Origin of the sequence: Amycolatopsis sp. lyj-23, from assembly GCF_046549135.1 — a bacterium.
Classification (GTDB): domain Bacteria; phylum Actinomycetota; class Actinomycetes; order Mycobacteriales; family Pseudonocardiaceae; genus Amycolatopsis.
Genome location: NZ_JAJPWN010000016.1, coordinates 110,541 through 165,123, shown reverse-complemented (window position 1 = coordinate 165,123; position 54,583 = coordinate 110,541). Strand labels below are relative to the sequence as shown.

Sequence of the window (54,583 nt, the reverse complement as noted above, 5' to 3'; positions counted from 1 at the left end):
GGACGAAGGTGCCGACGGTGAGGTCGATCGTGACCGCGGCGGCGGCCCCGAGCAGCACGAAGGGGTCGGCGGTGCCGACCGGATCGGTGGCGAGCAAGGTGTCGAAGCCGAGCTTCTCGACGCGTTCGGCTTGAGCGGTCCAGGACGTGAGGTCGGGCGCGTAACCGGCGACGATGCCGAAGCGGAAGGATTTCATGCCGAGCATGGTCGCGGGCGCGGGTTCGTCACCACATCCGCTTCACGACGTCATCCGCGCGTACGCCTCTCAGCGCAGGGTGACCGACAACGCCTGGGCGATCTCCTTGCCGATGGCGTGCGTGGCCGCGTCCGGCGGCGAGCCCACCTTCACCACCATCGGGCCGCCGAACGGCTGGCGCTCCACGACCTCGATGCGTTCGCCCAGGTTGATCGCGTGTTCCGTCAGGTAGCGCAGCAGTTCCGGGTCGGTGTCCCAGACCCGGACGATCTCGCCGACGGCGCCCGGCGGGAGGTCGTCGAGGATCCGGACCGGCAGCTCTTCGACGCTGCCGTCCGGGGCCGGGATCGGATCTCCGTGCGGATCCCGGACCGGGTTGCCGAGCTTCGCCGCGATGCGCTCGACCAGCCTGTCCGACACCGCGTGCTCCAGCGCGTCCGCCTCCGCGTGGACCTCGTCCCACGTGTAGCCGAGCTCGGACACCAGGTACGTCTCGATCAGCCGGTGCCGCCGGAGCACCGAGCGCGCCAGGAGCCTGCCGTCGGCCGTCAGCTCGATGCCGCGGTACGGCACGTGGGTGACCAGGCCCAGCTGGGACAGCTTCGTGACCATCCCCGACGCCGAGGACGGGCTGACCTCCAGCCGGCCGGCGAGCGACGCGTTGGTGACCGCCTCGCCCCGCTCGACCAGGCCGTAGATCACCCGGACGTAGTCCTCGACCGACGAGGACCTCCGGACCGAACCAGCTCCCATACCGCACACGATACGGGGCCGGGTTCTTTCACGTGAAAGTTCACGGCCGCCAGCGGTAGCGGATCCAGCCCGGCACCGGCTCGGCACCCAGCTGCGCGTAGAACGCCTCGCCCTTTTCGTTGCCCTCCTGCATGTCCCACTCGACGCGGCCGGTCGTGCGGTTGCGCAGTTCGTCCAGCAGCTCGCCGCCGAGACCGTGGCGGCGATGCGCAGGGCGGACGAACAGGTCGTCCAGCCAGATCCCCGGCCGCGCCTCCCAGGTGGAGAAGTTCCAGCTGCAGAAGGCGAAGCCGGCCACCGTCCCCGGCTCGCCGGGCGGGGTCGCGATCAGCACCCACGCCTTCGGGTCCGGCCCGAACAGGTGACCGCTCATTTCGGCGCGGTCGAGCTTGAGGTCGTGGTTGTCCTCGTAGACGGCGTGCTCCTCGATGAGCGCGCAGATTTCCTCGATGTCTTCGAAGACGGCGTCGCGGACGGGCATCTCGCCTCCCTGTTTGTCGGTGGTGGTCGTTAGGGTCGGGCCGGAAGGGAGGTGGTCATCAGGCTTGGTAACGCAGTTCACCGCCGACGGCGGTGCCTTGCACGCTGAGTTCTCCGGAAGTGAGCGCGTCCAAAGCGGACTCGTCCAGGGGCGAACCGGACAGCACAGCGAAGTCGGCGAGCTTACCGGGCTCGAGCGTGCCCAGGTCACGCTCGGCGAAGGTCGCGTACGCCGAGCCGTACGTGTACGCGCGCAACGCCTGCTCCGGCGTCAGCGCCTCTTCGGGTGCGAAGGGCGCGCCTGACGCCGTGCGCCGACGGACCATGTCGGCCAGTGCGAGCAGCGGTGCGCCGTTCACGACGGGCCGGTCCGAGGAGGCGGGAAGCACGCAACCCGCGTCGAGGACGCTGCGCAGCCGGTAGCACCACGGGACGCGAGCCTCGCCGAGCGCGGCGCGCATGCCGTCGCCGAGCTCGTTGACGAACCGGCCCTGCGGCGACGGGATCAGCCCGAGCGAGGCGAGCCGGGTCAGCTCCGCGGGCTGGAGCACCGCGCAGTGCTCGATGCGGTGCCGGTGGTCCGTGCGCGGCGAAGCGGCCAACGCGGCTTCGTAGGCGTCGAGGACGACGGTGATCGCGCGGTCGCCGATCGCGTGCGTCGCGATCTGCCAGCCGGCGTCGTGCGCGCGGCGGATCGTGCGCGCGAGCTCGTCCTCGGGCACCTGGAAGTAGCCGCGGTTGTCCGGCTCGCCGTCGAACGGGTCATGCATCGCGCAGGTGCGCCCCACCAGGGAGCCGTCGGCGAACAACTTCATCGGGCCGACGCGCAGCCACTCGTCGCCGAGGCCGGTGCGCAGGCCGAGGTCGAGGCCGAAACCGGCGCCGTCGGGCAGGTCGTGCAGCACGCTCGCGGCGACCATCACCGTGCTGCGCACGCGCAGCACGCCGCGTTCGCGCGCCTGCTGGTAGGCGGCCAGTTCGGCGGGGGTCTCGCCGACCAGGCCACCGCCGATCCCGGCCTCCTGGACGCTGGTGATGCCCTCGGCCAGGTACCGCTCGGACGCCCGCTCGAGCCCGCGCACGACCCGGTCGACCGGGGTCGGGTAGGTGAGCGGCCGCAGCAGCAGCTGGGCCTGCTCGCGCAGCAGGCCGGTCGGCGAGCCGCCGTCGTCGAGCACGACGTCGCCGCCGACCGGGACGTGCGCCAGGTCGAGCTGGTTCAGCACGGCCGAGTTGACCACGGTCATGTGCCCGGACGTGTGCTTGAGCCGCACGAGCACGCCCGGCGCGGCGCGGTCGAGGCCGTGCCGGTCGGGGTGTCCGCCGTCGAGCTTGTTCTGGTCGTAGCCGCTGCCGACCACCCAGCTGCCGGCCGGGAGCGTCGCGGCGCGGGCGGCGACGGCGTCGTAGACCTCCTCGACGCTGCGGCAGTCGCTGAGCGGGACGTCGTCGAGGCTCATGCCGAACCACGCCATGTGGTTGTGCGCGTCGTGAAAGCCCGGCACGACGAACCCGCCGGCGAGGTCGACACGCGAACGCGCGGAGAGCTCGCGGGCGTCATCGCCCAGCGCCACCACCCGGCCGTGCAGGACGGCAATGGCGCTGGTCATACCCGTGCCCGTCCACACGGTGGCGTTCTCGTAAACCACATCGACTCGCACGAGTTCAGAGGCTATCGATCGATCGATCGAACGTCTAGCATCGCCGTCATGCCCACCGTGGAGTTCGCCGTCGAGGACGGCATCGCGCACATCCGGCTGAACCGGCCCGAGCGGCTGAACGCGGTCGCCGCCGTGCTGGTCGACGACTTCCTCGCCGCCCTCGACGCGGCCGCGTGCAGCGACGCCCGCGTCGTCGTCCTGTCCGGGAACGGGCGCGCCTTCTGCGCCGGCCACGACCTCAAGGAACCCACCCCCGCGGGTGACTCCCGGGCGCGGCTGGACCGGCTGCAGGACGTCACGCGTCGGCTGCGCGGGCTGCGCCAGCCGGTGCTCGCGGCGGTGCACGGCTACGCGATCGGCGCCGGCGCGGAGTTCGCGCTCGGCTGCGACCTGATCCTGGCCGCCGAAGACGCCGTCTTCGCGTTCCCCGAGGTCTCGCTCGGCCTGAGCGTCACCGGCGCGGCGTCGCGGCTGCTCCCGCTGCTGGTCGGCCCGCTCAAGGCGAAGGAGCTCCTGCTGCTCGGCGAGCGCTTCGACGGCCGGAAGGCGGCCGAGCTGGGCATGGTCAACGCCGCCGTGCCGGCCGGGCAGCTCCAGGCCGAAGCGCTGAGCTGGGCCAAGCGGATCGCGGAGCACCCGCCGGCCGCCGCGGCGATGGCGAAGCGCGTCCTCGACGCGAGCACCGACATCGAGCCCGCCCTCGAACTCGAGGTCAGCCACGCCCTGATCACCGAGCACTCGGCCGCCGTCGCCGCGTCCACCGAAGCGTTCCGGAGCCGGGCGTGACACCCCTCGCCGAGATCGGGACGCTCGCGCAGCTCGTCACGCGGGCCGCCGCGTTGTGGCCGGACCGCGCGGCCTGGGTGTTCGACCACCTCGGCCGGACGTTCACGTTCGCCGAGGTGGATCGCGAGAGTTCCCGGATCGCCGCGGCGCTGGCGGAACGCGGGGTCCGCCCGGGCGACCGGGTGGCCGTGATGCTGCGCAACCAGCCCGAGTTCCCGCTGATCTGGCTGGCGCTGGCGAAGCTCGGCGGGCAGCTGGTGCCGGTCAACACGAACTACCAGGAATTCGACGGCGCCCACGTCCTGCGCCATTCCGGCGCGAAGCTGGCCGTCGCCGCGCCCGAGTTCACCGGCCTGCTCGAACGCATCGGCCTGACCGAGGTCCTCACCCCGGACGCGCTCACGACCGACGCCGATCCGCCGGAATTCACCCCGGTGCCCGAATTGCCGGTCAACATCCAGTACACGTCCGGCACCACCGGCGCGCCCAAGGGCTGCGTGCTGCCGAACCGCTACTGGACGACCCTCGCGGCCGGCCTGGCCACGGACTTCCCCGCCGTCGGCGAGGACGACGTCATCCTGACCGCGCAGCCGTTCCACTACATCGATCCACAGTGGAATGTCGCGCTGGGACTCGCCGGCGGCGCCACCCTCGTCGTGCTGGACCGGTTCCACCCCAGCACGTTCTGGGCGAAGGTGCGCGAGCACGGTGTCACCTGGTTCTACTGCCTCGGCCTGATGCCGGCGCTGCTGCTGCGCCAGGAACCGGCCGCGGCCGACCGCGAGCACCGGGTCCGCGCGGTCTGCGCGTCCGCGATCCCGCGCGAGCTGCACGCCGAGCTAGAGGCCCGCTGGGGCGTGCCGTGGTACGAGGCGTTCGGGATGACCGAGACCGGCGGCGACATCCGGATGACCCCCGCCGACCACGACGAGACCGTCGGCACCGGCTGCATCGGGCGGCCGACCCGGGACCGCGAGGTGCTGATCGCCGGCGACGACGGGAAGCCGGTGCCACGCGGGGAAACCGGGCAGCTGCTGATCCGCGGGATCGGCCTGATGCACGGCTACCACGAAGATCCGGACGCGACGGCGAAAGCGTTCGGAAACGGCTGGTTCCACACCGGCGACCTCGCCCGGATGGACGCCGCCGGCCGCGTCCACTACGTCGGCCGGACGAAGGACATGATCCGCCGCAGCGGCGAGAACGTCTCCGCCGACGAGGTCGAACGCGCGCTGCTGCTGCACCCGGCGGTGCGGCTGGCGGCCGTCGTCGCGGTCCCGGACGAGCTGCGCGGCGAGGAGGTCAAGGCGTACGTCGTCTGCGACGGCGACCGGCCGGACCCGGCCGAGCTCGTCGCGTTCTGCGCCGGGAAACTGGCCTACTTCAAGGTTCCGCGGTTCTGGGCCTTCGCCGACGCGCTGCCGATGACGCCGTCGGAGCGGGTGGCCAAGGGCGAGCTGCGGAAGGTCGCGGACCCGCGGGCGGGGTCCTGGGACGCGAAGGCGGGCGCATGGCTGTGAGCAGCCGGGAGCGGGTGCGCGCGGCGGCGGTGAAGCTGTTCGCCGCCAAGGGCTTCCACGGCACCGGCATCCGGGATCTGGCGCAGGAGGCGGAACTCTCCTCGGCGAGCCTGTACCACTACATGGGCACCAAGGAGGATCTGCTCGCGGATATCATGCACACCGCGCTGAACCGGCTGCTCGACGCCGCCCGCGAGGCGACCGCGGGCGGCGGCGACCCCGTGCACCGGCTGCGGACGCTGGTCGCCCTGCACGTCCTCGCGCACGCCGTCGGACCGGCCGAAACCCGGGTGGTGGACAACGAAGTCGACGTCCTGTCCCCGGCCGCGCGCGAGCCGGTCGTGGCCCTGCGGGACGCCTACGAACGGCTGTGGGCGGCCGCGATCGACGACGGGGTGGCGGCGGGGGTGTTCCGTGTGGAGCACCCGGCCGTGACCCGGCTGGCCCTGCTCGAGATGTGCAGCGGCGTCGCGAGGTGGTATTCCCCACGCGGCCCGCTGGCGCTGGACGAGCTGGCGGAGCACTACGCCGAGCTGGCGTCGAGGGCGCTGGGCTGCACGTCCGCGTCCGGTGTGACCGACTTGAGACGGTGCCGCGAAATCGTCGCGAAAGAGTGGGGCGTGTCCGTTTAGCGGCGCTTTTACCTGTGTACGCCTTGCCCAGACGGCGTGCGTGGGGGACGCTCGAAGGGTGACTGAGGAAACGATCCAACTGGAACTGGACGACTCGGGTCTCGCGCCGGGCCTCCCGGCGCCGGAAAACCCCCGCGATCAGGTGCAGGATGTGCCCTATCGCCCCGTCGAGTTCCGCGATGACGATCTCCCCACCGCCCTGGAACGGTGCTCCGCCTGGCTACGGCAGGCACAGGAATGGCTCGGCGAGCCGCTCGACGTGCTGGCCATCCACCTCGACTACGACGACCGCCAGGGTTCGCCGTACTACGACGTGAAGCTCCTGTGCAACGAAGAGGACCTCGCGGGCGTCCCGATCGCCATCCGCAACAAGAAGTAAGCAAGCCGAACAGCCGTCAAGGCCGCTCCGAGGGCGGCCTTGACGGCTGTGTCTTGCGGGGCCTGCGCCTCTCAGCCCAGCGTGCCGCCGACCTTCACGTGCCCCTTGAGCAGGTTGCGCGCGATGGTCCGGCGCTGGATCTCGTCGGTGCCCTCGTAGATGCGCAGCAGCCGCAGCTCGCGGTACCACCGCTCGACCGGCAGCTCCCGCGTGTAGCCCATGCCGCCGTGGATCTGCAGGACCCGGTCGACGATCTCGTTCGCCTTCTGGCCGCCGTAGAGCTTCGCCACCGACTGCGCGTGCCGCGAATCCAGGCCCTGGTCGACCTGCCAGGCGGCGTGCAGCACCAGCCAGCGCAGCGCCTCGAGCTCGACGCCGGAGTCGGCGATCATCCACTGGATGGCCTGCCGCTCGGCGATCTTCTGCCCGAACGTCTCGCGCGTGTTGGCGTGCTCGATGGCCATCGAGATCAGCCGCTCGCACGAGCCGATCGCGCGGGCGGGCAGCAGGTAGCGGCCCTGGCCGATCCACTGCATGGCCAGCTCGAAGCCGCGGCCCTCCTCGCCGAGGATCTGCGTCTCGGGCACGCGGACGTCCTGGAAGATCAGCGACGCCGGGCCCCACTCGCCCATGGTGTCGATGTACTCGGACTTCCAGCCGGCTTCGCGGTCGACGAGGAAGCAGGTGACGCCGCCGTTCGCGCCCTTCTCCGGGTCGGTGATGGCGAAGACCATGGTGAAGTCGGCTTCGTTGCCGCCGGTGATGAAGGTCTTCTCGCCGTTGATGATCCAGTCGGTGCCGTCCTTGCGGGCGGTGGTCCGGATGGCCTTGGCGTCGGAACCGGCGCCCGGCTCGGTGATCGCGAAGCAGGACTTGCGCTCGCCCGAGATCGTCGGCAGCAGGTAGGTCTGCTTCTGCTCTTCGTTGGCGTGGAACAGGATGTTGTCGGCGGCCCCGCCGAAGCGGAACGGCACGAAGGTGCGGCCGAGCTCGGCCTCCAGCAGCGCGGCCATCACGGCGGACAGGCCCATGCCGCCGTACTCCTCCGGGGTCAGCACGCCCCAGAAGCCGGAGTCCTTCGCCTTGAGCTGGAGGTCCTTGAGCTCCTCGCCGGTCAGCCCCGGCTGGTGGGCGCGCTCGCGCCGGAGGACTTCCTGCTCCAGCGGGACCAGCTCCCGCTGGACGAACGTGCGGACCCAGTCGCGCACTTCCCGTTCTTCGGTGCTCAGTGAAAAGTCCATGGGGTGGCTGCTCCTCCGACACTGGCTAAGCGCTTGCTTAGCTCCAGGATACCTCCTGGACCCCGGACTACCCCAGACCTCGCCCGGAATTCGTGACAACTCCGCCCGGGCCCGGAAGGATCGGGGACGTGATGGAGATCGAGGTCCGCTGGTCGTCGCCCTTGCCCGCCGAAGAACGCTTCCTGCGCCTGCTCGACGACGTCGAACAAGGCCGGTTCGCGGCGTACCGGCAGGAGGCGGACAAGCGGCGGTTCCTCACCGGCCGCGTCCTGGCGAAGACGGTCGCGGCCGAGCGGCTGGGCCTAGCGCTCGAAGCCGTGAAGTTCGACGCGACCTGCGAAGACTGCGGCAAGCCGCACGGGCGGCCCCGCATCCCGGGCGCGGACCTGACGCTGTCGATCTCGCATTCGGGCGACCTGATCGGCCTGGCGGCGACCCCGTCGGTCCCGGTGGGCCTCGACGTCGAGACGGCCACCCGCCGCGCGGACGACGGCCTGATCGAGTACGCGCTCAGCCCGCCGGAGGCCGGGCACCTGGCGGGCCTGGACGCGGCGGAGAAGGCCGCGGCGTTCTTCGTCTACTGGACCCGCAAGGAGGCGGTGATGAAGGCCACGGGCAAGGGCCTGCGCATCCCGCTGCAGAGCATCACGTTCTCCCGCTACGACGAGCCGGCCCGCCTGGTGTCCTCGGGCGACCCGGCCCTGGACCCGGCCACGACCCGCCTGGCCGACCTGAAGGCGGCCGACGGCTACCGCGCGGCCATCGCGGTGCTGACCACCGAGGACCTGTCGGTCACCGAGGAGCACTGGCTACCGCGGCTATAGTTGCGGCATGTCCACACCGGCGGGCACGGACGAGCCGAGGTACCCCGCGGGCACCTCGCCCGCGGCCATCCGGGCCGCGCTCCTGCCCGAGGACGTGCCCCGCTTCGACCGGGACTACCGGCACGCCCTCGATGTCGCCCGGGAAGCGCTGAGCCTGACGGACTCGTCGAAACGCTGGAGTCCTGGCGGCGGATCGCCTGGAGCACCCAGGCCGACCCCGCCGCGCACCGGCGGATGGTGCAGTCCGCCGAGCGTGCCCAGCGCTCCGGAGAGCCGCCCGCCGGCACCCGCTCGTGGAACTCCCTGAAGACGGAGCTCGGCCTGTAGCAGTGGCGTACGACATCGAGGTCCATCCCGACGTCCAGGACCAGATCCGCGCGCTGCCACAGCAGGCGCTCCACGCACTGGCCGAGGCGATCTGCGTGCTGGAACTGGTCCCCGGCAAGGGCGATCCGTACCACCGTTCGAACCCGGATGGTTCGATGCGCAACTTGGCGTTCGGACCGCATGGGGAAGGCCTCGTCACGTACCTGGTCCTGGAGGATCAGAACCGGGTCGACCTGCTTCGTGTCCTCAGGACCGGCTAAGCGACGTCCTCCAGGCCCATCGCCGTCAGCAGGGTGCGGAACTTCGCCGTCGTCTCGGCCAGTTCCGCCTGCGGGTCCGACGCCGGGACGATGCCGCCGCCCGCGTACAGCCGCATCGACGTCGTCGCGATCTCCGCGCAGCGGATCGCCACCGCCCACTCGCCGTCGCCCGCCGCGTCGACCCAGCCGACCGCGCCCGCGTAGTAGTCGCGGTCGAACGGCTCCAGCTCTTGGACCAGCTCGCGCGCGCCCTCGGTCGGGGTGCCGCAGATCGCCGGGGTCGGGTGCAGGGCCGCCGCCAGGTCCAGTGCCGTGATGTCCGGGTCCGCCAGCTCGCCGGTGATCGGGGTGCGCAGGTGCCAGATGGCCGGGGTGGTGACCAGCTCCGGGCCGGCCGGGACGTCGAGGGTCCGGCAGAACGGCCGCAGCGCCTCGACCAGGTAGTCGATCACCACCGCGTGCTCGAGCTGGTCCTTGCGGGACGTCCGCAGCGCCTCGCCGTTCGCGCGGTCGACGGCCGGGTCGGCCGAGCGCGGCATCGAGCCGGCGTGCGGCGAGGAGAACACCGTCCGGCCGGTGCGGCGCAGCAGCAGCTCCGGGGTGGCCCCGACCAGCGACCGCCCGCCCGGCAGCTCGGCCGCGTACGTGAAGTGGCGGGGGTTTCCGATGGCCAGGTTCCGCACGATGCTCTCGGCGGGCACCGGCGCGGCGAATTCAAGGTCCAGCGCGCGGGCCAGGACAGCTTTCCGCAGGTCACGGTCGCTCAACGCGGTCACCGCCGCCTCGACGGCGAGCATGTGCGACGCCGGGGACGGCACCGCACGCACGCGCACCGGCGCGGGGAGGGCTTCACGCGGGAGCGAAGGCGCGCCGGAGGACCGGTGGACGGTCCGCGGCACGACGAGGTAGCCGGGCACCTTCGTGTCGGGCCCGGTGTCGAACGGCAGGACGCCGACGGCCAGCGGGGCACCGGTCTCGGCCAGGACGCCCGGGGTCGCCGAGGCGAGCCGTCGCGGGTCCGTCTCGGTGACGGTCCGGATCGCGCCCTGCGCGAGGAGAGCGCGCTGGGCCGTCGCGAAGAGGAAGTCGCCTCGCTGGTAGCGGGCGGCGAGGTCAGCCGGGGTCGCCGGATCAGGTGAGCTCACGTCTCCAGCGTCCCAGGCGCCGGGAGATCCGCGAGGGAAGTGTCGCCAGCGACACTCCCCTCGCGGTCAGCTCCTGGTGACGCGCTACTTGAGCGCGTCGATGAGCGCCTCGCGCTGGCGCTCGCCCAGGCCGGCCGCACGCCGGTCCGGGTCGATGCCGGCCTGCTCGAGCAGGGCGGCGACCTTCACCGCGCCGAGGCCGGGGACGGCCTTCAGCAGCTGGGTGACCTTCGTCTTGCCGATGGTCTTGTTCTCCTTGGCCTGCTTGAGCACCTTCTCGATGCTCTCCTGGCCGGACTTGATCGACGCGAGCAGCTCCGAACGCGCCTTGCGAGCCTCGGCGGCCTTGGCCAGGGCCTCGGCGCGCTGCTCCGGAGTCAACGTAGGCAGAGCCAACGTAGTGTCCTTTCCTCTCAGGTCTCCGCTTTCGCGGCCGACAGCTTTTGTGAGTGCTTGCTCCTGCAAGCGCTGCTCAGCCGTCTCTTGCCACGGGCCCAGTAAACGCCACCCGCTTCGTGGCCGTGCAACCGACACGCACTTATTACCCCCGGAGGTGATACCGGGCAACCCGCTCCGGCCTGCGGAAACGCTCCCAACAAGCGTCCCGAAGGGCCTCTCTCACCCGGAAGTGAAGCTTCCACTACGCCCTGTTCTCGCGCACATTTCCTTGCATATAAGGAAAAGTCGAAAAATTGATGATCTTGATCATCGCCGGCGTCGTCGCCCGATCGCGCGACGACCGTGACCGAACGGAGCCGTTGTCGACCATGCCCGCTTCACCCGATCCGCATTAGAGTCGGCCCAACCCCAGCCCACCGGCGAACGACCCCCGGGAGCGACCATGTTGAGCACCATGCAGGACGGCCAGCTGTCGCTGGCCAACCTGCTCCGCCACGGCACGTCGGTGCACTCGGCGAGCGAAGTCATCACCTGGACCGGTTCAGAAGCCCGGCGCGAGACCTACGGCGACCTCGGCCGCCACGCCGCCCGCCTCGCGAACGCGCTCCGAAGCCTGGGCGTGACCGGTGACCAGCGCGTCGGCACGTTCATGTGGAACAACGCCGAGCATATGGCCGCCTACCTGGCCGTCCCCGCCATGGGCGCCGTGCTGCACACCCTGAACATCCGGCTGTTCCCGGAGCAGCTGACGTTCGTCGCCAACGACGCCGAGGACCACGTCGTCATCGTCGACGGCACCCTCGTCCCGCTGCTGGCGAAGCAGCTGCCGGAGTTCAAGACGGTCCGGCACGTCATCGTGGCCAACGGCGACGCGGCGGCCCTGCACGCCCCCGACGACATCCAGGTGCACGCCTACGCCGACCTGCTGGCCGCCCAGCCGGACACCTTCGACTGGCCCGAGGTCGACGAGCGCTCGGCCGCCGCGATGTGCTACACCTCGGGCACGACCGGTGACCCGAAGGGCGTCGCCTACTCGCACCGGTCGATCTGGCTGCACTCGATGCAGGTGTGCATGAGCGACAGCATGAACCTCGCGCAGAGCGACACGGCCCTGGCCATCGTGCCGATGTTCCACGCGATGGCGTGGGGCCTGCCGTACGCGGCGCTGATGGTCGGCGCGTCGCTGCTGATGCCGGACCGGTTCCTCCAGCCGGCGCCGATCTCGGCGATGCTGGCCGCCGAGAAGCCGACCTTCGCCGGCGCGGTCCCGACCGTCTGGCAGGGCCTGCTCGCCCACCTCGAAGCGCACCCGCAGGACATCTCCCACCTGCGTGACGTCGTGGTCGGCGGGTCGGCGGTGCCGCCGTCGCTGATGCACGCGTTCGAGGAGCGCCACCACGTCTCGATCCTGCACGCCTGGGGCATGACGGAGACGTCCCCGCTGGGCAGCGTCGCCCGCCCGCCGGCCGGCGTGACCGGCGAGGAAGCCTGGAAGTACCGCTACACGCAGGGCCGCTTCCCGGCGTCCGTGCGGGCGCGGCTGATCGGCGACTCCGGCGAAGCGCTGCCGTGGGACAACGAGGCCGTCGGCGAGCTCGAGGTCCAGGGCCCGTGGATCGCCGGCTCCTACTACGGCGGCTCGCAGGTCGACCCGGACAAGTTCCACGACGGCTGGCTGCGCACCGGCGACGTCGGCAAGATCAGCGCCGACGGCTACCTGACGCTGACCGACCGCGCCAAGGACGTCATCAAGTCCGGCGGCGAGTGGATCTCCTCGGTCGACCTGGAGAACCAGGTGATGGGCCACCCGGCGGTGGCCGAGGCGGCGGTCGTCGGCATCCCCGACGAGAAGTGGGACGAGCGGCCGCTGGTCGCCGTCGTGCTCAAGGAGGGCCAGAGCGTCACGCCGGCGGAGCTGCGGGACTACCTGAGCGACAAGGTCGCGAAGTGGCAGCTGCCGGAGAACTGGACGTTCGTGGACGAAGTTCCCAAGACGAGCGTCGGCAAGTTCGACAAGAAGCGCATCCGCGCGTCCTACTCCGAGGGAAAGCTCGACATCGCCCAGCTCTAACGGGTAAATCTCCGGCGAGTCTGCACGCTTCGAAAGGTCACCATGGGGGAACCTACCTCCTCCATGGTGACCTTCGGAGCACGTCGGAGAGGTTCTGGGGATGCAACGAAACAGGCGTAGCTTTCTGGCGCTCGCGGGGCTGGGCGCGCTGGCGACGGCATGCGGGTCGAACACCGGGCGGCAGGGCGAGGCGCCGCCTTCCACGGCGTACTCGGCGGGTCCGCCGCCCTCGAACGCCCCGAAGGTCGCGCTCCAGCAGTGGTACCACGCCTACGGCGAGGACGGCGTCCAGGACGCCGTCAAGCGGTACGCCGCGACCTACCCCGGCGCGGCCGTGAACGTGCAGTGGAACCCCGGCGACTACGACTCGAAGATCGTCACCGCGCTGCAGAACAGCAAGGTGCCGGACGTCTTCGAGGCCCAGGTCAAGATCGACTGGGTGCGGCAGAACCAGGTCGTCCCGCTCGACGACCTCGTGGCGCCGGTGAAGGACGATTTCAGCCCCGCCGTGCTGGCCGCGCAGACGGTCGAAGGCCGCGTCTACGGCATCCCGCAGGCCATCGACACGCAGGTGCTGTTCTACCGCAAGAGCCTGCTGCAGGCCGCGGGCGTGCAGCCGCCGCAGACGGTCGACGAGCTGGTCGACGCGGCGGCGAAGCTGACGAAGGACGGCGTCAAGGGGTTCTTCGCGGGCAACGACGGCGGCGTCGGCGTGCTCACCGGCCCGCTGCTGTGGTCCGCCGGGCTCGACTACCTGAAGAACGGCAACCGCGAGGTCGGCTTCGACGACCCGCGCGCGGCGACGGCGCTGGCGAAGCTGCACACGCTCAACGCCAACGGGTCGTTGCTGCTCGGCGCGCCGGCGGACTGGTCGGACCCGGGCGCGTTCGTCGACGGGCTGACGGCGATGCAGTGGACCGGTCTGTGGAACGTGCCGAAGATCCGGCAGGCGTTCGACGACGACTTCGGCGTCCTGCCGTTCCCGAAGCTGGACGGCAGCGGCGCGCCGTCGGTGCCGGTCGGCGCGTACGGCGCGATGGTGAACGCCAAGAGCGAGCACGTCGCCGAGGCCAAGGCGTTCGTGAAGTGGCTGTGGATCGACCAGACGCCGGACCAGCTGGAGTTCGCGACGAAGTTCGGCTTCCACGTGCCGGCCCGCCAGAGCCTGGTCGCCCGCGCGGACAACCTGAAGTCCGGTCCGGCCGCCGACGCGGCCCGGTTCGTCAAGGAGAACAGCCACCTCGTCGGCGGTCCGGTGTGGACACAGCAGTCGAACACAGCGCTGTCGGACGCGGTCGCGAAGATCGCTAAGGAAGGGGCCGATCCGGCAGCGCAGGTCAAAACCGCGGTCGAGGTGGCGAAGGCCGAGCTGAAGCGCCTCTTCGGATGAGGAAGCGCGATGCGCGCGCGTTCTGGCTGTTCGTCGGGCCGTTCCTGATCGGCCTGGCGGTCTTCGCGTACCTGCCGATCGGCTGGAGCGCGTACCTGTCGTTCTTCGACGCGCGCAACACGGTGACCCCGACGGAGTTCGTCGGGCTGGACAACTACGCGCACATGCTCACCGACGAGCCGTTCCTGTCGAGCCTCGGGACGTTCAGCGTGTTCGCGCTGTTCATCGTGCCGCTGACGTTCGCGTTGTCGCTGGCGCTCGCCCTCGGCGTGAACCAGCTGCGGTTCGCGCGGGCGTTCTTCCGGTCGGTGTTCTTCCTGCCGTTCGCGTGCTCGTACGTGGTCGCGTCGCTGATCTGGAAGACGTCGTTGTTCTCCGGGGTCCGGTACGGGCTGGCGAACAGCGTGCTGTCCGTGTTCGGCGTCGAGCCGGTGGCGTGGACGGGCACGGTGCACCCGCCGTTGTACTGGATCGTGCTGGTGACCGCGCGGCTGTGGCTGCAGCTGGGGTTCTACATGATCCTGTTCATCGCGGCCCTGCAGCGGATCCCGGCCCAGCTGTACGAAGCGGCGTGGCTCGACGGCGCCAAACCGGGCTGGCAGGTGTTCCGGTACATCACCCTGCCGCAACTGCGCGCGACGGCGGTGGCGGTGCTGCTGCTCAACCTGATCAACGCGTACCAGGCGTTCGACGAGTTCTACAACATCATGGGTGACGCGCGGGGCTACCCGCCGTTCGCCCGGCCACCGCTGGTGTACCTGTACTACACTTCACTGGGTTCGGGCGGCCAGGACCTCGGCCGCGGCAGTGCGGGCGCGGTGATCCTGGCGCTGATCATCGCCGTGGTGACGGTGCTGCAGGGCCGGGTGCTGCGGTTCGGGCGGCCGTCATGAAAGCGGGCCTGCGGTGGACGTGCCTTTCGGTGGCGGCGGTCCTCTTCCTGCTGCCGTTCTACCTGCTGCTGCGCAACGGCCTGGCGTCACGTTCGGACATCACGTCTCCACAGTGGACGCTCTTCCCGTCCACAGTGCACTGGGAGAACTTCTCGCGGCTGTTCTCGCTTTCGGACGTCCCGTTCGCCCGCAGCCTGCTGAACTCGGCGGTCGTGGCCACCCTGCAGACCCTCGGCCTGCTGGTGGTCTGCTCCCTGGCTGGCTACGGCCTGGCGCGCATCCCGTACCGGCATTCCGGGATCGTGTTCTACGCCGTGCTGGCAACGCTGATGATCCCGACGTCGGTGACGTTCGTGCCGAGCTTCGTGGTCGTCTCGTCGCTGGGCTGGCTGTCGGACTTCCGCGGCCTGGTGATCCCGGGGCTGTTCAGCGCCTTCAGCGTGTTCCTGTTCCGGCAGTACTTCCTCGACTTCCCGCGCGAACTGGAGGAAGCGGGCCGCGTCGACGGCCTGACCCGCTGGGGCGTGTTCTGGCGCGTGGTGGTGCCCAATTCCCGCGGCTTCTTCGCGGCCATCGCGGTGATCACGGTGATCGGCAGCTGGAACGCGTTCCTGTGGCCGCTGATCATCGCGCAGTCCCCGGATTCGTGGACGGTCCAGGTGGCGCTGTCGGGCCTGCTGACGGCGCAGAACCCGCAGCTGAACCTGCTGTTCCTCGCGGCGGTGGTGTCGATCCTGCCGATCGTGCTGCTGTTCGCGTTCCTGCAGCGGTACCTGGTACGCGGGGTCGCGGAGTCGGGCCTGAAGGGTTAGCCACCCAGCGGTGGAAATGACCACAACCTTCGGCGGTACTCCCCGCCGCGAGACCTGTGACAGGGTGAACTGAACTGTCACGGTGAATGTTTTTCACGTTCACCCCGCGTCCACCCAAGTCCGGCAGCGTGCCGGGCAACCGAGAAGACTGGGGAGCGAACACATGGCCGAACTCACCCGGCGCACCTTCGCCACCGCGGGCGCCGCCGGTGTCGGGCTCCTGCTCTGCACGCCCACCGCCAACGCCCTCGACCGCGCCCTCCGGCTGACGGGCACCCGGTCGCTCACCACCGCCGGCACCACGCTGGAGCAGGTCGCCACCGGCGGCAGCACCGCGACCTACTCCCGGCTGTCCGCCGGGCCCGGGTGGCCGCTCGTCGTCCGGAGCGACCTGGCCACGCCGAAGAGCGGGCGCGACGACCGGCGGCGGGCCCTCAGCTCGTTCGTCCAGTTCACCGACCTGCACATCACCGACGCCGAAAGCCCCGCCCGGTTCGAATACCTGCACCCCTTCATCGGCTCCGCGCACCGGCCGCAGGAGGCGCTCGGCACCGTCGCCACCAGCGCCCTCGTCGAGCGCGTCAACAGCGTGCGGCAGGGACCGTTCACCGGGCGCCCCTTCGACCTCATGGTCACCACCGGCGACAACACCGACAACCACGAGCTGATCGAGCTCGACTGGTTCCTCAACGTCCTCAACGGCGGCACGCTCACCCCGAACTCCGGCGACGCGAACGCCTACGAAGGCGTCCAGAGCTCCGGCAACGCCGAGTACTGGAACCCGTCGATCCCCGGCGTCGGCGACAAGTACTCGGCCAAGGGCTTCCCGCAGCTGCCCGGCCTGCTCGAAGCGGGCACGCGGACCTTCACCGCGCCCGGCCTCGACGTCCCGTGGTTCTGCACCTTCGGCAACCACGACGACAGCATCGTCGGCTCGCTGCCGGCGCAGATCCCCGGCATCGACGCGTGGTACACCGGGAAGTACAAGGTCATCGGCAAGGACGAAACGACGTCGAAGAAGCTCGCCGACGCCATCAAGAGCCGCTCGAGCGTGCCGATCGGCGAACTGTTCGGCGGCAGCGGCACCATCCGCGAGGTGACCCCGGACGCACGGCGGCGCCCGTTCAGCACCGGCGAGTTCGTCCGCGCCCACCTCGACGCGGCCAACACCGGCCCCGGCCCGGCCGGGCACGGCTTCACCAGCGCCAACGCCGACGGCCAGAACGTCTACTACACCTTCCGGATCGCCCCGGGCATCACCGGGATCAGCCTCGACACGACGACCGACGCCGGGTTCGCCGACGGCTCGATCGGGCTCGCGCAGTACAACTGGGTCGAGTCGACGCTCAAGCGCAACAGCTCGACGTACTACGACTTCTTCGGCCGCAAGATCACCCACGCCGTCACCGACGAGCTGTTCGTCCTCTTCAGCCACCACACCAGCGGAACGATGACCAACCTGCTGCCGGACTCGCGCCACCTGCTGGACCCGCGGCTGAACGGCGGCGCGTTCGTCGCGCTGCTCAAGCGCTTCCCGAACGTGCTGGCCTGGGTCAACGGCCACACGCACCTCAACAAGATCACGCCGCACGCCGGGAACACGCCGCAGCAGGGCTTCTGGGAGATCAACACCGCCTCGCACGTCGACTTCCCGCAGCACGCCCGGATCGTCGAGGTCGCGGACAACGCCGACGGCACGTTGTCGCTGTTCACGACGCTGATCGAGGCCGAAGCGCCGTACGCCGTGGACTACGACGCCCGGACGCCGCAAGCGCTTGCGTCGCTCTACCGCGAACTGTCGTACAACGACATCCACGTCGACCTCGGCCGGGTCGGCGCGGCCGAGGACCACAACACCGAGCTGCTGCTGGTGAACCCGCTGAGCTGAGCTGCCGTTACCTCGCGGGTAATCGCCCTCGGGACGGCCGTGCGGCACAGTGACCGCATGACCGATCCCGAGGGCACGCAGCTGTTCCACCGTTCCATGCCGTTCTCCGAACGCCTCGGTGTCGAGGTGCTGGAGCACGGGCCGTCGCTGGTCCGCAGCCGGCTGAAGTGGGACGAGAGCCTCTGCACGCTCGGCGGCGCACTGCACGGCGGCGCGCTCATGGCGCTGGCCGACTCGACCGGTGCCGTGTGCGCGTTCCTCAACGTGCCCGAGGGCGGCCAGGGCACGACGACCGTCGAATCGAAGACGAACTTCCTGCGCGCGGTGCGTTCGGGCTACGCCGTTGCGTCGTCCAGACCACTGCACGCCGGGCGCCGGTTCGTCGTGGTGGAGACCGAGATCCACGACGACGACGGCAAGTTGGTCGCGAAAGTGACACAGACGCAAGCCGTCCTGTAGGTACCTGTTTACATACCCGGCTCGAGCGGCGAAAATCCCTGCCTACTGGGTGGGCCGATCAGGGAGCCGCGATGCGCGTACGCAAGTTGTTCACCTTATTGTCAGTGATCGTGTTGACAGCGGTAACCGCGCAGGTCGCCGAGGCCGGGCCCGTCCGGCCCCGCGACGACGAGGCGATCGACTACCACGAGTGGACCGGCGGGCGCTTCCACGAAGGCGGCTTCGCCGGGCTGGCGCTCGGCCGCGACGGCCTGCGCATCACGCACCCCGCCGGCACGGTCGAGCACACCGAGCCGGAGCTCGGGACGACGAGAACCTACGACTACGGCCAGTGGACGTCGCCGCAGTACCGGCCCGGCTTCGGCGCGACGCAGCTGGTCGCGTCCTGGAACGCGAAGACGCCCGCGAAGACCTGGTTGCAGGTCGAGGCGCACGGCCGGACGTCCGCGGGCGCCGAAACCGCGTGGTACGTGATGGGCCGCTGGGCCAGCGGCGACGCCGACATCCTGCGCACCAGCGTCGACGGGCAGGACGACGCGAACGCCGTGGTCGACGTCGACACGCTGGAGATGAAAACCGGCGTGACGCTGAAGTCGTACCAGCTGCGGATCACCCTCTACCGCGAAGCCGGTTCGGGTGCGACGCCGTCGGTGAGCCTGCTGGGTGCGATGACGTCGGCCGTCCCGGACCGCTTCGAGGTGCAGCCGACGAAACCCGGCCGGGCCAGCGGCATCGAGCTCAAGGTGCCCGCGTACGCGCAGAACCTCCACAAGGGACAGTTCCCGCAGTACGGCGGGGGTGGCGAAGCCTGGTGCAGCCCAACCTCGACGGAGATGGTGGCCGAGTACTGGGGCAGGAAGCCGTCCGCCGAGGAGATGGCGTGGATCCCCGCGGACTACGTCGACCCGCAGGTGGCGTTCGCGGCGCGCTACACCTACGACCACGCCTACGACGGCACCGGGAACTGGCCGTTCAACACCGCCTACGCGGCGTCACGCGGGCTGCGCGGCCACATCACGCGGCTGCACTCGCTGAACGAGCTCGAGGACTACATCGTGCGCGGCATCCCGGTGATCACGTCGCAGTCGTTCCTGTCCTCGGAACTGGACGGCGCCGGCTACGGGACGTCGGGGCACATCATGGTCGTCGTCGGCTTCACGAAGGACGGCGACGTGATCGCGAACGACCCGGCGTCGAGCAGCAACGACCGGGTCCGCAACGTCTACAAGCGCGACCAGTTCGAGAGGATCTGGCAGCGGACGAAGCGCTACCGCGCGGACGGCACCGTGGCGGGCGGCCCGGGTGGCGTCGCCTACATCATCACGCCGGCCTGACGGCGCCGGTGGGGCGCCGGACCGGCGCCCCACCGGGGCTCACCAGGTCTTGCCCGCCTGCTCCCGGATCGCCCGGTTGACCCGGTTGAAGAAGCCGGTCAGGGCGATGTGCGTGACGATCGCGGACAGCTGCGTGTCGTCGAAGTGCCCGGCGGCGGCCGCCCAGACCTCGTCGGTCACGCCGGGCTGTCCGTCCTCGATCCGCGTGGCGGCTTCGGTCAGCGCGAGCGCGGCCCGTTCCGGCTCGGTGAAGAACGGCGTCTCGCGCCAGGCGACGACGCTGTGCAGCCGGTCGTCGGTCTCGCCCTGCCGCTTCGCCGACCGGACACCCGCGTAGGTGCAGGGTGCGCAGCCGTTGATCTGGCTGGCCCGCAGGTGGACCAGCTCGAGCAGCAGCGGATCGACCCCGGCGCCGTGCACGACCTTGAACAGCTGCTGGACCGCTCCGGTCACTTCGGGAGCCGGTTGAGTCTTGAGCCGTGGTTCCATCGTTCCTCCATCGGTTACCTGTGCCCCTCCGGGCCCGTCATGTCCACGACGGAGCGGGAGCGAGGAAGGTAACGACCATGACCGACGGGTTGGCTTCGGCGTTCGAAGCGCAGCGTGACCGGCTGCGCGCGGTGGCCCACCGCGTGCTCGGCTCGCACGCGGACGCCGAGGACGTGGTCCAGGAGGCGTGGCTGCGGCTGTCGCGCCAGGACGCGGCGTCGATCGAGAACCTCGACGGCTGGCTCACGACGGTGGTCGGCCGGCTCAGCCTGGACGTGCTGCGATCGCGCCGCTCCCGGCCCGAGGCGGCGTACGAGGAGATCGTCGTGACGGTCGACGAGGGTCCGGAGGCGGACGCGGAGCTGGCGGATTCGGTGGGGCTGGCGTTGCTGGTGGTGCTGGAGTCACTCGGCCCGAGCGAGCGGCTGGCGTTCGTGCTGCACGACCTGTTCGCGGTCCCGTTCGAGGAGATCGCCCGGATCCTGGGCAAGTCCACGGCGGCGGCCAAGATGCTGGCGAGCCGGGCCCGCCGGAAGGTCCGGACGCCGTCGCCGCCGACCGGGCCGACGCAGCGAGAGGTGGTCCAAGCGTTCCTGACGGCGGCCCGCGACGGCGACTTCGAGGAGCTCCTGCGCGTGCTCGACCCGGAGGTCCGCCTGACGGTCGACACCCCGGACGGCGTGGTGGTGGTCCTCGGCGCCACGAACGTGGCGGCGGGCGCCCGCATCGGCGCGGCGGCCGGCGGCCGCGCGGTGTCCGTCGGCGGCCTGCCGGGAGTGGTGGCGTGGCGCGCGGACGGGACACCGATGTCGGTGGTGGCGTTCACGGTGGCGGCGGGGCGGATCGTGAGCATCGCGTCGGTGACGGACCCGGCGAAGCTGGCGTCGATGGCGCTCCCCGAGCCGCCCGGAACTGTCGGTGGTGGTCGGTAAGCTGGAAACCGGGGCCGGAGGCCGGCCTCGCGCGCTTGATCGCCTGGGCGAGGCCGCTGCCTCGCGGGCCCCCGCGCAGCCGTGGTCACCCAGCAGCGGGTCATCCGGGAGTGGCGACTCGGGCCTGGGGTCGCCGCGGTCCCGCTCGACGACCGGGCACCGCCCAGCATCCAGCGGTGCCCGGAAGCGACCGACCGTGCGCCATGCCCGGGGAGAACCGGTCGCACGCCGCGGCCGCCGCGGGACTCCGTGCCCCACGCCCGAGATGCGCGCTGCTCGCCGCGGCTGCCGGGGAACTCCGCACGAAGGAACCCGCCCGCGCTGCCCGCGCACCCGGCGCACCATCTCCTGCGCCGTCGATCCGCCGTGCCAGACTGCGGGGACCATGCGCCGCCCGCTGCTGTTCCTCGACGTCGACGGTCCGCTGATCCCGTTCGGGCGCAGTTCCGGCCAGTACGCCACCTTCACCGACGCCGACCTGGGCAATCCGCTGCTGTCCCGGGTCGATCCGAGCCTCGGCCCGCGGTTGCTCGGCCTCGGCTGCGAGCTCGTCTGGGCCACGACGTGGCTGGCGGACGCCAACGAGTGCATCGCCCCGCTGCTGGGCCTGCCGCCGCTGCCGGTGCTGGACTTCTCCGGCGACGACGTCCTCCGTCCCGGCCTGCACTGGAAGACCGAACCCATCGCTGCCTGGGCGGCAGACCGCCCGTTCCCCTGGATCGACGACGAGACCACCGACGCCGACCGGGCCTGGGTCGCGAGGCACCACCCCGCGCCGGCGCTGCTGCACACCGTCGAGGCGAGCGCGGGCCTCACCGGCCCAGACCTCCGAGCCGTCGCCGCCTGGCGCGCCACAGTTGCGTAGAGCGCAACACGTTGCACGAACCTCACTCATGCGGATGTCGCCATCTCCGCGTGATCCGTGATTAGCTGCGGAAGACCAGCAGCGCAGCGGGAAGGTGGTTCGAATGCCCTACGAGGTCCAGGGGGTCGTTTCGCGGGCGAAGGGCGAGCCCGTCTCGCTGGAGACCGTCCTCGTGCCCGATCCCGGTCCCGGCGAAGCCGTCGTGAACGTGCAGGCCTGCGGGGTCTGCCACACCGACCTGCACTACCGCGAAGGCGGGATCAACGACGACTTCCCGTTCCTGCTCGGCCACGAGGCCGCCGGGGTCGTCGAGGCCGTCGGCGAAGGTGTCACCGATCTCGAACCCGGCGACTACGTCATCCTCAACTGGCGCGCCGTCTGCGGCACCTGCCGGGCCTGCAGGCGCGGCAAGCCGTGGTACTGCTTCTCCACCTTCAACGCCGCCCAGCCCATGACGCTCCAGGACGGCACCAAGCTCTCGCCCGCCCTCGGCATCGGTGCCTTCCTCGAGAAGACGCTCGTCCACAGCGGACAGTGCACGAAGGTCGACCGGGCCGCCGAGCCCGCCGTCGCCGGGCTGCTCGGCTGCGGGGTCATGGCCGGGCTGGGCGCGGCCATCAACACCGGCGCCGTCACGCGCGGGGACTCGGTCGCCGTCATCGGCTGCGGTGGGGTCGGGGACGCCGCCATCGCCGGCGCCAAGCTGGCCGGGGCCACCACGATCGTCGCGATCGACACGGACGACCGGAAGCTCGCCTGGGCAAAGGACTTCGGCGCGACGCACACCGTCAACAGCAAGGGCCTCAGCGAAGCGCAGGTCGTCGAAGCCATGCAGGACGCCACCAGCGGGTTCGGCCCGGACGTCGTCATCGACGCCGTCGGCCGCCCCGAAACCTGGCGGCAGGCGTTCTACGGACGCGACCTGGCCGGCACGGTCGTGCTCGTCGGCGTCCCGACGCCGGAGATGCGGCTCGACGACCTGCCGCTGATCGACTTCTTCTCGCGCGGCGGCTCGCTCAAGTCGTCGTGGTACGGCGACTGCCTGCCGAGCCGCGACTTCCCGATGCTCGTCGACCTCTACCTGCAGGGCCGGCTGCCGCTGGACAAGTTCGTCACCGAGCGGATCGGCGTCGACGGCGTCGAGCAGGCCTTCGAGCGCATGCACCACGGTGACGTCCTGCGCAGCGTGGTGACGTTCTGACCCTGTTCACCGACGACGAGTACCCGGCCGAGCCCTACCCGGGCACCCGGCCGGGTCACTCGTTCGTGCACGTCGACGGCGTCGGGCACCCGCTCGACACCGCGCCCGAGGGCTGGCGCGAGCGGCTGGCCGTGCTGGCCTACGGCTCGAACGCGAACCCGTCGAAGATCACCTGGCTGCGGGCGCGGCTCGGGTTGGCGGGCCCGGTCGTCGTGGCGCACGCGCGCTGCGCCGGGCTCGCCGCCGTGTGGGCGGCCGGTTTCCGGGTGGTCGACGACCAGCGCCCGGCCACCCTCACCGCGCTGGACGGCGTCGAAGACCACGCCGTCTGGTTCGTGACGCCGGAGCAGCTGGCGGTCCTGGACCGCTGCGAAGGCCGCGGCACCCGCTACCACCTGGCCCGGCTCACCGAACCCGGCATCACGCTCGAAGACGGCACCCGGCTGACCGAGGTGCACACCTACGTCGGCGCCGCGCCGATCCGCTACCCGCTGCTGGTCGACGGCGTGCCGGTGCGCACGTCCGACGTCCCGCAGGCCGAGGCGGCGAAGCTCGAAGGCGTCGCCGCCGACGGCCACGGCGTGCCCTGCGAAGTCGTCACACCAGCTTTCCCGGGTTGAGGATCCCGGTCGGGTCCACCGCGGACTTGGCCGCCCGCAGCACTTCGACGCCCAGCGAGCCGATTTCCGCGCTCAGGTAGGGCGCGTGGTCGACGCCGACGGCGTGGTGGTGCGAGATCGTGCCCAGTCCGGTGATCGCCTCGCAGGCCGCCGCCTTGGCGCGCTGCCACTGGCCGACCGGGTCGGTCCCGTCGCGGGCCGTCAGCACGGTGAAGTACAGCGACGCCCCCGTTTCGTACGCGTGCGAGATGTGGCACATGATGATCGCCCGGCCGAGTGCGGCCGTCAGCGCCGCGCGGACGTCGTCGCGCAGCTCGTCCACATTGGACCAGTACGCGGCCGTTTCGAGTGTTTCGACGCAGATTCCCATGTCCAGCAACGTGTCCCGCTGCCGCGGCCCAGCGAACCGGCCGTGCCGCCACGACTCGCCGAGCGCCTTGCCGACGCGGACAGCTCCCGCGGCCTTCAGCCGGCGGACCGTCTCACGGCGGCGCAGCGCCACGTCGTGCGCGGTGCCTTCCCAGCCCACGATGAGGAAGCACGGCCGCGACACGCCCCGCGCGGCCAGGTAGCGGCGCAGCGCCGCCGTCTTCAAGCTCGCGTTCAGCGCGAGGGAAACCTCGGTCTCGTCCACATCGGACAGCCGGGTGACGTCGGCGAGCGCGTGGTGCTGCGCGAGGTCACGCACCGCTTCGGCGCCGGCCGCCCAGCCCGGCAGCGCGTACCCCTCGTACCGCCGGACCCGCGGCGCCGGCCGCACGCGCAGCGCGACTTCGGTGATGACGCCGAGTGTTCCCTCGCTGCCGACCGCGAGCTGGCGCAGGTCCGGCCCGGCCGCGGACGCCGGGGCGACGCCGAGCTTCCACTCGCCGCGCGGGGTGGCCAGCCGCAGGCCGGTCACCATGTCCTCGAAGCGCCCGTAACCCGACGACGCCTGGCCCGCCGAGCGCGTCGCCGCGAAGCCGCCGATCGTGGCGCGCTCGTACGACTGCGGGACGTGCCCCAGCGTCAGGCCGTGCTCGCCGAGGAGCCGCTCGGCCTCGGGTCCGCGGACGCCCGCCTGCAGGACGGCGATGCGCGACCCGGCGTCCACCGACACCAGCGCGTCGAGCCGGACCAGGTCGAGCGCGATCACCGACGTCTTTTCGCCGCTCAGCGCGGCCACGCCGCCGACCACCGACGTGCCGCCGCCGAAGGGGACGACCCCGACGTCGTGCTGGACGCAGACGTCGAGCACCGCCTGGACCTCGGCCGGGTCCGCGGGCAGCACGACGGCGTCGGGCACCGGGAACTCCGCCGACGGCGAACGGCGGCGCAGCAGGTCGAGGTAGGACAGCCCGGTCGCCCGCTCCAGCCGCGCCGAGGCGTCGACCAGCACGTTTTCCGCGCCGACCACCTTCGCGAGCGCTTCCACAGCAGGTTCGGCCAGTTTCGGGGACGGTATTTCCACCGGCATTTCGCGTGCGGGGGCGGCAGCGGGGGCGACCGGACCGATACGCTGTTCAAGCCACTTGACTGCCCGCGCGGGCAGCGGGGCGGCGCCGGCGGCTTCCGCGGTCCAGGACCGGCGGAGGCGGTGGTCAATGAGAGCGTTCACGACTACAGTGTGACATATGGACGTAAAACGTCACACCACGCAGACGGCGAGCTCCTCCGCGCTCGCGGACACCCGCAGCCGCCAGACGGCGACCCGGGTGGCCGATGACGTGCTGCTCGACGCCGCGCGCTCGTGCGTGCTGGCCGTCGGTGTGCGCCGCACCACACTCGCCGAAATCGCCCGCACCGCCCGCGTCAGCCGGATGACGGTCTACCGTCGCTTCCCCGACGTCCGCAGCGTGCTCGCCGCCCTGATGACCCGCGAGTTCAGCGGGTTGCTGCGCACGGCGAGCGAAGGCGGCGCGGACGCCGCGCACAGCCGCGACCGGCTGGTCCTCATCGCGGCGGCCGGGGTCCGCGCGCTGTCGGCCGACCCGCTGTTCCGCACGCTGCTCGACGTCGACCCCGAGCTGGTGCTCCCGTACATCGTGGAGCGGCTCGGCGCGACGCAGAAGTTCGCCGAGCAGGCGCTGCACCAGCTCCTGGAGGCCGGCCACCACGACGGCTCGATCCGGCGGGCGCCGGTCGCCGTGCAGTCCCGTTCGGTGCTGCTGGTGGTGCAATCCTTCGCGTTTTCGCTGCGGCCGGCCACGGCGGACGTCGACGAGGCGGCGCTGATGGCCGAGTTCACGCACGTGCTCGACGCGGCGTTGCGGCCATGACGTCCGGCTCGCTCAACGCGCGGCGCCGCGAACGCGAGCTCGCCGAGCTGGCCTCGGGCGAGCGCGTGGACGTCGTCGTGGTCGGCGGCGGTGTCACCGGCACGGGTATCGCGCTGGACGCGGCTTCGCGGGGCCTGTCGGTGGCGCTGGTGGAGGCGCACGACCTGGCGTTCGGGACGTCCCGCTGGTCATCGAAGCTGGTGCACGGCGGCCTGCGGTACCTGGCGCACGGCGAACTCGGCTTGGCGCACGAGAGCGCGGTCGAGCGCGGCGTCATGATGACGCGGACGGCCCCGCACCTCACGCGCGCGATGCCCCAGCTGTTCCCGTTGTACCCCAGCACATCCCGCGTCCAGGAGCGGGTGATCGCGGCCGGCCTGCACGCGGGCGACGTGCTGCGCCGGGCGGCGCGCACGCCGTCTTCGGTGCTGCCGCGGCCGCGTTCGATCCCGCCCGCGCTCGCGTTGGCCCTGGCGCCCGGCCTCTCGGCCACCGGCTTGCGCGGCGCGTTGCTGGCTTACGACGGCGCGTTGGTCGACGACGCCCGATTGGTGGTCACGCTCGCCCGCACGGCGGCGTCGTTCGGCGCGCGCATCCTCACGCGGCTGTCGGCGTCTTCGCTCACGGCGGACCGGGTCACGGCGCGCGACGCCCTCTCGGGTTCCACTGTGGACATCCACGCGCGCCAGGTGATCAACGCGACGGGGGTGTGGGCGGGCACGCTGACGGGCGCGGTGCGGCTGCGGCCGTCGCTGGGATCGCACCTGGTACTGGCGCCGGGGACGGTGCAGATGGGGACGTCGTCGGTGAACATCGGCGTGCCCGGGGAGACGAACCGGTTCGTGTTCCTGCTGCCCCAGCCGGACGGCCGCGTCTACTTGGGACTGACGGACGAGCCGGTCTCCGGCCCGATCCCGCCGGTGCCGGACGTGCCTCCGTCCGATGTGGACTTCCTGTTGTCGCTGGCGTCCTCGGTGCTCGCCCGGCCGTTGACCCGGGCCGACGTCGCGGGTTCCTACGCGGGGTTGCGCCCGCTGGTCGAAGGCGGGGGCCGGTCGGCGGACCTGTCGCGCAAGCACGCGGTCCTGGCGGGATCGGACGGGCTGCTGACGGTGGTCGGCGGCAAGCTGACGACGTACCGCCGCATGGCCGAGGACGCGGTCGACGCGGCGGTGCGTTCGGCCGGGCTTCCCGCAGCACCCTGCCGGACGGCGCGGCTGCCGTTGCTGGGCGCGGCGCCCCGGGCGGAGTTGTCCCTGGTGGACGCCCCGCCCCGGATGGTGGCCCGGTACGGCACGGAGGCCCCGCGGGTGGCGGCGCTGGGCGAGCTGGACGCGGAGTTCGCGGCCCCGATCGGACCGGCCACGGAGATCACGGCGGCCGAGGTGGTGTGGGCGGTCCGCAACGAAGGAGCGCTCGACGTCGAGGACGTACTGGAACGCCGGACGCGGCTGGCGTTGATCCCGTCGGACGCCGAGGCGGCGCGGGAGCGGGTGGCGGAACTGGTCGACAAATCGCTGGCGGGGTTGGGCTGATCCCGCCGGCACAGCCCCCGCCAGCCGGCACAGCCCCCGCCAGCCGGCACAGCCCCCGCCAGCCGGCACAGCCCCCGCCAGCCGGCACAGCCCCCGCCAGCCGGCACAGCCCCCGCCAGCCGGCACAGCCCCCGCCAGCCAACACAGCCCCCGCCAGCCAACACAGCCCCCGCCAGCCAACACAGCCCCCGCCACTCCCAGGGGGGCGTCCCCAAGTCCATTCTATCGCCCACCCCCGACCGGAACCGTCGAAAAGCCTCCAGCGGCCCTGGTTGTCCACAAGTCGACCACCCTGTGCACAACTCGCCTTGATGTTCTCTTAAGTTGACCTCTCGTTGGGTTTTTGCAACAGTACGTTCATGAGTCCGGTCAGACGCGGCAAGGAGCTGCCGATCTACAACCGGCTTCCCGTGCTCCGGGCCGAGCGCGGGATGACCCGAGCCGCCCTTGCCGGGGCCGTTGATGTCAATCCGCAGACCATCGGCGCCCTCGAGCGGGGTGACCACTATCCGAGCCTGGATCTGGCGTTCCGGATCTGCGCGGTGTTCGACCTACCCGTCGAGGCCGTCTTCAGTCGCGAACCGTTCACGCCGCTTTCGACCCAGGTCTACCGCGAGGGGGGAGCATGACCGTACCGACCGGCCGGTTCGCGGCCTACTGGGAACGCCGGCTCGACAAGCTGGAAGCCAAGGAACGCCGCCGCGCTCAGCAGCTGACCGCGTGGCGCAACCGGCGGCACCGGCGGCCGCTCGCGGTCGTTCTCGTCGCCGCCGACCTCGTGCTGATCGGCGGCGCCGCCGGCTTCCGCGTCGGGGACACCTGGGTCTTCCCCGTGCTGTGGCTGACCGGGATCCTCGTCGGCGGGAGCGCGTTCGTGCTGCTGCGCACCCTGACCGGCGTGATGTGCGGTGGCTTCTCCCGCCTGCTCGACGAGCGCGAGCGCGAATGGCGCCACCGCGTCACCTACACCGCCTACCAGATCCTCAGCTACCTGATGGTCATCGCGGTCTTCTACTGCCTGCTGATCGCCGGCACGGAGGACGGCGGCTCGCGCGGGGCGATGATGCTGTCCGCGCTGCTCGTCACCGGCACGACCATCCCGCCGATCCTGCTGGGCTGGTCGCTGCCGGACGACGACCCCGCGGACTTCGAGGAGGCGATCGGGCATGCCTGAGGGGACACTGGAGATCGACCGGATCTCCAAGCGCTACGGCGCCAAGGTCGCGCTGGACGGCGTCACCTTCGACGTCCGCGCCGGCGAGCTGTTCGGGTTCGTCGGCAGCAACGGGGCCGGCAAGACCACCACCATGCGGATCGCGCTGGGCGTGCTGGCCGCCGACGGTGGTCAGGTGCGCTTCGACGGCGAACCGATCACGCACGAGACCCGCACGCGCATCGGCTACATGCCGGAGGAACGCGGGCTGTACCCGAAGATGAAGGTCCTCGACCAGCTCGTCTACCTCGCCGAGCTGCACGGCCTGGACACGAACGAAGCCCACCGCAACGCCGAAACCTGGATCACCCGGCTCGGGCTGGCCGAACGCCGCAAGGACGAGGTGCAGAAGCTGTCCCTCGGCAACCAGCAGCGCGTCCAGCTCGCCGCGGCGCTGGTGCACGACCCCGCGGTGCTGGTGCTCGACGAACCCTTCTCCGGCCTCGACCCGCTCGCCGTCGACGTGATGAGCGGCGTCCTGCGGGAGAAGGCCGCCGCGGGCGTGCCGGTCGTGTTCTCCAGCCACCAGCTCGACCTCGTCGAGCGGCTGTGCGACCGGGTCGGGATCATCCGCGGCGGCCGCATGGTCGCCGTCGGCACGGTCGCCGAACTGACCGCGGGCGCGCGCAGCAAGCTCGTCGTGACGGCGCCGTCCGCGCACCTCGGCTGGGCCGCGGGCCTGCCCGGCGTGCGCGTGCTGGAGCAGCACGGCGCCACCACCGTGCTCGACCTCGACCCGGGCGCGGACGACCAGGCCGTGCTCGCCGCCGCGCTGGCGACCGGCCCGGTCACCGAGTTCAGCCGCCGTCGCCGGTCGCTCACCGAGCTGTTCCGCGACGCCGTGTCCGAGAAGGGGGAACCACGATGAGGACGCTGAGTGGCCGACGGGCCGTCTGGCTCGTGACCAAGCGCGAGCTGAACACGCGGCTGCGCACGCGGTCGTTCGTGGTCGGCACCGGTGTGCTGCTGGTGCTGCTGCTGGGTTACGTCTTCTTCCAGACGTCGCTGGCCGGCTCGTCGGACAAGAACACCGTCGGGCTGACCGGCCAGGCGATCGGGATCGCCCGCCAGCTGCAGACCGAAGCGGCGCTGGCCGGCCGCGAGATCAGCACGGTCGTCGTCACCGATCCGGCGGAGGGCCGGGAAAAGGTCGAGAACGGCGACGTCGACGCGCTCGTCTCCGGCAGCGCGGCGCAGCTGACCGCCACGTACAAGTCCTCTTTGGACGAACAGCTGCGGCGGGTGCTCGACCAGGTCGCCCAGCAGCAGGTGCTCGACGGCGTCCTGTCGTCCGCGCAGCTCGAACCGGCCGAGGTGATGACCAGGGTGCACGGCACCCACGTCCAGGACGACCCGCTCTCGCCGCAGCCGGCGGACCAGACGCAGCGGCTGGTGGTCGGGCTGGTCGTGGCGTTCCTGCTGTACATGAGCATCATCACCTACGGGATGATGGTCGCCCAGGGGGTCGTCGAGGAGAAGTCGAGCCGGGTCGTGGAGATCCTGCTCGCCAGCGTGCGGCCGTGGCAGCTGTTGCTGGGCAAGGTGATCGGGCTCGGCCTGGTCGGCCTGACGCAGCTGGTGATCCTCGCGGTGGTGGGGCTGGGCGCGGCGTCGGTGACCGGCGTGTTCACGCTGTCCGGCTTCGCGACGGGCGCGGCGCTGTGGGGTCTGCTCTGGTACCTGCTGGGTTTCCTGTTGTACGCCACGGTGTATGGCGCGCTCGGGTCGCTGGTGTCGCGGCAGGAGGACACCCAGTCGGTGGTCGGGCCGCTGAACATCATCCTGGTGGTCGGGTTCATCGCGGGCTTCAACCTGCTGGTCCAGAACCCGGCGGGCGCGGCGACGAGGATCGTTTCGCTGATCCCCCTGCTGTCGCCGATCCTCATGCCGGCCCGCATCTCGACGGGCGCGGCGGCGGGCTGGGAGATCGGGCTGTCGCTGGCGCTGACCGTCGCGCTCATCGCCCTGCTCACCTGGGTCGGCGGGAAGATCTACGGCAACAGCGTGCTGCGGATCGGCAGCCGGATCAAGCTGTCGGAGGCCCTGCGTGGCTGAGGTGCGGGCGGCGGGGCCCGGCGACGTCGCGGCGATCCGCCGGTTCGGCGAGACGCACGTCCGGGCCCACTACGCGCCGCTGATCGGCACGGCCGCACAGGTCCGCGACTGCTCGACGCCTGACCGCGCAGTCGCCGACCGACGCCGAACGGCTGCACATCTCGCACTCCGCGGCCAACGCGAAAGCCGCGGCCTGACCACCCGAAACTGTCTGACCCCTGCGGTAACGTGAAATCAGGGGGTCCCCTGGGGGGGGGGACCTCCGGTTGGGCGAGCAAAGATTCGGCGGGGCACCTCCTACGAACCGAAAGGCGTCACCGTCGAGCGGATCGAGCCGAGCTCCACCGGCGATCCCGCCCGTGCCGTCGTGTGGCGGGTCAAGGCGCTCGTCAGGTCGTGATCTTGGCGTACCGCTCCAAGGACACCTGGCGTTCGTGGGCGTGGTCGACCATCGGCTCCGGGTACTCCGCCGGGCGGTCCTTCAGCTTGTGCACCGCCTTCCCCGGCACCGAACGCAGCTCCGGCACGTACTTGCGCACGTAGTCGCCGTTCGGGTCGAACTTCTCGCCCTGGGTCGTCGGGTTGAACACGCGGAAGTACGGGGCCGCGTCGGTGCCGCAGCCGGCGACCCACTGCCAGTTCAGCTGGTTCGACGCCAGATCGGCGTCCACCAGGTGCCGCATGAAGTGGCGGGCGCCCAGCCACCACGGCAGGTGCAGGTCCTTCACCAGGAAGCTTGCGACGACCATCCGCACCCGGTTGTGCATCCAGCCCTCGGCCAGCAGCTGCCGCATGCCGGCGTCCACGATCGGGTAGCCCGTCCGGCCTTCGCACCACCGCTCGAAGGCTTCGCGGTCGTCGTCGTGCTTCATCGCGTCGAACCGCTTGTCGTAGTTCTCGCGCGCCGTTTCCGGGCGGTGCCAGAGGACGTCGGCGTGGAATTCGCGCCAGCAGATCTCGCTGCGCAGTGATTTCGCACCCACGCGGTCGTCTTCGGCCAGGTCGGCCAGGATCGTCCGCGGGTGGATGCAGCCCCAGCGCAGGTACGGCGAAAGGCGCGTGGTCCCTTCGCGGTCCGGCCGGTCGCGGTCCTCGTCGTAGGAGTCGATGCCGTCGCGCAGGAACGCGTGCCAGACGTCGAGCGCGGCCCGCTCACCGGGCTCGGGCAGCACAGCGGAAACCTTCGGCGCGCGCGGAACCGCCAAGGAGCGGGACGGCGACACCCAGTCCACAAGGGACGGTCCGGTGTCCGCGGGTGAGTGCCACCCGTGTGCGGTCCAGGCGCGGAAGAACGGCGTGAAGACGCGGTACGGGCTGCCGTCCGGCTTGGTGACGCGGCCCGGCGTCACGGCGTACGGCGAGCCGGTCTCGACCCAGTCGATGTTCTGCTCCGCCAGCGCTTTCGCCACGGACGCGTCGCGGCGGCGGCCGTACGGCCCGGTGTCGGCGCTGACGTGCACCGCGGCCGCCCCGATTTCGCGCGCCGCGCGGACGACCTCGACGGCTGGCTCGCCGTGCACCAGCATCAGCCGCCCGCCGAGCTGCTCGTTCAGCTTCTCCAAGCACCCGGACATGAAGGCCGCACGCGGGGCACCGCCGGGCTTCAGCAGCGCCTCGTCGAGGACGTACAACGCGAGGACGTGCTTGCTGTGGCGCGACGCCTCCAGCAGGGCGGCGTGGTCGCCCAGCCGCAGGTCGCGGCGGAACCACAGGACGACCGGCGCTTCTCGAGTCACGACGGTAAACGTAAACGTCCCGCCGTGCGGGTGCACGGCGGGACGTTCGCTTGAATCGAATCAGCGCTCCGACATCGGGGTGTAGTCCCGCGAAGCGTGGCCGGTGTAGATCTGCCGCGGGCGGCCGATCTTGGTGGCCGGGTCGTTGATCATCTCGCGCCAGTGCGCGATCCAGCCCGGGAGCCGGCCCAGCGCGAACAGCACCGTGAAGAACTTCGTCGGGAAGCCCAGCGCCCGGTAGATCAGGCCGGTGTAGAAGTCCACGTTCGGGTACAGCTTCCGCTCGACGAAGTAGTCGTCGGACAGCGCGGTTTCCTCGAGCTTCTTCGCGATGTCGAGCAGCTGGTCGCCGCCCTTCAGCTTGCCGAGGATCTCGTCCGCGGTGCTCTTGATGATCTTCGCGCGCGGGTCGTAGTTCTTGTAGACCCGGTGCCCGAAGCCCATCAGCTTCACGCCCTTTTCCTTGTTCTTCACGCGCTCGACGAACTTGGCGACGTCGCCGCCGTCGGCCTGGATGCCCTCGAGCATGTCGAGGACGGCCGCGTTCGCACCGCCGTGCAGCGGGCCGAAGAGCGCGTTGATGCCGGCCGAAATCGAGGCGAACAGGTTCGCCTCGGACGACCCGACCAGGCGCACGGTCGAGGTCGAGCAGTTCTGCTCGTGGTCGGCGTGCAGGATGAACAGCAGGTCGAGCGCCTTGACGACGTCCGGGTCGACGTCGTACGGCTCGGCCGGGAAGCCGAAGGTCATCCGGAGGAAGTTCTCGACCAGGCCGAGCGAGTTGTCCGGGTACAGCAGCGGCTGGCCGACGGACTTCTTGTACGCGTACGCGGCCAGGGTCGGGACCTTGGCCAGCAGCCGGATGGTCGACAGCTCGACGTTCGGCTCGTCGAACGGGTCGAGCGAGTCCTGGTAGAAGGTCGACAGCGCGGACACCGCGCTGGACAGCACCGGCATCGGGTGCGCGTCGCGCGGGAAGCCGCTGAAGAACGCCTTGAGGTCCTCGTGCAGCAGCGTGTGGCGCTGGATCTTCTCGGTGAAGTCGGCCAGCTGGGTCTCGGTCGGCAGCTCGCCGTAGATCAGCAGGTAGGAGACCTCGACGAAGGTCGACTTCTCGGCCAGCTGCTCGATCGGGTACCCGCGGTACCGGAGGATGCCGGCGTCACCGTCGATGTAGGCGATGGCGGACGACGCGGCACCGGTGTTGACGAAACCGGGGTCGTAGGTGATGTACCCCGTCTGCGCCAGCAGCTTGCCCAGCTCGATCCCGGGCGCGCCCTCGACCGGGTGGACGATCTTGAACTCGTGCTCGCCACTCGGCAGGGTCAGCTTCGCGGTTTCGCCGCCGGACTGCCCCGCAGTCGTCGCGTCGGACATGCAAGTCCCTCTCACGTTGGGCACGGGCCGGCGGCGCCTGTACGTTTCACAGGTAGCCACGTGTTCACGCGAGGAAACACTGGCGCCTCGCTGCACACCGCCCCGCTGGGGTATGAAGAATGCCCCTCAACGTTAGTCGAGAAACCTGCCTCCGCGCAGCGGTGACGTTGCTCCTGGGGCCCCCTTTGGGACCAGGTTCACACGGTGGCCGCCAGATCGGCGGACGTGGGCGGTTCCGCCCCGCTGCGCGACACGGTGATCGACGCCGCTTTCGCCGCGAAGGTGAGTGCCTCGCGCCACGCGCCGGCGTCGAGGGACGCCAGGTCGGTGGTCTCGTGGGTGTGCAGCCAGGCCAGCAGCGCGCCGTGCACGGTGTCGCCCGCGCCGATGGTGTCGACCACGGTGACCTTGCGCGACGGCACGTGGGCCAGCTCACCTGCGGCGGTGATCACCGAGAGCCCGTCGGCGCCCCGGGTCAGCACCACGGCGTCCACACCGGACTCGATCCACGTCTTCGCGGCGGCGACCGGGTCCGCGCCGCCGGTGAGCCAGGCGGCGTCGTCGTCGGAGACCTTCAGCAGCCGGACGTCCGGCAGCCAGGACGCGAACCGGGCGCGGTAGGCGGCCGGGTCGCTGATGAGCGCCTCGCGGATGTTGGGGTCCAGCACGGTCAGCACGCCGCGGGCCGCTTCGCGCCGCAGCATCGCTTCGTACGCCGAAGCGCCGGGCTCCAGCACCATGCCGAGCGTGCCGAGTGAGAGCGCTGTCACACCCTCGGCCAGCGGCCCCGGATCGGCGACCAGCCGGTCGGCGGTGCCCTCGACGTAGAAGGTGTAGCGCGCGGCACCCTTCGCGTCGAGCGCCACGACGGCCAGCGTCGTCGGCTCGTCGCCGCGCTGCAGCAGCGAAGTGTCGACGGCGGAGGCGTGCAGCCGCTCGACCATCGCTTCGCCGAAGCGGTCGGTCGAGACGCGCGAGAGGAACGCCGCCGGCACGCCGAGCCGGCCGGCGGCCAGCGCGACGTTGTACGGGCCGCCGCCGAGCCGCGGCAGCAGCGCGCGCAGCCCACCGTCCACAGTGGAATCCAGGGGGTCGCCGGGAACCAGGTCGACCAGAGCTTCTCCGCCTACGACGATCACGCGGGGAGTTTAATTGACCCGGGGCTGACAATTCCTGTCCGCTATTTGTCGAGCCCCCCGAGCAGCAGTTCCCCCAAAGCGGTGAACGCGTCGGCGTCGGAGACGTCGGTCCGCTGGGCGAGCACGCCGGTCTGGATGCCCTCGATGATCAGCCCGGTCATCTCGGCCACCAGGCGGGCGTGGACGTCCCGGAACACCCCTTCGGCGACCCCCTTGTCGATGAACTGCCGGAGCCGGGTCGCGGCGAACCGGCTGTTGAGCTGGTAGGCGTCCCGGGTGGGCCCGAACTCCGCGAGGTCGCGCATGAAGGCCGCGGACGCCCGGTTGAGGTGCTCGGCGACGCCGGCCAGGTATTCGCCGATGAGCTTCCGGGCGTCGTCGATCCCGGCGATGCGCTCCTCGATCCGCTCCGCCGCCCCGCGGAAGAACTGGGTGACGACCTTGACGGCGAGCTGCTCCTTGCTGGGCGCGAGCGCGTAGAGCGTCGACTTCGAGCAGCGCAGGCGGCCGGCGAGGTCGTCGAGGGTGAAGGCGGCGAAGCCCTCGGCCAGGAAGAGCGCCTCGAGGTCGGCGAGCAGGGCGCGCTGGCGAGCTGTCGGCCGTCGGCGGGGTGCGGGGCGCATCGGCTCACTATCTCCTACGTCTTCCGGCCACCCAGACCCGTCGTACTGTACTCTGAGCGGATCGTCAGTACTGTTTTCAGTACCGCTTTGGAGGACAACGATGCCCGCCGAACGCCTGCTGCCGAACTCCGAGGCCGAGGAGCTCGTCGCGCTGACCAGGGAAATCGCGCGCGACGAACTCGCCCCGCGCGCGGCGGCGGCCGAGGAAGCCGAGCAGTTCCCGCGCGAGCAGTTCCGCCTGCTGGGGAAGTCCGGTCTGCTGGGCCTGCCCTACAGCGGGCGCTGGGGCGGCGGCGAGGTGCCGTACGAGGTATACCTGCAGGTTCTCGAGGAGATCGCGACGGCGTGGATGACGGTCGGCGTCGGCCTGTCGGTGCACACGATGTCCTGCTACGCCCTGGCGGAGTACGGCACCGAGGAGCAGCGCGACCGGTGGCTGCCGGACATGCTCGAAGGGTCGCTGCTGGGCGCGTACGCGCTGTCGGAGACGCAGGCGGGCTCGGACGCGGCGGCGCTCTCGACGCGGGCGCGTCTCGACGGCTCGGACTACGTCGTCAACGGCACCAAGGCGTGGATCACCCACGCGGGGGTGGCGGACTTCTACACGACCATGGTCCGCACGGGCGAGCAGGAGATCTCCTGCCTGCTGGTCGACGGCGCCACCGAAGGCCTCTCGGCGGCTCCCCGCGAGCGCAAGATGGGCCTGACCGGCTCGCCGACGGCCCAGCTGGTCTTCGACGGCGCCCGGGTCCCGGCCGAGCGGCTGCTGGGCTCGGCGGGCGACGGGCTCCGGATCGCGCTGTCGTCGCTGAGCTCGGGACGGCTCGGGATCGCGGCCTGCGCGGTCGGCCTGGCCCAAGCGGCGCTGGACGAAGCGGTGGCGTACGCGAAGGGGCGCTCGCAGTTCGGCCGTCCGATCATCGACCTCCAGGGCGTGGAGTTCCTGCTGGCGGACATGGCTGCGACGGTGGAGGCCTCCCGCGCGCTGTACCTGGACGCGGCCCGGCGGCGCGACCGCGGGATGCCGTTCAAGCGCCAGGCGTCGATCGCCAAGCTGGTGGCGACGGACGGCGCGATGAAGGTGACGACGGACGCCGTGCAGGTCCTCGGCGGGGCCGGGTACACGCGCGACTTCCCGGTGGAGCGGTACATGCGCGAGGCGAAGGTGCCGCAGATCTTCGAGGGGACGAACCAGATCCAGCGGGTGGTCATCGCGCGCGAGCTGAAGCAGGCATGACCCGATCCAGCGAGGGCTGTCCCCCGTGCGCGACGGTTAACGTGGGGTGATGACCGGTCATCTGCTGACCATCGAGGAGTACGCGGCGCTCGGCGGCGCCGGTTTCACCGAGCTGGTGGAAGGCCGCCTGGTGACCTCGCCCGGCTCCGGCCGCCGCCACGACGTCGCCGTCTGCCTGCTGGCCGGCCAGCTCGAGCGGCAGCTGCCGCGCGGGCTCGCGTTCGTCGTCCGCAACGACCTGGACCTGTGCCTCGCGCCGCGCGGCGAACCCGGCTTCGCCCGCCGGCCGGACCTGCTGATCGTCGGCTGGGCCGCCACCACCCGCGGCGACGGGCTGTTCCGCGCCGACGAAGTCCTGGTCGTCGCCGAGGTCGTGGCCCCGGACTCCAAGCGCACCGACTACCAGGTCAAGCACGACGAGTACGCCGACGCGGGCATCCCGCACTACTGGATCGTCGACATCGCCGAGCCGGTGTCCTTGGTCGCGTGCCGGGCCGGGCCGTCCGGCTACCTCGACGCGCCGGCGGTCACCGGCACCTTCACCGCCGACATCCCGTTCCCGGTCGTGCTCGACCTGGACGCGCTCCTCGGGTGACTCTCCGGGTGAACAGACGGGCAGCACGCCGGAACCGCCCGGTCACCGGCGTGCCGCCCGAACCTCAGCGAGTCTCCCGGTACCGGCGGTCCTTCGACACGCCCTCGCCCAGTGACTCGTCGAAGTGGTAAACCTCGTCGCCGCGCACGAACACGCGCAGCGCCCGGTTCATGACGTCCAGCGGGTCGCCCGACCACAGCACCACGTCGGCGTCCAGACCCGGCTTCAGTGACCCGATCTGCCCGTCGAGGCCCAGCATCAACGCCGGGTTGATCGTCAGCGACCGCAGGGCCGTCGCCGGGTCGAGGCCGTCCTTGACCGCCAGGGCCGCCTGGTACACGAGGAAGTTGATCGGGATCACCGGGTGGTCCGTGGTGATGGCGATCCGGACACCCGCGCGGGCCAGGATGCCCGCCGAACGCAGCGTCCGGTTGCGCAGCTCGACCTTGGACTTCGTGGTGAACAGCGGGCCCAGGATGACCGGGACGTCCCGCTCGGCCAGCAGGTCCGCGATCAGGTGGCCTTCGGTGCCGTGGTTGATCACCAGCTTGTAGCCGAACTCGTCGGCCAGCCGGATCGCCGTGACGATGTCGTCCGCGCGGTGGACGTGCTGGTCCCAGTACAGCTCGCCGTCGAGGACCTTCGCCAGCGTCTCCAGCGTCAGGTCGACCTCGTGCGGCTTGCCCTCGGACTCCGCGTGCGCGCGCTTCGCCTGGTAGTTGCGGGCCTTCGTGAAGGCCTCGCGCAGGATGGCCGCCACGCCCAGGCGTGTCGACGGCGTCTGCTTCTTGTCGCCGTACACACGCTTCGGGTTCTCGCCGAGCGCGCTCTTCACGCTGACGTGCTCGGCGAACGTCATGTCGAGGATGCTGCGGCCCCACGTCTTGACGCCGATCGTCTGGCCGCCGATCGGGTTGCCCGAGCCGGGCTTGATGACGACGCTCGTCACGCCACCGGCCAGCGCGTCGTCGAAGCCGGGCTCGTACGGGTCGATGCCGTCGACCGCGCGGAACCGGGCGCCGTTCGGGTCGGTCATCTCGTTGGTGTCGTTGCCGGCCCAGCCTTCGCCGTCCTCGTGGACGCCGAGGTGGGCGTGGGCGTCGATGAAGCCGGGCAGCACCCAGGTGCCGGCCGCGTCGACCAGTTCGGCGTCCTCCGGGATGTCGACGTCGGCCTCGGTGCCGATCGCGACGATCTTGCCGCCGTCGATCAGGACCGTGCCGCCGTCGATGGGATCACCGTCGATGGGGACGACATAGCCCCCGACAATTGCCTTCGCCATAGTTCGCCACGCTAACGAACTCACCCGGGGACGCGCACGCGGGCCTTCTCCAGGTGCACCAGCTCGTGGTTGTTCTCCGGCGTCCGGTGCGTCTCCCGGTACCCGTTCTTCGCGTACAGGTGCAGCGGCCCCACGCTCTTCGAGCCGGTGAACAGCCGCAACAGCGTCACCTCCGGCGGAGCCGCCGCCTCCGCGAACCGCAGCAGACCGCCGCCCAGGCCGGCGCCCTGCCGGTCCGGGGCGACCACCAGCCTGCCGATCACCCCGACCGGCCCGGTCACGGTCAGGCGCACCGACGCCACCAGGCGGCCCGCCTCGCGGATCCCCCAGGACAGGCCGGCCAGCGCCGCCCGCGTCTGCTCCAGGGTCTCCAGCAACGGCGGCAGGTCCAGGTCGCCGTGCGCGCGAGCCTCCGTCACGTACGCCGCGCGTTGCAGCGTCAGGACTTCGCCCGCGTCGGCGGCGTCCAGGCGCAGCGGCGTCACCGGACCCGGATGCCCCAGCTGCCCGACCACGACGCCGACGGCGCCAGCTCGACGAGGTCGGTGCCGGTGTTGAGCGCGTCGGCCGGGCAGGTCATCGGCTCGATCGCGACCGCGCGGCCGCGGCCGTTCAGGTCGTCCGGGGTGAACACCTGCGCCCAGTGGAAGTCCGGGCCGGTCCAGACCAGCAGCTCCTGGCCTTCGTGGCTGAGGACGATGTGGTGGGTGCCGTCCTCGGCCGCGGCCAGGCCGCCGAACGCCGTATCCAGGTTGACCCCCGCCAGCACGCGGCCGGCGCGGAAGTCGTACTCCGTGCCTTCGACGTCCTGCTCCGGCGCGTACGGCATCTGCTCGTCCGGCAGCGACGGCCGGACGCGGCTGGCGGGCAGCGTCAGCGTCAGCTCGTCGGTCGGGACGTCACCGATCCGGAAGTACGGGTGCGTGCCGACCCCGACCCCGATCGGCTGCTCGCCCTCGTTGCGGATTTCGTGGGTGACGGTCAGTTCGCGCGGCGCGAGCTCGTAGGTGACGGTCGCGCGCAGCGGCACCGGCCAGCCGGGCTGCACCGCGACGTCGACGGCCAGGGTGATCGACGATTCGGCGTGCTCCACCAGCTCCCACTCGAGGTGGCGGGTCAGGCCGTGGATGGCGTTGCCGCGCGCCTCCTCGGTGATCTCGAGCTGCTGCTCCTCCCCCTGGAACGTCCACCGGCCGCCCTTGGTGCGGTTCGGCCAGGGCAGCAGCACCTGCCCCGCGCCCAACGGCGGCTTCGCGTCCTCGGGGAACTCCTCGACGTACGGCACGCCGCCGACTTCGAACGCACGCAACCCGGCACCGATTTCGGTGACGACGGCGCGCGCGTTGCCGCGGGTGATCTCGAACTGCTGACCGGTCGGGTTGCCCATGGGCACGACCTTACCGAGCCGCGAATTCACTAGACCGGTCGTCATAGTTCGGGTTAAGGTCTGCTCATGGTTCGCCGCACCGACACGCGGCAGCGGATGCTCGACACCGCCGCCGACCTGTTCCAGACCCAGGGCTACCACGCCACCGGCCTCACCCAGCTGACGACGGCCGGCGGCGCGCCGAAGGGGTCGCTCTACTTCCACTTCCCCGGCGGCAAGGAGCAACTGGCCGCCGAGGCCGTCCGGCTGTCGGGCGAGCGCACCGGCGCGCTCCTGGAGGCCATCCTGGACGACGCTCCCGATCCCGCGACGGCGATCGACCGCGCGGTCGACGCGCTCGCGGGTTTCCTGACCGGATCGGACTTCCAGCGCGGCTGTCCACTCGCGACGGTGGCTCTCGACGCCGCCGGGACGAGCGAGCCCATCCGCGAAGCCTGCATGGAAGGTTACGCGTCCTGGCACGAAGCCCTCCGCGGTTACTTTGCCGCACAGGGTCTTTCACCGGAGCGCGCCGACGAGCTCGCCACCATCGTGCTCGCCGCGATCGAAGGCGGGCTGCTGCTGGCCCGCACCCGCCGCGACCTCGCGCCGCTGCGCGCCGTCGCCACCCACCTGCACACCACCCTCGACCGGGAGTTCTCCTGATGCGCGTCCACCACCTCAACTGCGGCACCCTGCGCCCGCTGGGCGGCAAGCTCGTCGACGGCAGGCCGGGCCTGTTCCGGCGCGCCACCATGGTCTGCCACTGCCTGCTGCTCGAAACGGACACCGGTCTCGTGCTCGTCGAGACCGGCATGGGCACACCGGCGGCGATCGACCGGACCGCCTGGCTGGGTGCCGGGTTCGTCCGCCAGTCCAACCCGATCGCCGACCCCGCGCAGACGGCAATCGCCCAGATCCGCGCGCTCGGCTTCGACCCGGCCGACGTCCGGGACATCGTGCTCACCCACCTCGACCTCGACCACGCCGGCGGGCTCATCGACTTCCCGTGGGCCCGGGTGCACGTCTACGCCGAAGAGCTGCGGGCGTTCCAGTCGCCGCGGGACACCGCTGAACGCGGCCGCTACCGCCGGATCCAGTTCGCCCACGGTCCACAGTGGACGTCCTACGCGGACACCGGCGAGCCGTGGTTCGGCTTCGACGCCGTCCGGCCGCTCGACGGCCTGCCGTCGGAGATCCTGCTGGTCCCGCTGGCGGGGCACACGCGCGGGCACGCCGGGGTCGCCGTCGACACCGGCCACGGCTGGCTGTTGAACGCCGGCGACTCGTACTTCTTCCACGGGCAGGTCGATCCCGCCGCGCCGCACTGCCCGCCCGGGCTGAAGTGGTTCGAGGGCCGCATGGAGACGGTGCCGCGTGCCCGGCTGGACAATCACCGCCGCCTGCGCCAGCTTGTTCAGGAGCACGGCGACGAGGTGAGCGTCTTCGCCGCGCACGACGAGACCCAATTCCTCCGGCTGAGCACCAGGAGCAGCGTATGAAGGTGCACCACCTGAACTGCGGAACGATGCGCCCGGCGGGTGGCAAGCTGCTCGACGGCGAACCCGGCCTGCTGCGGCGCGCGGAGCTGGTCGCCCACTGCCTGCTGGTCGAGACCGGCGACAGCCTGGTGCTGGTCGACACCGGGTTCGGCACCAACGGCGTGGCGCGCCCGGCCGAGTGGCTGGGCCGCCCGTTCATGGCGATGGTCGGTGCCCGGGTCGAGGCCGCCGAGACGGCGGTCGCCCGGATCAAGGCGCTCGGCCTCGACCCGGCCGACGTCCGGCACGTCGTGATGACGCACCTCGACGTCGACCACGCGGGCGGCCTGGCGGACTTCCCGAACGCCGTCGTGCACGTCCGCGCCGAGGAGCACCGCGGGGCGACGGCCCCGGCGAACGCGGCGGAGAAGAACCGCTACCGCGCGGCGCAGTTCGCGCACCGTCCGCTGTGGAGCACCTACGCGGAGACGGGCGAGCCGTGGTTCGGCTTCGAGGCGGTCCGGTCGTTGAAGGGCCTGCCGGAGGAGATCCTGCTGGTCCCGCTGACGGGCCACACGCGTGGCCACACGGGCGTGGCGATCGACACGGGCACCGGCTGGCTCCTGCACGCCGGCGACGCGTACTTCTTCCACGGCCAGCTGGACCCGGTGGCCCCGCACTGCCCACCGGGCCTGACGGCGTTCCAGAACCTCGTCCAGACGCTGCGCGGGCCGCGGCTGGAGAACCTGGCGAGGCTGCACGAGCTGGCGCGGGACCACCAGGACGAGGTCACGGTGTTCTCGGCGCACAGCCCGGTCGAGCTGGCCGCCCTGCGCCGGTGAGCCTTGACGGGCACCACCTTTGACCGGGCCCGACGCGACCGCCGACCGGACGTGATCAGCCTGCCGCGAGGGCCTGCTTGACGAGCGGGGCGAGCTGTTCCGGCGTCAGCTTCGCCGGGCCGGTGTAGTTGACCACCACCGGCGTGCCCGCCACCAGTTCGGCCGAGGCGAGCGTCGCCGTCTTCTGCTCGTCGACGTAGTAGACGGCGCCGTCCGGGAAGCCCTGGACGTCCTTCGCACCCGGCTTGGCCTTCTTGATCGACGCGACGATCTCGGTGGGCTTGCCCTGCTTGCCTTCGTAGCGGGTCACCGCGAGCGCGCCGGCTGCCTTGCCGTCGTGCTGGTACTCGCAGGTGCGCGCCTTGCCGCCGTTGGCCGCCTTGTCCTGGACCGAGCCCGGGACCGCCTTGAGGTTGTCCAGGAACAGCGCCTTCGACACGGCCTCCGCGGGCAGCAGTTTGCACGGGTCGAGCGAGGCGGCCGCGGCGTTCGTGCTCGGCGCGGGCTTCGGCGCCGCGGAGGACGAGGGTGCGGGCTTGTCCCCCGAAGAGCAGGCGGTCAACGCGGCGAACGCGACAAAAGCGACAACCAAGGTACGCATGTCCGCACCCTAGCCCGGATCGATCAGGCCGTGGGTGCCCGGTAGCGCCAGAAGGCCGGGAGCACGAACATCGACGCGCAGACGAGCACGATGACCAGCAGCCCGCCGACGCTCGCGGCGGCCGTCGTGCCGAAGGCGGCGGCGCCCCAGCCGTGGGTGAGGTCGGCGATCCGCGGGCCGCCGGCGACGACGACCGTGAAGACGCCCTGGAGGCGTCCGCGCATCTCGTCGGTGGTCGCGACCTGCAGGATCGCCATCCGGTAGACGGCGCTGACCATGTCCGCGGCGCCGGCCAGCGCCATGAAGACGACGGCGAGCCACAGCGAGTGCGCGAGCCCGAACCCGGCCACCGCCGCACCCCACGCGCAGATCGACACGACGACCGCGACACCCTGGCGGTGGATGCGCGTCAGCCAGCCGGAGAAGAGCCCGATCAGCATGGCGCCCAGCGGCAGGGCGGCGTAGAGCCAGCCGAGCGCGGGCCCGCCGCCGGGCGGGTCGCCGAAGGTGCGCTCGGCCATCTCCGGGATCAGCGCGCGCGGCATCCCGAAGACCATGGCGATGATGTCGGCGACGAAGGAGGCCAGCAGGATCTTCTGCCCGGCGAGGTACCGGAAGCCGTCGACGACGTCACCGAGACCGGCGCGGCGGGAGGGACCGTTGAGCGGCGGAATCGACGGCAGCCGCCAGACGGCGAAGAGCGTGATCGTGAGGGCGACGACGTCGATGAGGTAGAGGGTGGACAGGCCGAGGACGGGGATCAGCGCCCCGGCGAGCAGCGGCCCGAAGACGGCGCCGAAGGTGGACATGGTGGAGTTGAGGGCGTTGGCCGAGGGCAGGAGTTCGGCGGGCACGAGCCGCGCGACGACGGCGCCGCGGGTGGGCATGTTGATCGCGAAGAGCGCCTGGTTGACGGCGAGCAGGCCGAGCACGAGCCACACGGAGCCGAAGTTCAGGAACGCCTGCAGCCAGAGCAGGGCGGAGGTGATCGCCACGAGGACGTTGGTGACGACGAGCAGCTTCCGCCGATCGACGGCATCGGCGACGGCCCCGCCCCAGAGCCCGAAGATGAGCAGCGGAACGAGGGCGACGAGCCCGGTGAGGCCGACGTAGGCGGAGGACCCGGTGAGGTCGAAGACCTGCTTGGGCACGGCAACGGCGGTCAGCTGCGTCCCGACGGCGGTGACCACAGTGGACAGCCAAAGCCGCCGGAAGGCCGGGATCTTGAGCGGCCGGGTGTCGACGATGATGCGGCCGAGGAGTCCGCGCACACCGCCCGCACGAGGCGGCACGGTCTCCGGTTCGGAAGTCACGACACATCAGCTTAGCCGGGCTAACTATCTCCGCGCAGGTGATTTACGTCGCGACCCAAGCGCCCCAAGGCGGCCTTCGGTGCGTCGAATCGGCACTGCGGCGCGGAGCGCCTCCGTTGAGGGTGGCGGTGGGGGCATGGGAGGAGCAACCAAGGCCGCCTTGGGGCGCTCCGGCAGAGTGACAGCACCAGCCTGGGCAACGCCCGGCAGAGTCGTTGCGCCGGCCAAAGGCGCCTGACCGGCACGCCGAAGCATGACCGGCGTCCCCATCCAGACCTCCCCCGCCACCCCGATACGAAGCCAAAAACACGGACGGTGGCGCCGGGTCAAGGCACGCTTTCCCGCCTTGACGCGGTGCCACCGTCCGTAGTCACAATCAGGCTTCGGGGTGGAGGGTTTTTGCAGTCCCCCCGGCAACACCCACACCCACGCGGCCCCCGCCGCTCCCAGGGGGGCGTCCCCAGGTCCATTCTATCGGCGACCACCGGCAAAAACCCCGAAAAGCCGCCGCCGCGGCTGGGCTGTCCACATCACGACCGGCCTGTGGACAGCCCGCCGAAACCTACGGCGCCACCCGCTCGACGCCCCACCCATCATCGTTCCGCACATACCGCAGCCGGTCGTGCATCCGGTCTTCCCGCCCCTGCCAGAACTCGACCATGTCCGGCCGGATCCGCCACCCGCCCCAGTGCGGGGGCGCCGGGATCTGCTCGACATCCGCGAACCGGCGCTCGATGCCGTTCAGTGCGTTGTCCAACGCGCGCCGGCCGTCCACCACTCGGGACTGCGGGGACGCCCACGCCCCCAGCTGCGAGCCGCGCGGGCGCTGGGCCCAGTACTCCGCCGTCTCCTTGACGCCGACCTTCTCGACCTCGCCGCGGACGTGGACCTGGCGGTGGAGCGCGTACCAGGGGAACGTCACCGACGCGTAGCGGGTCGCCGTCAGGTCGTGGCTCTTCGAGGACGTGTAGTTCGTGTAGAACACCACGCCGCGGTCGTCGAGGCCCTTGCACAGCACCGTGCGGGACGATGGGCGGCCTTCGGCGTCGGCCGTGGCCAGCACCATCGCGTTCGGCTCCGCGATGCCCGCCGCGACCGCCTGGTTCAGCCAGCCCTGCAGCTGATCGGTCCAGGTGGCGGCGAGAGCGGATTCGTCGAACGCGGCGCCGTCGTAGGCCACGCGCATTCCGGGAAGGCGTACTACGGCGTCTTCCACCTGGTCCTCGATCTCCGGCATCATCGCCAAACCTCCACGCCCGGTCAGAGCATCAGTCGACTTCGGCCCTAGGCACGTTAAGGCCTCGCGACCGGCAGCGGAACCCACCTAACGGTGACACCCGACACCTCGTGCGCGCCACCTGCCCGTAACCGCTGGACAACAAGCTGTAACCCCCGCGTTACCCGCCGGACCAGGATCGATACAGCGAAGACCTACCTTCGGCCCGTTCCCCACCACCCCGGAGGCAGGCATGACCGAGACCCTGTCCAACGCAGAAAAGAGCGCTCCGCCGAAACGCCGCTACGCCCCCCTCGCGGCGAACGAGAACCGCGAGGACTACTCACTCCGCTTCGCCGCCCACTCGTTCCGGAAATGGTCCCCGTTCGTGGTCGCGACGACGGCGCTGGGCGGCATCGCCTACCTCGCCGACTTCGCGATCGGCGCCAGCATCGTCCTCTCCTACGGCTTCACCTCGGGTGTGCTGGCGATCCTCGCCGCCGCCGTCGTCATCTTCGTGACCGGCGTGCCCATCGCGGCCGCCTGCGCGAAGTCCGGAGTGGACATGGACCTGCTGACCCGCGGAGCCGGCTTCGGCTACTTCGGGTCGACGCTGACGTCACTCGTCTACGCGAGCTTCACCGTCATCTTCTTCTCGCTCGAAGGCTCGATCATGGGCCAGGCGTTCGAGCTCGCCCTCGGCATCCCGCTGCCGATCGGCTACCTGCTCGCCACGCTCATCGTGCTGCCCTTCGCGCTCTACGGCATGGGCGCGGTGGCGAAGATGCAGACCTGGACGCAGCCGCTGTGGATCGCGGGCCTGGTGCTGCCGTTCGTCGTCGTGCTGGTCCGGGAGCCCGGGAAGTTCGCGGAATTCACCCACTTCGGGGGTACGGAGGGCGCCGGCGCCGGGTTCTCCGCCATCGGGTTCGGCTTCGGGATGGGGGTCGCGCTGTCGCTGATCGGGCAGATCGGGGAGCAGGCCGACTACCTGCGGTTCATGCCGGAGAAGACGGCCGACAACAAGCGGGCGTGGTGGGCCGCGGTGCTCGCCGCCGGCCCCGGCTGGGTGATCCTCGGGGCCGCGAAGCAGATCGGCGGGGCGCTGCTCGCGTTCCTCGCGCTCGGTGTCGTGGGGAAGACGCACGCGCTGGAGCCGATCGCGCCGTACCTCGAAGCGGTGAAACCGGCCCTCGGCCCGGCGGCGCTGACGTTCGCGGCGCTGTTCGTCGTCGTCTCGCAGATCAAGATCAACACGACGAACGCCTACTCCGGCTCGCTGTCGTTCGCGAACTTCTTCTCCCGCGTGCTGCACCGCCACCCCGGCCGGGTCTGGTACGTGCTGGTCAACTGCGGGATCGCGCTCGCGCTGATGGAGTTCGGGGCGTTCGGCTTCCTGAACAAGATCCTCGGCTTCTACTCGAACGTCGCGATCGCGTGGATCGGCGCCGTCTGCGCCGACCTGGTGATCGCCAAGCCGCTGGGCCTGTCACCGCGCTACATCGAGTTCAAGCGGGCCTACCTGCACAAGATCAACCCGGTCGGGTTCGGCTCGATGGTCGTCGCGTCGGCGGTGTCCATCGCGGCCTACTTCGGCGCGTTCGGGCCGTTCCTCGCCGCGTTCAGCCCGCTGCTCGCGCTGGTCATCTCGATCGTGCTGGTGCCGACGCTGGCCGTCGCGACGAAGGGCAAGTACTACCTGGCGCGGCCGAACACGGTCGCCGGCCCGGACGCCGACGTCGATCTGCGGGCGACGCACACCTGCTCGGTCTGCGGTGACCCGTACGAACTGCCGGACGTCGCCGACTGCGCCAAGCAGAACGGCCCGATCTGCTCGCTGTGCTGCACGCTCGACAGCACCTGTCACGACGTGTGCCGGACGACCGGCCCGGTCGCGCTCGGCCTGCCGGCGGTCCGGACGCCGTAGAGTCCGTGAGGGCCCTTTCCCGGCGTCCGCAGCCGGGAAAGGGCCCTCACGTTCACCGGGTTCCCCCCTGCTCCTGCACCCGGCTCGACTGTTCCACGCCGGAAGGCGCGCCGAGGTTGCCCCGGATCCGGGGAATTTTCGCCGGCCGCATGATGGCCGCCAGCATCAGCGCCCGCAGCTCCGCGCCGACGTCTTCCACCGGCAGCGGCGGCTCGTGCGCCTGCCACTCGCGCAGCAGCCCGGTGGCCGCGCCGACCAGGGCGATCGCCGTCAGCCGGTAGTCGCGCTCAGGTGCGGCGCCGTGTTCGGCCGCACGGCGCGCCTCCGTCTCGATGAAGGTCGCCCAGCGGTCGACCCACACCTGGTGCTGCTCTTCCAGCTCTGCGCTGACGCCGACGGCTTCGACGTAGTTCAGCCGCGGCAGCCGGGGGTCCACGGTCACCGTGTCGATGAAGACGTCGAGCAGCGTGGCGATGCGGGTCACCGCGTCGGCCTCGGCGACCTTGTCCAGCGCGGCGGTGACGTGCTCGAGCGCGAGGCTGTTGATCCGGTCGTGGAGGGTGCGCAGCACGTCCTCCTTGCCGGTGAACTCCTCGTAGAAGTTCCGCGTCGACACGCCGGCGCGGGCGCACACGTCGGTGATCTTCGTCTGCCGGAAACCCGTGGTGGTGAACAGCTCGAGACCGGCCGTGAGCAGCCGCTCGCGGCGGTCGGCGCGGCGTTGCTCGGGTGCGACGCCGCCGTACGTGCGAGCCAACGTTCAGCTCCTCCTTCTGAGGGATTGCCGGATCCTACCGGCCTGGCTAAATTGTGAAAACCTCGATTACCAAACACCGGAGGCAACGATGCTTCGTCGGTTAGTGGTCGCCGTCGCGCTCCTGTTCGTGACAGCCGCCCCCGCGGCCCACGCCGAACCGGGCGTGCTCCTGCAGCAGCAGCCGACGACGGTGTTCGTCGGCCCCTTCCCGGCGCCGGTCAAAGCCTGGCACCTGCTGTACCGCTCGACGTCGGGCACCGGCGAGCCGAACGCGGTGTCCGGCACGCTGCTGGTGCCGGCGGCACCGTGGCTGCGCGGCGGCCCGCGGCCGCTGATCACGTACGCGGTCGGGACGCACGGCCTCGGCGACCAGTGCGCGCCGTCGAACCTGCTGGCCCACGGCATCGAGAACGAAAGCGCGCTGCTGGCGCAGGCGTTGACGCAGGGCTGGGCGGTCGTCGTCACGGACTACGAAGGACTCGGCACGCCGGGCACGCACACGTACGCGGTCGGCCGATCCGAAGGACACGCGGTGCTCGACGCGGCGCGCGCCGCCGCCGAGGTGACCGGCGCGGGGTTGTCCCCGTCGGGCCCGGTGGGCGTGTTCGGCTACTCGCAGGGCGGCCAGGCGGCGGCGTGGGCGGCGGAGCTGCAGGCGACGTACGCGCCTTCGCTGAACGTCGTCGGGGTGGCGGCGGGCGGGGTCCCGGCGGACCTGAACGCGGTGTTCGCGTCCAACGACGGCGGCGCGGCGTTCGGCCTGGTCCTCGGCGCGGCAACGGGCTTCGCGGCGGCGTACCCGGACGTCCCGTTCGCGTCGATCCTGAACGACCGCGGCCGCGAAGCGGTGGCCCGGGTGTCGCAGGCGTGCACGGTGGAACTGGGCGCGGCGGCGCCGTTCGCGCACCTGCAGGACTTCGTGACGGTGCCGGACCCCATCCACGAGCCGCACTGGCAAGCGCGGCTGACGGAAAACTACTTGGGGACCACGGCCCCGAAGGCGCCGGTGTACCTGTACCACGGGACGCTGGACGAGCTGATCCCGTTCAGCGTGGGAACGGGCCTGCGCGACCGCTGGAAGGCCCTCGGGGCGAAGGTGACGTGGCAGGAGCTCCCGCTGCTGGAGCACATCGCCGGGGTGTCGATCGGCGGCCCGGCGGCGATGACCTGGCTGGGCACGAAGTTCTGAGGGGTCCGCTCGCCGGGGGTACTCCCCGGCGAGCGGTCGGACATCACGGCGAAATCCGGACGAACCGTAACGAGCACGCGTACGGCGCCGACCTCTCAGTGTCGATCAACCGCTGAGAGGACTGCCGATGCGCTGCCCTGGCCTGCCCGCCCTCGCCGTGCTGGCCGCGATCGCACTCGCCGGCTGCGGCAGCGAGGCACCGGCCGACCCCAAGGCGGAGTGGACGGCCGCGATGAAGTCAGCCGGGTTCAAGCCCAACGCACCGCACACGTACGACGAGATGTTCGAGTCGTCCAAGAACTTCTGCGCCGCCGGTTCGGCCCTGGCCATCGCCGGGCTCGCCCGCACCGCACTGGACCCGGCGCAGGCCGACGAGGTGGCAATGCCCGCTCCGGGGCAGAACGCCGACGCTGCCGCGAAGGCGTACGGCGACGCCACCTGGAAGTGGGCGTGCGGCCGAGCTCAGTAAGTGTCCTGGCCACTCACCAGCTCGTCACCCGGAACTGTCGGTGCCTCCCGGTAGCGTGGAAATCGGGGGCTGCTCAGCACGCCTCGGCCAGGCCCTTCATCGCCGTGACGGCGTCCGGGGCCAGGGAGGTCACCAGGGTGCCGCCCGCGGCGAGGGGGCTGCGGGACCACCACTCACCCGAGGCCGCCGGCCGTTCCGGGCCGCCCACCACCAGGTCCGTGGCCAGCACCCGGCGGCCCGCCAGCACGGCCAAGCTCGCGTCCAGGCCCGCATCGCCCACCGAGAGCGTCTGACGCAGCACCGGCACCGAACCCCGCGTGACCGACAACGAAGTCGTCAAAACACCCGGGCTTTCCCCGGCCCGCCCCAGCACCAGCACCTCGCGCGTGTGCAGGTGGGCGTCCGATGCCAGCGAAGCCCGGAAGACGGCGTTGTGCCGGGCCCGCGCGGTGACGACCGTCGGCTCCGGCAGGTACTCCAGCGACCCGCCCGCTTCGACCACGACGTCCACAGCAGATAGAGACGGCTCGCCGTGCAGGCCGGGCAAAGCCAGCGTCGCCGCGACGCCGGACAGGCGCAGCGAAGCCCCGGGGCCGACGTGGATCGACAGCAGCAGGTCGTCGCCCCCCAGCGGGGACGTTGCCGAGTTGACCAGGTGGACCACCGCCGTCGGGCCGGGACCGCGGCGCGGGAACAACGTCAGCGGGGCCATCGACCGCAGCTCGCGCAACACCGTCCGCGAGCCGTCGAAGCACGCCGTCAGCCGGGCGTGGGCCTTCACAGCAGGGAACGGACCCAGTCGGCGACCGCCGGTGCGTCCGGGGTGTCCACCAGGGACTGGGTGATCACCGGCAGCGAGCCCCGCATCCGGTGCGCGTCCGACGTCATCACCGCCATGTCCGCGCCGACCAGGTGGGCGATGTCGATCTTGTTGATCACCAGCAGGTCCGCCGTCGTGACGCCGGGGCCGCCCTTGCGCGGCACCTTGTCGCCGCCCGCGACGTCGACCACGAAGATCTGGCTATCGGCCAGGCCGCGGCTGAAGACCGCCGTCAGGTTGTCGCCGCCGCTTTCGATGATCACCAGGTCCAGCCCCGGGAACTTCTCCTCCAGCCGCTCGACCGCGTCGAGGTTCGCCGTGATGTCGTCGCGGATCGCCGTGTGCGGGCACGCTCCCGTTTGGACCGCCTCGATCCGCGCCGGGTCCAGGACGCCCGCGCGGCGCAGGAAGTCGGCGTCCTCCGTCGTGTATATGTCGTTCGTGACCACGGCGAGCCGCAGCTCGTCACCGAGCGCGCGGCACAGCGCCGCGGTCAGCGCCGTCTTGCCGGAGCCGACCGGGCCGCCGATGCCGATCCGGTACGCGCGCCCCGCGGTGGGCGCCGGGTCGTAGTGGTCGGGTTCGGCGGCCGTCGGGTCGAAGCTGACCTCGTGGAAGTGCCCGTGACCGTGTTCAGCTGGCAAAGAGACGCACCTCTTCCTGGTGGTGCCGGGCGTGCGCCTCGGCGAACAGATCCAACGCGGGCGACCCCGGCGACGGCAGCGACGCCGGGTCGTCCCCCGCCACGGCGGCCGCTTCGGCACAAACCGAAGCCAGATCAAGACGGGCCACGACGGCGTTGACGGCGAAGGGATCCAGCCCCAGCAGCCGCACGGCCGCGCTCGCCGGCCCGCTGACCGACAGGTACGCGGCCGCCATCGCCGCGTCGTACGATGAGCCGCCCGCCACGCCGACCAGCGCGCCCAGCACGATCGGGTGGTGCGGCCGCGGAGTGTCGGCCAGCAACGCGTCGAGCACCGGTGACGGCCAGGCGATCCGCCCGGCCCGCGCGGTCCCGCGGCCTTGCGCCCGGGAAGCTTCGCGCTGCGCGAGCGACGGCGTGCGCGCGTCCAGCTCACTGTCCAAAAGCGACCAGCTCCCCTGCGCGACGGCCGCATGCGCGGCAGCGGCCGCGAAGACCGCCGCCAGGAAACCCGCGGTCCGCAACCGTCCCGAAAGGAACCCCGGGAGGTCGCGCACGGAAGTCACCCGGCGACGGGAAACGGCTTCCTCCATCCCGCCACTGTGGACGTGACCGCCGCCGGGGAAGCGGGAGTCCGCGAGGATCAGCGCCGAAAGGTCCATCAGAAGAGGAAGTACCTCTGCGCCATCGGCAGTTCCGTCACCGGCTGCGGCTCGATCAGCTCGCCGTCGACGTGCACCGCGAAGCTGTCCGGCTCGACGCGGACGTCCGGCGTGGTGTCGTTGAGCACCATGTCCGCCTTCGTCCGCGCGCGCATGTTCGACACGGCGACCAGCGGGCGCGTGATGCCGAACGTCTCGCGCAGCCCACTGTCCAAAGCGGACGGCGCGACGAAGTGCAGGCTCAACGCGGCCCCGATCGACGCGCCGAACATCGGCCGGGCCAGCACCGGCTGCGGCGTCGGGATGGACGCGTTCGCGTCGCCCATCGCCGCCCACGCCGGGAAGCCGCCCTTGAGGACCACGTGCGGGCGGACGCCGAAGAACTTCGGCTCCCACAGCACCAGGTCCGCGAGCTTGCCGACCTCGACCGAGCCGATTTCGGTCTCCATGCCGTGCGCGATGGCCGGGTTGATCGTGTACTTGGCGACGTAGCGACGCGCGCGAAGGTTGTCGGCCGCGCCGTCGCCGGGCAGGGCGCCGCGACGGCGTTTCATCACGTGCGCGGTCTGCCACGTCCGGATGATCACCTCGCCGATCCGGCCCATCGCCTGCGAATCCGAGCTCATCATCGAGATCGCACCCATGTCGTGCAGCACGTCTTCGGCGGCGATCGTCGTCGGCCGGATCCGGCTCTCGGCGAAGGCGAGGTCCTCGGGCACCGACGGGTTGAGGTGGTGGCAGACCACCAGCATGTCGAGGTGCTCGTCGAGCGTGTTGGCCGTGTGCGGGCGGGTCGGGTTGGTCGACGACGGCAGCACGTTCGGCAGCGAGACGACCTGGATGATGTCCGGCGCGTGCCCGCCGCCGGCGCCTTCGGTGTGGTAGGCGTTGATCGACCGGCCGCCGATCGCGTCCACAGTGGACTCCAGGAAGCCCGCCTCGTTCAGCGTGTCCGTGTGGATGGCCACCTGGACGCCGGCCTCGTCGGCCACGGTCAAGCAGGCGTCGATGGCGGCCGGCGTGGTGCCCCAGTCCTCGTGGAGCTTGAACCCGCCCGCGCCCGCGGCGAGCTGCTCGCGGAGAGCCTCGGGCCGGACGGTGTTCCCCTTGCCCAGCAACAGGACGTTCACCGGGTAACCGTCCATGGCGGACAGCATCCGGCCGAGGTTCCACGCGCCGGGCGTGACGGTGGTGGCCTTCGTGCCCTCGTTGGGCCCGGTGCCGCCCCCGACCAAAGTGGTCAGCCCGGCCGCCAGCGCCGTGTCGACGAGCTGCGGGCAGATGAAGTGGACGTGGCAGTCGATGCCGCCCGCGGTGAGGATCTTGCCGTTGCCGGCGAGCACCTCGGTGGAGGGCCCGATCACCAGGGCCGGGTCCACACCGTCCATCGTGTCCGGGTTGCCCGCCTTGCCGATGCCGACGATCCGGCCGTCCCGCACGCCGACGTCCGCCTTGACCACGCCCCAGTGGTCGAGGATCACCGCGCCGGTGATGACCAGGTCCGGCGTGCCTTCGGCCCGGGTCGCCGTGGCCTGGCCCATCGACTCGCGGATGACCTTGCCGCCGCCGAAGAGCACCTCGTCGCCGGAGCCGCCGGGACCCATCGAGCGGTCCTCGGTGACCTCGATCAGCAGGTCGGTGTCGGCCAGCCGGATCCGGTCGCCGGTGGTCGGGCCGAACAGCTCGGCGTAGCGCTCGCGATCGATCTGCGGCACGTCAGAACTCCCCTGCGAACTCGGACCGCAGCCCCGGCACGCGGCGGGCGCCGGCCAGCGGCACCAGGTCGACCTCGCGTTCGACGCCCGGCTCGAACCGCACCGACGTCCCGGCCGGCACGTCGAGCCGGTGGCCGCGGGCGGCGTCGCGGTCGAATTCGAGGCCGGGGTTCACCGCGGCGAAGTGGTAGTGCGAGCCGACCTGCACCGGCCGGTCGCCGAGGTTGCGCACCAGCAGCCGGACGCGCGCGCGGCCGGGGTTCAGCTCGACCGGCTCCTCGCCGGGAATGACCTCACCAGGACGCATGCCGCTCCTCACACGATCGGGTCGTGCACGGTCACCAGCTTGGTGCCGTCCGGGAAAGTGGCCTCGACCTGCACGGAGTCCACCATTTCCGGCACGCCGTCCAGCACCTGCGCCCGGGAGAGCACGGTCCGGCCGCTCGCCACGAGCTCGCTGACCGTGCGGCCGTCGCGGGCGCCTTCGAGCACGTGGTCGGTGATCAGCGCGACCGCCTCCGGGTAGTTGAGCCGGACGCCGCGGTCCAGCCGCTTCCGCGCGACGTCGGCCGCCACGTGGATGAGCAGCTTGTCGCGCTCCTGCGGGCTGAGGTGCATCCGCTAGGTCTATCACCCGAAACGCGGGAGCGCCCGGATCGGAAACACAGGATTTACCTGGGCTTCGTCACACTGAGTGGTGAAAATTCTCCGGACCGGAGGCCTCGGTGACTGAATCGTTCTCGTAATCGTGACCGAAACCACCACATCTTTCGATTGCCAGTGGCCGGTCAAGAGAGCAAGGTCTATCCATCCGTGCGATGTGGCGCGCGTTCAGTGCGCTCTCTCCAACCGCGCGACCAGCACCAACCAGCCGGGGAAAATGCGCACCGAAAGGTCCCGCGAAACAGTGACTACCTCCACGATCAGCAAGCCTCAGCCGTCCGGCCAACCCGACGACGGCTTCCGACCGGGTCT

58 protein-coding genes and 1 pseudogene (2 of these 59 only partly in view) are annotated in these 54,583 nt (G+C 71.1%); 33 read left to right on the top strand and 26 right to left on the bottom strand.

Annotated elements, in window-relative coordinates; translation table 11 throughout:
- The 4 genes from ACLJPY_RS35280 to ACLJPY_RS35265 form a co-directional block, all read right to left on the bottom strand.
- On the bottom strand, positions 1–196 hold the start of the coding sequence (locus ACLJPY_RS35280) for an LLM class flavin-dependent oxidoreductase (protein ID WP_410595314.1). 623 nt of this gene lie to the left of the window's left edge; 196 of the gene's 819 nt are visible here — the first part of the coding sequence; it begins with the start codon at positions 194–196; its stop codon lies off the left edge, out of view.
- A gap of 69 nt (positions 197–265) precedes the next feature.
- Positions 266–949 carry a metal-dependent transcriptional regulator gene (locus ACLJPY_RS35275; protein WP_410595313.1) on the bottom strand — a complete coding sequence of 228 codons (684 nt, stop codon included), beginning with the start codon at positions 947–949 and terminating at the stop codon, positions 266–268.
- Positions 950–989: 40 nt separating this feature from the next.
- Positions 990–1,430: a GNAT family N-acetyltransferase gene (locus ACLJPY_RS35270; protein WP_086860184.1), complete on the bottom strand. Its 441-nt coding sequence runs from the start codon at positions 1,428–1,430 to the stop codon at positions 990–992.
- Between the two features lie 58 nt (positions 1,431–1,488).
- Positions 1,489–3,090, bottom strand: a complete 1,602-nt coding sequence (locus ACLJPY_RS35265; protein ID WP_410595312.1) for an amidohydrolase — start codon at positions 3,088–3,090, stop codon at positions 1,489–1,491.
- 48 nt (positions 3,091–3,138) lie between these two features.
- On the opposite strand from ACLJPY_RS35265, the gene ACLJPY_RS35260 reads away from it, so the two are divergent.
- From ACLJPY_RS35260 to ACLJPY_RS35245, 4 genes are read left to right on the top strand one after another with little or no spacing between them, the layout of a single operon-like run.
- Positions 3,139–3,876 (top strand): enoyl-CoA hydratase/isomerase family protein, encoded by a 738-nt coding sequence (locus ACLJPY_RS35260; RefSeq protein ID WP_410595311.1) that lies wholly within the window; start codon positions 3,139–3,141, stop codon positions 3,874–3,876.
- Positions 3,873–5,396: an ATP-dependent acyl-CoA ligase gene (locus tag ACLJPY_RS35255; RefSeq protein ID WP_410595310.1), complete on the top strand. Its 1,524-nt coding sequence runs from the start codon at positions 3,873–3,875 to the stop codon at positions 5,394–5,396. Before ACLJPY_RS35260 ends, ACLJPY_RS35255 begins: the two co-directional genes overlap by 4 nt.
- Positions 5,387–6,028, top strand: a complete 642-nt coding sequence (locus tag ACLJPY_RS35250) for a TetR/AcrR family transcriptional regulator (RefSeq protein ID WP_410595309.1) — start codon at positions 5,387–5,389, stop codon at positions 6,026–6,028. The genes ACLJPY_RS35255 and ACLJPY_RS35250 overlap by 10 nt, the downstream gene beginning before the upstream one ends.
- A 58-nt stretch (positions 6,029–6,086) precedes the next feature.
- Positions 6,087–6,407 carry a hypothetical protein gene (locus tag ACLJPY_RS35245; protein ID WP_043789177.1) on the top strand — a complete coding sequence of 107 codons (321 nt, stop codon included), beginning with the start codon at positions 6,087–6,089 and terminating at the stop codon, positions 6,405–6,407.
- Between the two features lie 71 nt (positions 6,408–6,478).
- Here ACLJPY_RS35245 and ACLJPY_RS35240 read toward each other — a convergent pair whose 3' ends face one another.
- A complete protein-coding gene (locus tag ACLJPY_RS35240; RefSeq protein ID WP_410595308.1) occupies positions 6,479–7,648 on the bottom strand; it encodes an acyl-CoA dehydrogenase family protein in 1,170 nt (389 codons plus the stop codon).
- 131 nt (positions 7,649–7,779) lie between these two features.
- Between ACLJPY_RS35240 and ACLJPY_RS35235 the strand changes: the two genes are divergently transcribed.
- The 3 genes and pseudogenes from ACLJPY_RS35235 to ACLJPY_RS35225 all read left to right on the top strand — a co-directional run bounded on the left by ACLJPY_RS35235 (position 7,780) and on the right by ACLJPY_RS35225 (position 9,059).
- Complete coding sequence (locus ACLJPY_RS35235; protein WP_410595409.1) at positions 7,780–8,472, top strand: 4'-phosphopantetheinyl transferase family protein; 693 nt, start codon at positions 7,780–7,782, stop codon at positions 8,470–8,472.
- Between the two features lie 7 nt (positions 8,473–8,479).
- Positions 8,480–8,799 (top strand): annotated as a pseudogene (locus ACLJPY_RS35230) (DUF6247 family protein).
- A 2-nt stretch (positions 8,800–8,801) separates the two neighbouring features.
- Complete coding sequence (locus ACLJPY_RS35225) at positions 8,802–9,059, top strand: hypothetical protein (RefSeq protein WP_410595307.1); 258 nt, start codon at positions 8,802–8,804, stop codon at positions 9,057–9,059.
- Here the strand turns inward: ACLJPY_RS35225 and ACLJPY_RS35220 are convergent.
- Both ACLJPY_RS35220 and mihF read right to left on the bottom strand, forming a co-directional pair.
- On the bottom strand, positions 9,056–10,204 hold the full coding sequence (locus ACLJPY_RS35220) for an isochorismate synthase MenF (protein ID WP_410595306.1): 1,149 nt from the start codon (positions 10,202–10,204) through the stop codon (positions 9,056–9,058). The genes ACLJPY_RS35225 and ACLJPY_RS35220 overlap by 4 nt on opposite strands.
- An 84-nt stretch (positions 10,205–10,288) precedes the next feature.
- The gene (gene mihF, locus ACLJPY_RS35215) at positions 10,289–10,600 is read right to left on the bottom strand and encodes an integration host factor, actinobacterial type (RefSeq protein WP_167344432.1); all 312 of its coding nucleotides are present in this window, start codon (positions 10,598–10,600) and stop codon (positions 10,289–10,291) included.
- 445 nt (positions 10,601–11,045) lie between these two features.
- Here mihF and ACLJPY_RS35210 point away from each other — a divergent pair, with 445 nt between their 5' ends.
- From ACLJPY_RS35210 to ACLJPY_RS35180, 7 genes are all read left to right on the top strand, one after another.
- On the top strand, positions 11,046–12,674 hold the full coding sequence (locus ACLJPY_RS35210) for a long-chain fatty acid--CoA ligase (RefSeq protein ID WP_410595305.1): 1,629 nt from the start codon (positions 11,046–11,048) through the stop codon (positions 12,672–12,674).
- Positions 12,675–12,774: 100 nt separating this feature from the next.
- Entirely contained in the window at positions 12,775–14,064 is a 1,290-nt protein-coding gene (locus tag ACLJPY_RS35205) for an ABC transporter substrate-binding protein (protein ID WP_410595304.1), read from the top strand.
- A complete protein-coding gene (locus tag ACLJPY_RS35200; RefSeq protein ID WP_410595303.1) occupies positions 14,061–14,957 on the top strand; it encodes a carbohydrate ABC transporter permease in 897 nt (298 codons plus the stop codon). The genes ACLJPY_RS35205 and ACLJPY_RS35200 overlap by 4 nt, the downstream gene beginning before the upstream one ends.
- Positions 14,954–15,769, top strand: coding sequence for a carbohydrate ABC transporter permease (locus tag ACLJPY_RS35195; protein ID WP_410595302.1), 816 nt, complete (start codon positions 14,954–14,956; stop codon positions 15,767–15,769). Before ACLJPY_RS35200 ends, ACLJPY_RS35195 begins: the two co-directional genes overlap by 4 nt.
- Positions 15,770–15,932: 163 nt before the next feature.
- The gene (locus ACLJPY_RS35190; protein ID WP_410595301.1) at positions 15,933–17,657 is read left to right on the top strand and encodes a TIGR03767 family metallophosphoesterase; all 1,725 of its coding nucleotides are present in this window, start codon (positions 15,933–15,935) and stop codon (positions 17,655–17,657) included.
- A gap of 57 nt (positions 17,658–17,714) precedes the next feature.
- On the top strand, positions 17,715–18,116 hold the full coding sequence (locus ACLJPY_RS35185) for a PaaI family thioesterase (protein ID WP_410595300.1): 402 nt from the start codon (positions 17,715–17,717) through the stop codon (positions 18,114–18,116).
- Positions 18,117–18,187: 71 nt separating this feature from the next.
- On the top strand, positions 18,188–19,450 hold the full coding sequence (locus ACLJPY_RS35180; RefSeq protein WP_410595299.1) for a peptidase C39 family protein: 1,263 nt from the start codon (positions 18,188–18,190) through the stop codon (positions 19,448–19,450).
- A gap of 39 nt (positions 19,451–19,489) precedes the next feature.
- Here ACLJPY_RS35180 and ACLJPY_RS35175 read toward each other — a convergent pair whose 3' ends face one another.
- Positions 19,490–19,939 carry a carboxymuconolactone decarboxylase family protein gene (locus ACLJPY_RS35175; protein WP_410595298.1) on the bottom strand — a complete coding sequence of 150 codons (450 nt, stop codon included), beginning with the start codon at positions 19,937–19,939 and terminating at the stop codon, positions 19,490–19,492.
- Between the two features lie 77 nt (positions 19,940–20,016).
- On the opposite strand from ACLJPY_RS35175, the gene ACLJPY_RS35170 reads away from it, so the two are divergent.
- The 4 genes from ACLJPY_RS35170 (at position 20,017) to ACLJPY_RS35155 (ending at position 23,557) form a co-directional block, all read left to right on the top strand.
- Positions 20,017–20,871 (top strand): sigma-70 family RNA polymerase sigma factor, encoded by an 855-nt coding sequence (locus ACLJPY_RS35170; RefSeq protein WP_410595297.1) that lies wholly within the window; start codon positions 20,017–20,019, stop codon positions 20,869–20,871.
- Between the two features lie 385 nt (positions 20,872–21,256).
- The gene (locus tag ACLJPY_RS35165; protein WP_410595296.1) at positions 21,257–21,736 is read left to right on the top strand and encodes an HAD domain-containing protein; all 480 of its coding nucleotides are present in this window, start codon (positions 21,257–21,259) and stop codon (positions 21,734–21,736) included.
- A gap of 103 nt (positions 21,737–21,839) precedes the next feature.
- Positions 21,840–22,937 (top strand): S-(hydroxymethyl)mycothiol dehydrogenase, encoded by a 1,098-nt coding sequence (locus ACLJPY_RS35160; protein WP_410595295.1) that lies wholly within the window; start codon positions 21,840–21,842, stop codon positions 22,935–22,937.
- A gap of 65 nt (positions 22,938–23,002) precedes the next feature.
- Positions 23,003–23,557: a gamma-glutamylcyclotransferase family protein gene (locus ACLJPY_RS35155; protein ID WP_410595294.1), complete on the top strand. Its 555-nt coding sequence runs from the start codon at positions 23,003–23,005 to the stop codon at positions 23,555–23,557.
- On the opposite strand, the gene ACLJPY_RS35150 is transcribed toward ACLJPY_RS35155, so the two are convergent.
- Positions 23,535–25,154: an FAD-binding oxidoreductase gene (locus ACLJPY_RS35150; protein WP_410595293.1), complete on the bottom strand. Its 1,620-nt coding sequence runs from the start codon at positions 25,152–25,154 to the stop codon at positions 23,535–23,537. The two genes, ACLJPY_RS35155 and ACLJPY_RS35150, sit on opposite strands and share 23 nt — an antisense overlap.
- Positions 25,155–25,251: 97 nt before the next feature.
- On the opposite strand from ACLJPY_RS35150, the gene ACLJPY_RS35145 reads away from it, so the two are divergent.
- The 6 genes from ACLJPY_RS35145 (at position 25,252) to ACLJPY_RS35120 (ending at position 30,618) form a co-directional block, all read left to right on the top strand.
- Positions 25,252–25,815 carry a TetR/AcrR family transcriptional regulator gene (locus ACLJPY_RS35145; RefSeq protein WP_410595408.1) on the top strand — a complete coding sequence of 188 codons (564 nt, stop codon included), beginning with the start codon at positions 25,252–25,254 and terminating at the stop codon, positions 25,813–25,815.
- Positions 25,812–27,350, top strand: a complete 1,539-nt coding sequence (locus ACLJPY_RS35140; protein WP_410595292.1) for a glycerol-3-phosphate dehydrogenase/oxidase — start codon at positions 25,812–25,814, stop codon at positions 27,348–27,350. Before ACLJPY_RS35145 ends, ACLJPY_RS35140 begins: the two co-directional genes overlap by 4 nt.
- Before the next feature lie 359 nt (positions 27,351–27,709).
- Positions 27,710–27,979, top strand: coding sequence for a helix-turn-helix transcriptional regulator (locus tag ACLJPY_RS35135; RefSeq protein ID WP_410595291.1), 270 nt, complete (start codon positions 27,710–27,712; stop codon positions 27,977–27,979).
- Positions 27,976–28,524 (top strand): hypothetical protein, encoded by a 549-nt coding sequence (locus ACLJPY_RS35130; protein WP_410595290.1) that lies wholly within the window; start codon positions 27,976–27,978, stop codon positions 28,522–28,524. The genes ACLJPY_RS35135 and ACLJPY_RS35130 overlap by 4 nt, the downstream gene beginning before the upstream one ends.
- Entirely contained in the window at positions 28,517–29,431 is a 915-nt protein-coding gene (locus ACLJPY_RS35125; protein WP_410595289.1) for an ABC transporter ATP-binding protein, read from the top strand. Before ACLJPY_RS35130 ends, ACLJPY_RS35125 begins: the two co-directional genes overlap by 8 nt.
- Positions 29,428–30,618, top strand: coding sequence for an ABC transporter permease (locus ACLJPY_RS35120; RefSeq protein WP_410595288.1), 1,191 nt, complete (start codon positions 29,428–29,430; stop codon positions 30,616–30,618). Before ACLJPY_RS35125 ends, ACLJPY_RS35120 begins: the two co-directional genes overlap by 4 nt.
- 389 nt (positions 30,619–31,007) lie before the next feature.
- Here ACLJPY_RS35120 and ACLJPY_RS35115 read toward each other — a convergent pair whose 3' ends face one another.
- From ACLJPY_RS35115 to ACLJPY_RS35100, 4 genes are all read right to left on the bottom strand, one after another.
- Entirely contained in the window at positions 31,008–32,354 is a 1,347-nt protein-coding gene (locus ACLJPY_RS35115) for a cryptochrome/photolyase family protein (protein WP_410595287.1), read from the bottom strand.
- A gap of 60 nt (positions 32,355–32,414) precedes the next feature.
- A complete protein-coding gene (locus ACLJPY_RS35110) occupies positions 32,415–33,731 on the bottom strand; it encodes a citrate synthase (protein ID WP_410595286.1) in 1,317 nt (438 codons plus the stop codon).
- 197 nt (positions 33,732–33,928) lie between these two features.
- Complete coding sequence (locus ACLJPY_RS35105) at positions 33,929–34,870, bottom strand: carbohydrate kinase family protein (protein WP_410595285.1); 942 nt, start codon at positions 34,868–34,870, stop codon at positions 33,929–33,931.
- Between the two features lie 41 nt (positions 34,871–34,911).
- Positions 34,912–35,493 carry a TetR/AcrR family transcriptional regulator gene (locus ACLJPY_RS35100; RefSeq protein WP_410595284.1) on the bottom strand — a complete coding sequence of 194 codons (582 nt, stop codon included), beginning with the start codon at positions 35,491–35,493 and terminating at the stop codon, positions 34,912–34,914.
- 100 nt (positions 35,494–35,593) lie between these two features.
- Here ACLJPY_RS35100 and ACLJPY_RS35095 point away from each other — a divergent pair, with 100 nt between their 5' ends.
- Positions 35,594–36,730 carry an acyl-CoA dehydrogenase family protein gene (locus ACLJPY_RS35095; RefSeq protein WP_410595283.1) on the top strand — a complete coding sequence of 379 codons (1,137 nt, stop codon included), beginning with the start codon at positions 35,594–35,596 and terminating at the stop codon, positions 36,728–36,730.
- Positions 36,731–36,779: 49 nt separating this feature from the next.
- Positions 36,780–37,325, top strand: a complete 546-nt coding sequence (locus tag ACLJPY_RS35090; RefSeq protein WP_410595282.1) for a Uma2 family endonuclease — start codon at positions 36,780–36,782, stop codon at positions 37,323–37,325.
- A 64-nt stretch (positions 37,326–37,389) separates the two neighbouring features.
- Here ACLJPY_RS35090 and ACLJPY_RS35085 read toward each other — a convergent pair whose 3' ends face one another.
- From ACLJPY_RS35085 to ACLJPY_RS35075, 3 genes are read right to left on the bottom strand one after another with little or no spacing between them, the layout of a single operon-like run.
- The gene (locus ACLJPY_RS35085; protein WP_410595281.1) at positions 37,390–38,607 is read right to left on the bottom strand and encodes an amidohydrolase; all 1,218 of its coding nucleotides are present in this window, start codon (positions 38,605–38,607) and stop codon (positions 37,390–37,392) included.
- 20 nt (positions 38,608–38,627) lie between these two features.
- Positions 38,628–39,122 carry a GNAT family N-acetyltransferase gene (locus ACLJPY_RS35080; RefSeq protein WP_410595280.1) on the bottom strand — a complete coding sequence of 165 codons (495 nt, stop codon included), beginning with the start codon at positions 39,120–39,122 and terminating at the stop codon, positions 38,628–38,630.
- Positions 39,089–39,994 (bottom strand): aldose 1-epimerase family protein, encoded by a 906-nt coding sequence (locus tag ACLJPY_RS35075; protein WP_410595279.1) that lies wholly within the window; start codon positions 39,992–39,994, stop codon positions 39,089–39,091. Before ACLJPY_RS35075 ends, ACLJPY_RS35080 begins: the two co-directional genes overlap by 34 nt.
- 66 nt (positions 39,995–40,060) lie before the next feature.
- Here ACLJPY_RS35075 and ACLJPY_RS35070 point away from each other — a divergent pair, with 66 nt between their 5' ends.
- Genes ACLJPY_RS35070 through ACLJPY_RS35060 form a run of 3 tightly spaced genes read left to right on the top strand, consistent with a single transcriptional unit; the run spans position 40,061 to position 42,296 of the window.
- The gene (locus ACLJPY_RS35070) at positions 40,061–40,639 is read left to right on the top strand and encodes a TetR/AcrR family transcriptional regulator (RefSeq protein WP_410595278.1); all 579 of its coding nucleotides are present in this window, start codon (positions 40,061–40,063) and stop codon (positions 40,637–40,639) included.
- A complete protein-coding gene (locus tag ACLJPY_RS35065; protein ID WP_410595277.1) occupies positions 40,639–41,475 on the top strand; it encodes an MBL fold metallo-hydrolase in 837 nt (278 codons plus the stop codon). Before ACLJPY_RS35070 ends, ACLJPY_RS35065 begins: the two co-directional genes overlap by 1 nt.
- Complete coding sequence (locus ACLJPY_RS35060) at positions 41,472–42,296, top strand: MBL fold metallo-hydrolase (protein WP_410595276.1); 825 nt, start codon at positions 41,472–41,474, stop codon at positions 42,294–42,296. The genes ACLJPY_RS35065 and ACLJPY_RS35060 overlap by 4 nt, the downstream gene beginning before the upstream one ends.
- 55 nt (positions 42,297–42,351) lie before the next feature.
- Here ACLJPY_RS35060 and ACLJPY_RS35055 read toward each other — a convergent pair whose 3' ends face one another.
- The 3 genes from ACLJPY_RS35055 to pdxH form a co-directional block, all read right to left on the bottom strand.
- Complete coding sequence (locus ACLJPY_RS35055) at positions 42,352–42,897, bottom strand: DUF3558 family protein (RefSeq protein ID WP_410595275.1); 546 nt, start codon at positions 42,895–42,897, stop codon at positions 42,352–42,354.
- A 23-nt stretch (positions 42,898–42,920) separates the two neighbouring features.
- Positions 42,921–44,189: an MFS transporter gene (locus ACLJPY_RS35050; protein WP_410595407.1), complete on the bottom strand. Its 1,269-nt coding sequence runs from the start codon at positions 44,187–44,189 to the stop codon at positions 42,921–42,923.
- A gap of 583 nt (positions 44,190–44,772) precedes the next feature.
- Positions 44,773–45,450 carry a pyridoxamine 5'-phosphate oxidase gene (gene pdxH / locus ACLJPY_RS35045; protein WP_410595273.1) on the bottom strand — a complete coding sequence of 226 codons (678 nt, stop codon included), beginning with the start codon at positions 45,448–45,450 and terminating at the stop codon, positions 44,773–44,775.
- Between the two features lie 229 nt (positions 45,451–45,679).
- On the opposite strand from pdxH, the gene ACLJPY_RS35040 reads away from it, so the two are divergent.
- Entirely contained in the window at positions 45,680–47,353 is a 1,674-nt protein-coding gene (locus ACLJPY_RS35040; RefSeq protein WP_410595271.1) for a purine-cytosine permease family protein, read from the top strand.
- Between the two features lie 52 nt (positions 47,354–47,405).
- Here ACLJPY_RS35040 and ACLJPY_RS35035 read toward each other — a convergent pair whose 3' ends face one another.
- Positions 47,406–48,110 carry a TetR/AcrR family transcriptional regulator gene (locus ACLJPY_RS35035; RefSeq protein WP_410595269.1) on the bottom strand — a complete coding sequence of 235 codons (705 nt, stop codon included), beginning with the start codon at positions 48,108–48,110 and terminating at the stop codon, positions 47,406–47,408.
- Positions 48,111–48,198: 88 nt separating this feature from the next.
- On the opposite strand from ACLJPY_RS35035, the gene ACLJPY_RS35030 reads away from it, so the two are divergent.
- Both ACLJPY_RS35030 and ACLJPY_RS35025 read left to right on the top strand, forming a co-directional pair.
- Positions 48,199–49,299: a lipase family protein gene (locus ACLJPY_RS35030; RefSeq protein ID WP_410595267.1), complete on the top strand. Its 1,101-nt coding sequence runs from the start codon at positions 48,199–48,201 to the stop codon at positions 49,297–49,299.
- 127 nt (positions 49,300–49,426) lie between these two features.
- Complete coding sequence (locus ACLJPY_RS35025) at positions 49,427–49,768, top strand: hypothetical protein (RefSeq protein ID WP_410595265.1); 342 nt, start codon at positions 49,427–49,429, stop codon at positions 49,766–49,768.
- Positions 49,769–49,841: 73 nt separating this feature from the next.
- On the opposite strand, the gene ACLJPY_RS35020 is transcribed toward ACLJPY_RS35025, so the two are convergent.
- From ACLJPY_RS35020 to ACLJPY_RS34995, 6 genes are read right to left on the bottom strand one after another with little or no spacing between them, the layout of a single operon-like run.
- Entirely contained in the window at positions 49,842–50,549 is a 708-nt protein-coding gene (locus tag ACLJPY_RS35020) for an urease accessory protein UreD (RefSeq protein ID WP_410595263.1), read from the bottom strand.
- The gene (ureG, locus tag ACLJPY_RS35015) at positions 50,546–51,232 is read right to left on the bottom strand and encodes an urease accessory protein UreG (protein WP_410595261.1); all 687 of its coding nucleotides are present in this window, start codon (positions 51,230–51,232) and stop codon (positions 50,546–50,548) included. The genes ACLJPY_RS35020 and ureG overlap by 4 nt, the downstream gene beginning before the upstream one ends.
- Positions 51,222–51,893, bottom strand: a complete 672-nt coding sequence (locus ACLJPY_RS35010; RefSeq protein ID WP_410595259.1) for an urease accessory protein UreF — start codon at positions 51,891–51,893, stop codon at positions 51,222–51,224. The genes ureG and ACLJPY_RS35010 overlap by 11 nt, the downstream gene beginning before the upstream one ends.
- A complete protein-coding gene (locus ACLJPY_RS35005; RefSeq protein WP_410595257.1) occupies positions 51,893–53,608 on the bottom strand; it encodes an urease subunit alpha in 1,716 nt (571 codons plus the stop codon). The genes ACLJPY_RS35010 and ACLJPY_RS35005 overlap by 1 nt, the downstream gene beginning before the upstream one ends.
- Before the next feature lies 1 nt (position 53,609).
- Positions 53,610–53,915 carry an urease subunit beta gene (locus tag ACLJPY_RS35000; RefSeq protein WP_410595255.1) on the bottom strand — a complete coding sequence of 102 codons (306 nt, stop codon included), beginning with the start codon at positions 53,913–53,915 and terminating at the stop codon, positions 53,610–53,612.
- A gap of 8 nt (positions 53,916–53,923) precedes the next feature.
- A complete protein-coding gene (locus tag ACLJPY_RS34995) occupies positions 53,924–54,226 on the bottom strand; it encodes an urease subunit gamma (protein ID WP_020641633.1) in 303 nt (100 codons plus the stop codon).
- A gap of 289 nt (positions 54,227–54,515) precedes the next feature.
- On the opposite strand from ACLJPY_RS34995, the gene ACLJPY_RS34990 reads away from it, so the two are divergent.
- Positions 54,516–54,583, top strand: the 5' end (the start) of a protein-coding gene (locus ACLJPY_RS34990; protein WP_410595253.1) for a citrate synthase 2. 1,081 nt of this gene lie beyond the right edge of the window; 68 of the gene's 1,149 nt are visible here — the first part of the coding sequence; it begins with the start codon at positions 54,516–54,518; the stop codon falls past the right edge of the window.

Coding starts and splice junctions, on each gene's coding strand:
- ACLJPY_RS35275 (WP_410595313.1), bottom strand. CDS start 949: ATGGGAGCTGGTTCGGTCCGGAGGTCCTCGTCGGTCGAGGACTACGTC.
- ACLJPY_RS35270 (WP_086860184.1), bottom strand. CDS start 1,430: ATGCCCGTCCGCGACGCCGTCTTCGAAGACATCGAGGAAATCTGCGCG.
- ACLJPY_RS35260 (WP_410595311.1), top strand. CDS start 3,139: ATGCCCACCGTGGAGTTCGCCGTCGAGGACGGCATCGCGCACATCCGG.
- ACLJPY_RS35250 (WP_410595309.1), top strand. CDS start 5,387: ATGGCTGTGAGCAGCCGGGAGCGGGTGCGCGCGGCGGCGGTGAAGCTG.
- ACLJPY_RS35240 (WP_410595308.1), bottom strand. CDS start 7,648: ATGGACTTTTCACTGAGCACCGAAGAACGGGAAGTGCGCGACTGGGTC.
- ACLJPY_RS35235 (WP_410595409.1), top strand. CDS start 7,780: ATGGAGATCGAGGTCCGCTGGTCGTCGCCCTTGCCCGCCGAAGAACGC.
- ACLJPY_RS35210 (WP_410595305.1), top strand. CDS start 11,046: ATGTTGAGCACCATGCAGGACGGCCAGCTGTCGCTGGCCAACCTGCTC.
- ACLJPY_RS35205 (WP_410595304.1), top strand. CDS start 12,775: ATGCAACGAAACAGGCGTAGCTTTCTGGCGCTCGCGGGGCTGGGCGCG.
- ACLJPY_RS35200 (WP_410595303.1), top strand. CDS start 14,061: ATGAGGAAGCGCGATGCGCGCGCGTTCTGGCTGTTCGTCGGGCCGTTC.
- ACLJPY_RS35195 (WP_410595302.1), top strand. CDS start 14,954: ATGAAAGCGGGCCTGCGGTGGACGTGCCTTTCGGTGGCGGCGGTCCTC.
- ACLJPY_RS35190 (WP_410595301.1), top strand. CDS start 15,933: ATGGCCGAACTCACCCGGCGCACCTTCGCCACCGCGGGCGCCGCCGGT.
- ACLJPY_RS35185 (WP_410595300.1), top strand. CDS start 17,715: ATGACCGATCCCGAGGGCACGCAGCTGTTCCACCGTTCCATGCCGTTC.
- ACLJPY_RS35180 (WP_410595299.1), top strand. CDS start 18,188: ATGCGCGTACGCAAGTTGTTCACCTTATTGTCAGTGATCGTGTTGACA.
- ACLJPY_RS35175 (WP_410595298.1), bottom strand. CDS start 19,939: ATGGAACCACGGCTCAAGACTCAACCGGCTCCCGAAGTGACCGGAGCG.
- ACLJPY_RS35170 (WP_410595297.1), top strand. CDS start 20,017: ATGACCGACGGGTTGGCTTCGGCGTTCGAAGCGCAGCGTGACCGGCTG.
- ACLJPY_RS35165 (WP_410595296.1), top strand. CDS start 21,257: ATGCGCCGCCCGCTGCTGTTCCTCGACGTCGACGGTCCGCTGATCCCG.
- ACLJPY_RS35160 (WP_410595295.1), top strand. CDS start 21,840: ATGCCCTACGAGGTCCAGGGGGTCGTTTCGCGGGCGAAGGGCGAGCCC.
- ACLJPY_RS35140 (WP_410595292.1), top strand. CDS start 25,812: ATGACGTCCGGCTCGCTCAACGCGCGGCGCCGCGAACGCGAGCTCGCC.
- ACLJPY_RS35135 (WP_410595291.1), top strand. CDS start 27,710: ATGAGTCCGGTCAGACGCGGCAAGGAGCTGCCGATCTACAACCGGCTT.
- ACLJPY_RS35130 (WP_410595290.1), top strand. CDS start 27,976: ATGACCGTACCGACCGGCCGGTTCGCGGCCTACTGGGAACGCCGGCTC.
- ACLJPY_RS35125 (WP_410595289.1), top strand. CDS start 28,517: ATGCCTGAGGGGACACTGGAGATCGACCGGATCTCCAAGCGCTACGGC.
- ACLJPY_RS35120 (WP_410595288.1), top strand. CDS start 29,428: ATGAGGACGCTGAGTGGCCGACGGGCCGTCTGGCTCGTGACCAAGCGC.
- ACLJPY_RS35110 (WP_410595286.1), bottom strand. CDS start 33,731: ATGTCCGACGCGACGACTGCGGGGCAGTCCGGCGGCGAAACCGCGAAG.
- ACLJPY_RS35100 (WP_410595284.1), bottom strand. CDS start 35,493: ATGCGCCCCGCACCCCGCCGACGGCCGACAGCTCGCCAGCGCGCCCTG.
- ACLJPY_RS35095 (WP_410595283.1), top strand. CDS start 35,594: ATGCCCGCCGAACGCCTGCTGCCGAACTCCGAGGCCGAGGAGCTCGTC.
- ACLJPY_RS35090 (WP_410595282.1), top strand. CDS start 36,780: ATGACCGGTCATCTGCTGACCATCGAGGAGTACGCGGCGCTCGGCGGC.
- ACLJPY_RS35085 (WP_410595281.1), bottom strand. CDS start 38,607: ATGGCGAAGGCAATTGTCGGGGGCTATGTCGTCCCCATCGACGGTGAT.
- ACLJPY_RS35075 (WP_410595279.1), bottom strand. CDS start 39,994: ATGGGCAACCCGACCGGTCAGCAGTTCGAGATCACCCGCGGCAACGCG.
- ACLJPY_RS35070 (WP_410595278.1), top strand. CDS start 40,061: ATGGTTCGCCGCACCGACACGCGGCAGCGGATGCTCGACACCGCCGCC.
- ACLJPY_RS35065 (WP_410595277.1), top strand. CDS start 40,639: ATGCGCGTCCACCACCTCAACTGCGGCACCCTGCGCCCGCTGGGCGGC.
- ACLJPY_RS35060 (WP_410595276.1), top strand. CDS start 41,472: ATGAAGGTGCACCACCTGAACTGCGGAACGATGCGCCCGGCGGGTGGC.
- ACLJPY_RS35055 (WP_410595275.1), bottom strand. CDS start 42,897: ATGCGTACCTTGGTTGTCGCTTTTGTCGCGTTCGCCGCGTTGACCGCC.
- pdxH (WP_410595273.1), bottom strand. CDS start 45,450: ATGATGCCGGAGATCGAGGACCAGGTGGAAGACGCCGTAGTACGCCTT.
- ACLJPY_RS35040 (WP_410595271.1), top strand. CDS start 45,680: ATGACCGAGACCCTGTCCAACGCAGAAAAGAGCGCTCCGCCGAAACGC.
- ACLJPY_RS35030 (WP_410595267.1), top strand. CDS start 48,199: ATGCTTCGTCGGTTAGTGGTCGCCGTCGCGCTCCTGTTCGTGACAGCC.
- ACLJPY_RS35025 (WP_410595265.1), top strand. CDS start 49,427: ATGCGCTGCCCTGGCCTGCCCGCCCTCGCCGTGCTGGCCGCGATCGCA.
- ACLJPY_RS35010 (WP_410595259.1), bottom strand. CDS start 51,893: ATGGACCTTTCGGCGCTGATCCTCGCGGACTCCCGCTTCCCCGGCGGC.
- ACLJPY_RS35000 (WP_410595255.1), bottom strand. CDS start 53,915: ATGCGTCCTGGTGAGGTCATTCCCGGCGAGGAGCCGGTCGAGCTGAAC.
- ACLJPY_RS34995 (WP_020641633.1), bottom strand. CDS start 54,226: ATGCACCTCAGCCCGCAGGAGCGCGACAAGCTGCTCATCCACGTGGCG.